Origin of the sequence: Serratia sp. LS-1, from assembly GCF_003719595.1 — a bacterium.
Classification (GTDB): Bacteria; Pseudomonadota; Gammaproteobacteria; order Enterobacterales; family Enterobacteriaceae; genus Serratia; species Serratia ureilytica.
Genome location: NZ_CP033504.1, coordinates 4,198,693 through 4,255,362, shown reverse-complemented (window position 1 = coordinate 4,255,362; position 56,670 = coordinate 4,198,693). Strand labels below are relative to the sequence as shown.

Genomic DNA, 56,670 nt, shown 5'->3' with positions numbered 1-56,670 from the left:
TCGGTCAGGCCGGTTTGGCTGAATGGCGACAGCGCCGCCGCCGTCTTGTGGTAGGCCACGGCGTCCGCGCCTTCCGCCGGGTAGAAGAACGGGGTATCCATCGGGCCGGGGCCGACCGCCGTCACGGAGATGCCGCGCTCGCCGAACTCCTTGGCGGCGGCGCGGGTGAAGTGCTCCACCGGCGCTTTGGTGCCGGCGTAAGCGGCGTAGAACGGCGTGAAGGCGCCGAGCAGCGAGGTGACCAGCGTGCAGATTTTGCCGTTGTCGTTAAGGTGCTTACCCGCTTCTTTCAGGAAGAAGAACGCGGTTTTGGCGTTGACCGCGGTCATCTCGTCGTACTCGGCTTCGCTGATGTCGATCAGCGGCTTTTTCAGCACCTTGCCGACGGTATTGATGGCGATATCCGGCTTGCCGACGGCGGCGACAGCATCGGCGAACAGCTTCTCGACCGCGCCCGCCGTGGTCAGATCGGCCTGCAGCGCGACGCCTTGCGCCCCGGCGGCCTGAATGGCGGCGACGGTTTTCTCCGCCTCGGTTTTGGAGGCGGCGCTGTTGTAGTGGATCACCACCGCTTTGGCGCCTTGCTCAGCCAAATCGCGCGCGATCAGCCCGCCGAGGTTCTTGGCGCCGCCGGCGATCAGGACGGTTTTTCCCTTGATTGAATGGTTTGCCATAACAGTTTCCTTGGATAAGCGTAACGGAAACCTGAGTCTAGCCAGCGTGGGGGGAAAGATCAGCGGCGTGGCGCGGGATAGACTATCCATAAAAACAGCCTAATCGAAAACGGGCGGTTATCGCTTATAACGCCCCGGCAGGTGACTTTTCGGCACAGGGCGGTAAATTTTATCCACTGCTCAGGCCAGTTTGCGTTTCATTAACCTACAATGATGGATATGGGCCTCATCATTTCTCCTCTGAGTAGAACCATGCCGTGCAAATCTCATCGTGCGGTGCGGCAACGTCTTCGGAGGCGGTGGGTTATGGGCGTGGCCCGTGCAGGCAAAAAAAGGGGATGAGAGCGGTAAGCTCCAGCAGAGTATCGGGTAATGAGGTAGGGCGGTTGGACCCGGCGGATGGCCGCGGATAACAACGCCTTGAGGGGGCAATCATGATCAGTACCGTCGCGCTGTTTTGGGCCTTGTGTGTGGTGTGTGTGGTTAACATGGTGCGGTATTACTCTTCTCTGCGCGCGCTGCTGGTGGTATTGCGCGGCTGTGACCCGCTGCTGTACCAATATGTCGACGGCGGCGGTTTCTTTACCGCCCACGGCCAACCCAGCAAGCAGCTGAGGCTGGTGCGTTATATTTTCGCGCAGCGCTATGTCGAGCACCACGATCCGGAGTTTATTCGCCGCTGTGAGCGGGTGCGCGGGCAGTTTATGCTGACTTCGGCCCTGTGCGGCCTGGTGGTCATCTGCCTGATAGCGATGATGATTTGGTATTAATGCCTTTCTGTTTCCCTTGATGCAGGCAAAAAAAAGGCGGCCATGCGGCCTAATGCTTACCAGTTAGCGTTTTTTTGAAGTACTCGTGACGTTTTCGGTCGATAAATGAGAGGTGCATCATGAGGCTCCTGCACCTCGACCGAGCCAGGGGCCGAAAGGCGCGGCCCCTGGCAACCCGCGCCTTTGCCCTATCAGACGGTTGGCTTTGCCAACTCCCCTCGCTCCGCCATACCGCATTGAGGCCGGTTGCGACAGGCGTCCCTGCCTGTCTCACCTGAAACCGCCGTCCATGGCGGTTTCGCCTAATGCGCTATGCCTGCGTTCGGCGTCTTCAAGGGCGTCCAATACCGTGCTCATCTCCGATTCCTCTTCTCTGCGATAACCTCATAAAGTACGGGTTGCCCGGTAGCTGCCAGCTCGGGTGTTGACCTTTGGCGCGCATCACCGGCTGCCGAGCAAGGCGGCGTTGTCAGGGGCAACCGGCCAGGGAAGGCCGGTTGAGGCGAGACTAACAGGGACGTTTGTCGCAGCCGACCCGCCCGACAACGCAGACACGGCGAGGGTATCCGCGCAGCGGACAGGCGGTGTTAAGCAAAGGCGCGGGTGTAGGGGCCGCGCCATCGGCCCCTACAATTGCCGTTCGCTACGGCATCAGAGAAATGCGAGGGTTTTACGGCAATTCTCCTGCACAGAACGCCCAGAGGATGGATAAAAAAATGCCAGTCAGGCTTAACTGACTGGCATTAGGCCATGCGGCCGCCTTCCTCATGATGCTTGTCGCTTAGATCAGCTTCAACGCGACCCAATACAGCGCACCGGAAAGCAGAATCGAGATTGGCAGGGTGAGCACCCAGGCCAACAGGATGTTCTTCACGGTTTTGCTCTGCACGCCGCCGCCGTCCACGATCATCGTCCCGGCAACCGCCGAAGAGAGAACGTGGGTGGTGGAGACCGGCATGCCGGTATAACTCGCCACGCCGATCGACAGCGCCGCGGTCATCTGGGCCGATACGCCCTGGGCGTAGGTCATGCCTTTCTTGCCGATCTTCTCGCCGATGGTGGTGGCTACGCGTTTCCAGCCCACCATGGTGCCGAGCGACAGCGCCAGCGCGACGGCGACGATGATCCACATCGGCGCGTACTCGACGGTCTGCAGCAGATCCTGACGCAGGTTCTTCAGGAAGCGCTGGTCGGCGGATGAGGTTTCCGGCAGCTTGGCGACTTTATCCGCCGTGTCGGTCACGCACATCAGCAGGCGGCGCAAATGGCTGCGCTGCTCAACCGTCAACTGATCGTAGCTTTGCAGGTTGGTCAGCATGCCCTGAGCCAGCTCGATCGCCGGCATGGCGCGCGAACTGTCGCAGTGGAACTCGGCCGGTTTGCCAGGCGTGGCTTCGTCATCCGGGCTTGGCACCAGCGGCGTCAACGACACCGCATGCGACAGCGCGTCGCCGTGCTGCTGGTAATATTGCTGCAGGTGGGTCACGGCGTCACGCGTACGGGTGATGTCATAACCGGTTGCATTCATATTGACCACGAAGCCGGCCGGGGCAACGCCGATCAGCACCAGCATGATAAGGCCGATGCCTTTCTGACCGTCGTTGGCGCCGTGCGAGAAGCTGACGCCAATCGCCGACAGGATCAGCGCGATACGGGTCCAGAACGGCGGCTTGCGTTTGCCGTCGACCTTTTCACGTTCCGCTGGGGTCATGTGGATACGCTGGCGTTTCTTGGTGCCACTCCAATAGCGGCGCAAGGCGAACACCATCACTCCCGCCACCATCATGCCGACCAGCGGCGAGAACAGCAGAGAAAGGAAAATGCCAATCATTTTCGGGACGTTAAGCGCATCCACGACCGAAGTGTGGGTCATCAGGGCGTTGGTTAAACCGACACCGATGATTGCGCCTATCAGCGTATGGGAACTGGACGCCGGCAGACCGAAATACCAGGTGCCGAGGTTCCAGATGATTGCCGCCAACAGCATGGAGAAGACCATGGCTAATCCGTGTGCTGAACTGACGTTCAACAACAGATCGGTAGGCAACAAGTGGACGATGGCGTAAGCAACACTCAAACCGCCGAGCATTACGCCAAGAAAGTTGAACAAACCTGCCATCACGACCGCAAGTTGCGAGCGCATGGCGCGGGTATAAATAACTGTAGCGACCGCATTGGCCGTATCATGAAAACCGTTGATGGCTTCATAAAACAACACGAACAACAATGCGAGAATTAACATCAGGCCGGTATGGAAATCCAGGCCAGCGAACAAATGCAGCATAAGCGTTACGCCAGTTTGTGGACATGAACGCCGCGCATTATCAGTGACAACCGGTGCCGGGGAAAAGGAAAATATGACGTTTTTTTGATTTGGACATGACGAAATGGTGGCGTGTCTATAACAAAAATATGGAATATCAATGCGTTAATCTGCTCTGACCTCTGTAATATTTTCTTACTATGGCGTTGGCGGCGCGGGGGCTTTACAATCTGCCGCCGTGAATTTGGCGGTGACCGGCGGCGAAACGGCGTAATATGGCGCTCTTTTGTCGCGATTGTGGTTTTGATAAGTGAGGCTCAGGTGGAACAGTTTGATGTCGTAGTGATTGGGGCGGGCGCCGCCGGCATGTTTTGCGCCGCGCAGGCGGGGCAACTCGGTTGCCGCGTGTTGCTGCTCGACAACGGCAAAAAACCGGGCCGCAAGATCCTGATGTCCGGCGGCGGGCGCTGCAACTTCACCAACATGTACGCCGAACCGGCGGCCTATCTGTCGAACAACCCGCATTTTTGCAAGTCGGCGCTGGCGCGCTACACCCAGTGGGACTTCATCGATCTGATCAACCGTTACGGCATCGCCTACCATGAAAAAACGCTGGGGCAGCTGTTCTGCGACGATTCGGCGCAGCAGGTGGTGGATCTGCTGGTCAAAGAGTGCGAGCTGGGCCAGGTGACGATGCGCCTGCGCAGCGAAGTGCTGGGCGTGGAGAAAACCGAGAACGGCTACGCGCTGGCGCTGAATGGCGAAAAAGTAAGTGCTCGCTCACTTGTGGTGGCCAGCGGCGGATTATCCATGCCGGGGCTGGGCGCCTCGCCGTTCGGTTACAAGCTGGCGGAGCAGTTCGGCCTCAGGGTGCTGCCGACGCGCGCCGGGCTGGTGCCGTTTACCCTGCATAAGCCGCTGCTGGAGCATGTGCAAACGCTGTCCGGCGTGTCGGTGCCGGCGGTGATCACCGCCGAGAACGGCGTCAGCTTCCGTGAAAGCATCCTGTTCACCCATCGCGGCCTGTCCGGCCCGGCGGTATTGCAGCTGTCCAGCTACTGGCAACCGGGTGAGTATGTGAGCATTAACTTACTTCCTGAGCTGGATCTGGCGGGCTTCCTTGATGAACAGCGCCTGCAGCACCCGAACCAAAGCCTGAAAAACACCCTGGCGCTGCACTTGCCGAAGCGGCTGGTGGAATGCTTGCAGACCCTGGGACAATTGCCGGAGGCGACGCTGAAGCAGCTGAATGCGCCGCAGCAGGCGGCGCTGGTGGATCTGTTGCAGAACTGGCGCGTGCAGCCGAACGGCACCGAGGGTTATCGCACGGCGGAGGTGACGCTCGGCGGCGTCGACACCAACGAACTTTCTTCCAAGACGATGGAAGCCCACAAGGCGCCGGGGCTCTATTTTATCGGCGAAGTGGTGGACGTGACCGGGTGGCTGGGCGGTTACAACTTCCAGTGGGCCTGGAGCTCGGCCTGGGCCTGCGCCCAGGCGCTGGCGGCGCAGGGGCGGTAAAACGCCGCTTGGCCTTGAAACGCGCCGGGTCACATCGACCCGGCATTGAGCTGACTCATTAATTTAATTTTAGTATCGCCGTCGAGAAAACTCGCCTCCAGCGCCTGTCGGTTGCTGCGGTTAAAATCGTCATCCTGCCAGCCGAAGGCGTCATGCAACAGCTGGTACTCCTTGTTCAGCGTGGTATCGACGACGGTGCGCGCATCGGTATTCACGTTTAGCCGCACCCCCCACTTTTTGAGCCGATCTATCGGATGATCGTCGATGCTGTCGAACAAATTGCAGGTGAGATTGCAGCTGGGGCAGATCTCGAGCAGGACGCCGGTGGCTACCAGGCGCTCGACGAGCGCAGGGTCCTCGATGCTTCTGACGCCGTGGCCGATGCGCGACACCTGCAGCCTATCTAGCGTCTCCCGCACGCTGTCGGGGCCTTTCGCCTCACCGGCGTGGGCGATGACGTTGCCGCCGGCGGCACGCACGGCGCGAAAGGCCGCCACATGGTGGGTCAGCGGGTAACGTGCTTCATCGGCGGCCAAATCCAGCGCCACCACGCCGCTTCCCTGATAATCGATAACCAGCTTCGCCGTTTGCAGGCTGGCGGCCGCGTCGAAATGCCGCAGCGTGCATAGGATAAGCCCGGCGGCGATGCCGTAAGCCCGCGAGGCGTTATGCATGGCCGCCAGCACCGTCTCGACCACCGCTTCGCCGGTTAACCCCAGCCGGGTATGCAGCAGCGGCGCGAAGCGCAGCTCGGCATAGATGACATTATCCGCCGCCAACTGCGCGAATAAGTCCTCGACGGCCAGCGCTATCGCCTGGCTTGTCTGCAATAGATCTATTTGCGGCGCTATCTTGCTTAGAAAGTCCCCCAGATCGGCGCATCGTTTCGGCGCGACAAATTGCCGATTAAATGCCGTTCTGGTTATTTGCGGGTCGACCTTTTTTAAATAGTGGTAGCTTAAACAGGTATCCAAATGGACGTGTAATTCCACTTTCTTCAATTTTCTTGGATCGAATTTCATGCGGGTCACTTATTTCATTAACGGCTGAGATAACAACGAGAACAGTTTTTCTTTAAACAGGCCGGGCTTAATGCGGGTAATCACGCGCGCATTGGCCGGTTCGCCGGTAAGCTGAGTGGAATCGATGACGTAATGGCCGTAAGACCTCTCACTTTTATATTCTACCCATGAATACGCCTCCAGACTGGTCTCGACGATATCCGGATAGAGCGCCACCGCCATGGTGGTCGGATCGGGCAAATCAAACCCTTTGCGTTCGGTGCGCCGTGCGTTGAACGCCATCAGCGTGCGATTGCAGCGCACGGCAAAGCGTCCCAGTTCGCCGAGGTTATTCAATCGTTCTATATCGCGTTCGTCGATAAATGCTTCCCCCATGCCGATCTCCCAGCCGACGAGAGTGAGCGGCAGCCCGGCAGTGAGCACCAGATGCGCAGCTTCGGCGTCGGCGTAAAAATTAAATTCGGCCAGCGGGGTGATATTGCCGGGCGTCAGTCCGGAACCGCCCATGACATACACGCGCTTCACTTTTTCGGCCAGCGCGGGCGCTTTCAGCACCGCCATCGCGAGATTGGTCAGCGGCCCCAGGGTGACGATTTCCAGCTCGCCCTTGAGCCGTGCGGCGCAGTCGATGATGGCGTCCACGGCATGAACGGGTTCTACGGCCAAGCGTGGGGTCGGCAAGGCCATGTCGCCCATGCCGTCTTCACCGTGAATATGGTGCGAGTGATAGCGCGTGCGAAACAGTGGTTTCGCCATGCCGGCGTAAACCGGAGGGGCATAGGTTCCCGCTTTTTCCACGCAAATGAGCGCATTTTTGACGCAGTGTTCTAGCGGGCAGTTTCCGGCGACCGCGGTGATCGCTTCCACTTTCACGCCAGGTTCGCGCAACGCCATCAGCAGCGCAACGGCATCGTCGGAAGCGGTATCGGTGTCTATCAGAATGTGTCGCATGGCAATCTCCTCGTAGGGGGTACGGAGAAAATACCCAGGCGGCCCAAGGCAAAAAAGGTCAGATGTCCTTTTTCGTTCTGAAGCGCGTCGGCTATGCTGAACGCAGTCGAAAGCGAGGAGGCAAGACGTTTAAGGATGAGCCTTGGGAGTGAATCGCCTTGAAAACGGTCGGTGACAGCAAGCTAAAAGAAGCGTTCATTGAGGTTCACGATCTGCAAACGGCGCTTTCGCCCACGCTGCTCGCCGCACTGCGCCTGGTGAGCGTCGAAGCCGGCGAATACCTGGTGACGCAAAGCGATCGCTTGACCCACCTGTTTTTTCTCGTGCAGGGAAAATTGCAGGTTGAGAATTTTGATGTGAATGGCGCGCACATTGTCTTTTCCTTCGAAACGGATTTCTCGGTAATTGGCGATCTGGAGCTGTTCTCCCAGGCGCAGCGCACGCTGTTCAGCACCGTGCAGGCGGTGACCGACGCGCTGCTCCTCGCGGCACCGATAGAGGTCATCAACAATCACGCCCTGAGCGACCCGGCGTTTCTCACCTTTATCTGCCGGCAATTGAGCAATAAGCTGCTGAATTCCTCCTTGCTGCATGCGAACGGCGTTTTGACGGCGGAATATAAACTGCGAAAATTTTTATTGTTCAAGATAAAGAGCGAAGGGGAATTGATTGAGCTGGAAAACCGGGAGGCGTTGGCGGCGAGATTGGGCATCTCCGTCAGACAGCTGAGCCGCGCGTTGGCGCAGCTCGCGGCGGAAGGCATCATTCAGTTTAAAAACAAATCACTGCGGGTGACGGATCGCCAACGGCTGTCTGCTATCGAAGGTAACCAAAGCGATTAATCGAGCGCCGGCCCTTTCAATTCCACGCGATTGCCGTCCGGATCGCTGAAATAGATGGACGGCCCGTCGCCTTCCGCGCCGTAGCGCGATTCGGCGGGATCCGCGTCGATCCCCTGCGATCGCAGGTAGGTCAGCAACGCGTCTTCGTTGAACGGATCGATGCGCAGGCAAAAGTGATCGACGTTCTGCTGTCTGGCATCGGGCGGCATGCCGCCTTTTCTTCCGAGCATGCCGTTGACGTCCACCAGATCGATCATGGAGGCGCCGGCGCGCAGGTGCACCAGCCCCAAATCCGGCCGCTGTTTGGCGATATCACAACCGATGACCTGGGTATAAAAACGCAGGCTGTTCTGCATATCGCGCACGCGCAGAACCACATGATCCAACTGTTGCAGGTTGAAAGGGCGCACGGTCATCTCCTCAAATGAACATCTCCTTTACAGCATAAGCGGCGATGGCGGATTTATCCTGTTTCGCGGCGTTGCCGCTTCGCGCGGCCAAACCAAAAAAAACGGCCGATGGGTGCAGCCATCGGCCGTGGGGCTTGAGTGTTCAAGCGTTAACGAGGGAAGTTACCGCTCAGCGCATCCAGGCCGCCCTGGTAGATGCCGCTGAACAGGGCGATGGCCTCGTCGTCGCTGATGTTGACCGGCGTGAAGCTGCCCGACCATTCCACGCGCGCCACGTTGGCGTCGTCGGTGGCGTGCACTGACAGGGTGGACAGGTAATTCACCACCGGGAACGGCGCCTGCATGATGGAGTAGCTGTAGCTGCGTTGACGGTTATCGAACGCTTCCAGCCGCTCGATGACGGTGCCGCCGTCGGCGGTGGTCAAAGTGCGCACGCGGCCGCCTTGCGAAATGACGCTTTTCGGAATGAACGGCAGCCAGTCAGGCAGGGCGTCGAAGCCGCCGATCAGTTGCCATACGGTGTCGGCGGATGCCGGGATGTCCATTGAGACGGATGTAGTAGCCATTTTCTTTCTCTCTCTTAATATCGGTTTCGGGTACAGGGTTACATCGCCAGCGTGTCTACGACGCCGCCGTCGACGCGCAGCGCCGCGCCGGTGGTGGCCGAAGACAGCGGAGACGCGAGGTAAACGGCCAGGTTGGCCACTTCATCGACGTCCGCCGCGCGCTGAATGATGGAGCTTGGGCGTTCGGTTTTAACGAACTCGTCGGCCTGATCGCGTGCGCTGCGCCCGGATTTGGCCGCCGCATCCGCCAGCATGTCTTGCAGGCCTTCGGTAAAGGTTGGCCCCGGCAGGATGGCGTTGACCGTCACGCCGGTGCCGGCGAGGCGTTTCGCCAGGCCGTGAGACACCGCCAGGTTGGCGCTTTTGGTGACGCCGTAGTTGATCATGTCCGCCGGGATGGCGACGCCGGATTCGGACGACACGAAAATAATGCGTCCCCAACCCTGCTCGGTCATGCTCTGCGCATAGTGGCGCGCCAGCCGCACGCCTGAGAGGACGTTGACGTTATAGAAGTGCATCCACTCGCTGTCGGGCACGGTAAAGAAGTCGTTATCGTTGAAAATGCCCAGGTTGTTGATCAGCACGTCGGCTTTCGGTTCCGCGGCGAACAGGGTTGCAGCCCCGTGTTCCGTTCCGAGATCGGCGACCACGCCGCGCACCTGCGCGCCGGGCACGTTGGCGCTGATGTCGGCGATGGCGTTATCAACCCCGGCTTTCTGACGGCCGACGATCACCACGGTGGCGCCCGTTTTGGCGAGCCCGCGCGCGATGCCGAGGCCGATGCCGGAGGTGGAGCCGCTGACGACGGCGACTTTGCCTGAAAGATCCAGTTTCATCATGTATCTCATCGAGTTAATGGGGGTAATGGGGCCATGCGGCCCCATAAAACTTAACGAATCGGCAGCGGCGCGTTGTCGGCCACCAGTTTCTGACGGCGCATTTCGGCCCAGAATTCAGCCGGGATAACGGCGTCCAGCGCAGCCAGATCTTCGGCCATGCGGCCAGGGCGGCTCGAACCGGGGATCACGGCGGCGACCGCCGGGTTAGCCAGCGAGAACTGCAGCGCGGCGGCTTTGACGTCGACCTGGAAGCGAGCGGCGATCGCTTTGATTTGCGCCACTTTCGCCAGCACCGCCGGGGATGCTTTCTGGTATTCGTAGTGCTCGCCACCGGCCAGCACGCCGGAGTTGTAAGGGCCGCCGACGACAATGTCGACGTTGCTCGCCAGGGCTTCCGGCATCAAACGTTGCAGCGCGCGTTCATGATCCAGCAGGCTGTAACGGCCGGCCAGCAGGAAGGCGTCCGGCTGCGTTTCGCTCAGGCCCAGCGCCAGTTCGCAAGGCTCGACGCGGTTGACGCCGAGGCCCCAGGCCTTGATCACCCCTTCTTCACGCAGACGGGTCAGCGCGCGGAAAGCGCCGGTGCGGGCGATGTTGAACTGTTCAATCCAGTTGTCGCCGTAAAAATCCTGGGCCGGATCGTGGATCCAGACGATATCCAGGCGGTCGGTTTTCAGGCGCTTCAGGCTGTCTTCGATGGAACGCAGCGTGGCGTCGGCGGAGTAGTCGTTGACTATTTTGTTCTTCAAGCCGTGTTCGAACAAACCGCCTTTCTCGCCCAGATCGCGGGCGGAAGTGTCTTCTTCTTCGTCCAGCATGATGCGGCCCACTTTGGTGCTCAGCACATACTCGTCGCGTGGGTAGTGCGACAGCACTTCACCCATGCGGATTTCCGACAGGCCGGAACCGTAGAGCGGCGCGGTGTCGAAGTAGCGGATGCCCAGATCCCAGGCGCCGCTGACGGTGGCTTGCACGTCGTCTTGCGGGATGTTGCGGAACATATTGCCGAGCGGTGCGCCGCCCAAACCGATCTTGCCGGGTAAAATATTTCTGATGCTCATGTCAGGTCCTCAATACGTTATCTTTTCAGGGAAATTGGGGGGCGCACAGTGCGTCTGCCCCGTCACGAGGCTAAAGATAGCGTGGCAAGTTGTGACTTGATAGGACATAATTTGTCTAAGTTAAGTCCTTTGAGGTCTCACATGATCGATTTACGTCAGTTGAAATACTTCGTCGCGGTGGCGGAAGAGGAGCACGTCGGCCGCGCTGCCGAACGGCTGCACATTTCCCAGTCGCCGCTGAGCCGGCAGATTTCCCAACTTGAGGAACGTCTCGGATTGATGCTGTTTGAGCGCAATCAGCAGCGCATTCGCCTGACCGCCGACGGCCAGACGTTTCTGGCCGAAACCCGCGCGCTGTTGACGCACGCCAACCGGCTCGAATCGCTCGGACGCCGCCTGGGGCGGGGTGAAGACGGCGGGCTGTGCATCGGCTATATCGAAAATGCGATGCACTCCGGCGTCTTGTCGAACGCCTTGCGGTCGCTGCGGGTGTCCCGGCCGGATGTGCACATCGTGCTTTACAGCCAGCCTTCTTCCATGCAGTTGGAAGGGCTGCGGCAGCGTAGCCTGGACGTGGCGCTGGTCAATACGGCGCCGGATCGCGACGATCAGGATTTGGACTATACGCAGGTGTTGGACGATCGCATGTTGCTGGCCCTGCCGCAGACGCATCCGCTGGCGGACAGTGAAACGCTGCAGCCGGCGGATCTCACCGATCAGGCCTGGATCTCGGTGATCCACAAAGAGGATGCCCATTCGCGCGACGATTTCGTGGCGGCCTGCGTGAAGGCCGGGTTCGATCCGGATATTCGGCTGGAAGCGGGCGAGCCGCTGACGGCGTTGGGGCTGGTCGCCGCCGGGTTGGGGATGACGCTGATCCAGCACAGCCTGCGGCATAACGCGCCGCAAGGCGTGGTGCTGCGCGAGCTGCCCTGGATGCAATACACCACGCAGCTGTGGGCAGTGTGGCACAAGGCCAACCTGCGCCCGCTGGTCACCCACTTTCGCGAAGTGATGTCGGCCGGGCCGGCCTGCCACTGATCGCGCGGCGGCGTCCGGCCCGGATGGCGCCTGCTACGGCGCAGCGCGCAGGGCCGCGACGATCGCCGCCAGGTCGGCGCGCTGCTCGTCTGCCAGCGCGGGCTGCGCCTGCGCGGCATTCTCCGCCAGCAGGGTTTGCAGGCCGATCAGCCAGTCATAGATATAAAACGCGGTATTTTTGGTCGGCGTCGGCGCCAGCCGGGTTAGCCGCTGCTGGCCACTCCAGTCCACCGCCGGCTGCGGCGGCGGGGTAAAGATCGGCTGGCCGGGATTGACGCGGCTCTCGGGGCGCGTGGCTGCGTCGCGCCGCTGGAAGCCGAGCCAGGCGACGAAGTCGCCCAGTAGCGCCAGCGCCTGGCTGATCTGCCGATCTTCACCCTGTTCCGGCAAGCTCCCGGCGCACAGCGCGCGCTCCAGTTCGTCGTCGAGCCGCAGGCGGCAGGCGGCGCCGATCAGCGCATCGACCAGCAGTTCGAGGTGCGGCCTGTCGACGCCGAGCAGATCCAGCAACCGGCGGCTGTCAGGCAGCGCGCGCAGATGGTTGACCCAGTCGGCGAAGATCCGCGCGGCGAAAGGCGATGCGGGCTGCTCGCCGGGCGCCGCAGGGTCTTGCGCACCGAACAGATCGATATCCAGCCCAAACGGCGAAGTCGGCGTCGTCTGGGACGGCGTCGTATGCTGCTGTTGCTGATAAAGCTGGCGCAGCGTATCGCGCTGGGGCAGCAACCGTTCCAGCAGTTCGCCGTGGCGGCCGGCCTGCGCCTGCAACGCGCGCAACAGCTGCTGGGCGCGTTGCTGCGCCGCGTGCGGATCGGCGACGGAGAGCCAGTTGCCGAGCAGGCTTTCCGTCAGTTCGCGCTGCAACTCTTCACGCTGTTCGAGCAAGCGCGCTTGTTTGTGGGCCGGGCGCGCCTGTGCAGCCAGGTAGTTCACCATCCGGCGGCAGTCCTGTTCATCCAGCGCCAGCAGCGTGGCCCAGCTGTCGCCGGGCTCGCCGACCTGACGCTGGACGGCATCGTCGGGCCGCGCTTTGCCTTCCTGACGCAGATCGAACGGCGTGATTGCCCAGATTAAACCGGGCTTGCGGCGCTGGCGCAGCGCCGGGGTTTCCCCCTGGGTGTGGTTGACCCAATCGGCGAGCGCCTGGCCGACGCGCGCGGCGTCCTGCGGCGTGGCGGCGGCATCGGTCACCAGCAGCAGGCTGGCGTGCAGGCCGTCGGCGCAACGGGCCAGTAAATGGGCGCGCTTCGCCTGCTGCAGACGCTGCGCCGGCTCTGCCTGCGGACAGATGCGGCTGCCGGGCAGGTCGATCAGCGCCACGTCGGCGGGCAAGCCTGCCTGCGTCGTCTGCGGCAGCAGGGTGGTCACTTCTGCGGTCAGCCAGGCCAGATCGCTCAGTGCGATCTCCCGTTGATCGCCGTTTTCGGTCATGACGGCGATCGTGGCGTTTTCCGGTGCGGCGCTTGCGGTCAGCAGCGCCAACGCACGGCGCGGGGCATGAACCCGTCTGCTGCCGTCGAGCGCCTGCAACGCGTGCGCCAGCTGGCGGTAACGCGCCGTCAGCGTCGCTTCCTCTCCCCACAGCGGCGCAAACAGGCGCGCGCGGTCATCGATGCTCAACTGCGGCGCCAGCGTCACCGCCTGCGGCCAGAAGTGCCTGTCGAGCGTGGATTGCTCTTTGTCGCCGTGGCGGCGCAGGCTGTCCCACAGCGCCAGTACGGCATTGCCGTCGAGGCCATCGATGGCGACCGCCTGTCGGTGGCGCGTCAGCGCTTGCAGGTGGCCGGCGATGGCGCGGGCGTCCCAGTCCGGGCGAAAGCCGCTCATCGCGGCGGCGTCAATCGTCATGGCCAACCACTGCGCTTCATCGAGCAAGGCGAGGGCGATCGGATAATCGGCGGGCCCCGCCTCGGCCGCCGTGCAGTAGCGCACCGCGAGCGAAAGGTCCGCGTCGAAGCGCTTCGCGCCGGGCGCCAGCGCTGCCAACAGATGGGCTTTGGCGGCGGCGTTGTGGCCATATAAACCGATGGCGACCTGCGCAGGCCGTGTGTTTTCCAACAGTGCGGCGCGGTTATGGCAACGCCGCAAACGCTGTATCAGCCGATCGGCTTCCCGCTCCAGGCGGGCGGAGTGATGGCGTGCGGCGTCCACCCAGTCGATCGCCTGCAAAATGCCGGCGCTGAGCGCGTTATTCGGAGCCGCTGGGGCGAGGGTTTGCGTGTTCATCGTGGGTAAATGCTCCCGCTGTCTATCCAGTAGTGGGTCGCACCGGAGGCGCTGGCAGCCAGGGTATTGAGTTTCAGTTGCAGGTGGTGCGCCGGGACGGGGCTGCCGTCGGCCAGCAGCGCCTGGGCGATCTTGACGCTCTCGGCGCCCTGCTCGGCGCTGGCGGTGATGGCCAGCCGCAGGCCGATCACCGCGTCGCCGGCCAGCTTGCGCGCCAGCTGGGCGTCATTGATGGTCAGCGTATAGAGCGGCGACGCCGGCCAGCGTTCGTTGTCCAGCTGGCGGAAGCCCAGACGCAGCGGGCCGCGCAGCTGGAAGCTGCCGGCGGGATCGAGCGCGAAATCGGCGCGATCCAGATCGATGTCGCGGTAATAGACGTTATCGTCCGCCAGCATGTTGTTGCCGTCCAGCATGCCCAGATAGCGAATGGTGGAGTAGGGCTGGAAATCGCCGACGTTGAAGTAAAAGCTCTCCAGCCGCAGATCGATCGCCAGCAGGCACAGCATGGCGCCCACGGCAGCGGTGGATTTCGGGTTGTCGATGCGGCCGCGTTTGTTGAACGGGTACCAGCTGCGGGTGTGGTAGCCCTCGAGCGGCAGAATGCGGCTGGCGGGCAGCGGCTGCAGATGGCGCAGCAGCGCCTGCACGCCGGGGAAGCGCGCCGGGCGGCCGGTCAGCAGCAACACGTCGCAGGTGTACAGCGCCACCACTTCGGCCAGCAGGCGCAGACAGCGGCCGATGCCGATGCGATCGGACAAGAAAGCGGCGTGCAGGTCGGCCAGACGGATCACCAGCGGGGTGTGCAGGATATCGAAGGCGTCGCTGTCGGCTTCGCGCTGCACTTCGCCGTTGATAAACGCCAGCACCTGCGGCGTCGGCCGCTGCGGCAGCAGATCGCCGAGGCCGGCGGCGATTTCCGCGCGGCTGTCCAGCGGATCGTACTGCTCATAGGCGGCGAGCAGCGCGCGTCCGGCGGGCATGAAGATCTGCAGCGCGGCCTGTTGACGCAGGGTGGAAAGCCCGTCCATGCGCCCTTCGTTGCCGAACAGTTTGTCCATCAGCGCCGCGGCGGCGTTCACGCCGGCGGCCTCGAAAGCCTGTTGCACGGCGGGCAGAACAAATTGCTGGATGATATCCAGCAGGATGTCGTCGCCGGCGACCTTAAAACCTTCGCGGAACAGCAGGCGCGGGTTGATTTTGATGTTGTTGCCCACGCCGTCATCGAGCGAGTAGTGCGTGATCGCCAGATCGGTGGTGCCGCCGCCGATGTCGATGGAGGCGATGCGCAGCGTTTTTCCGGGCTGTTCACCCGGCGCCAGCGGCCGATCGGGCCGCGCCATGGCGGCGAAGAAGGCGTCGGTGCGGCCGGCGAAGTTCACCTGGGTTTCGTTGTACAGATAGACCATCTGGCCGCAGGTGGCTTCGTCCCACTCGATCTGCACCTGCGGCGCCGGGAAGCGAGTGTGCGCGCCGTCGAACGGCGCATCCTGCGGGTGCCAGCCGAGGGCTTTCCACACCAGCCCGATCGCTTCCTGCATGCGGCGGCGGAAGATCTCCCGCTCCGGCTTCGGCATCGCCGACGGCAGCGTCAGGATGATGGCGCGTAAACGGCGCGGGGCGGCGGCGTTCGGCATGCGGCTGCGCTGGGCGATGCTGTTGATCTGCATCAGCGCCTGCGCCAACAGCTCGCTCAGCATCAGGCTCATCACCGCGCTGCGGCTGTAATGGGCGGCGAACACCGGCAGCCGTTCGGCCGTCGGCAAGGCGGACAGCGGCACGCCCTCGTCGTTGATCAAGGTGGTCAACGGCGCGGCGGCGGCCATCGGCTCGTGCCGCTCGTTGAAGCGCCAGCCGGGCGCATAGCGCTCTTCGTCCCACAGATAGCGGCGCGGGCTGGAGATGCCGGTGGTGCCTTCATGCCCTTCGCGTCGCTGCGCCAATTGCGCGGCTTCACGGCCGACGCGGGTGATGGACGGCCATTGGAAGGCGTCGTCGCGTCCGCTCTGGAAGGACAGATGCGGCTTGCCGAACGCGGCCCGAGAAAACTCCACCCGGCTCTCGAACAGTTCGTTGTAGACGTGATGCGGTTCGGACAGCGAGCGCAGCTGCAGCTCATAGGTTTGCTTCAGGCCGTTGCTCTCTTCCGGATGGTCTTCGACCAGCACGCCGCAGGTGTGAGAATTGCCGACGTCCAGCACCAGATCGACGTCGATCGCCGGCTGTTGCAGCGTCGCCGCCGCCATTTTTATCTGCGGCACCGACAGCTGATGGCCGAGCATGTGCAACAGGTTGAGGTAGTGCGCCTGATACTCGAAGGTTTTCAGCCCGGCGTTGATCTCCGCCTCGGCGCGCTGTTCCCGCTCGGCGGCGCGCTGGCTGAACGCCTCGCGCAGCCAGCCGTCCACCCAGGTCAGATCGAGGAACTCGCCCAGTTCGTGGTTACGGTGCGCCAGCGCGAAGCTCAGATCGGCGCCGAGATCGCTCTCGCCCGGCGCCAGCGCTTCCTGGCCGGGCACGGCGGCGCGGGTATCGAAGGCCAGCACCACCCGCAGCAGGTTGCCGTCCTGATCCGGTTCATCCAGTTGCACCACCTGCAGGCGAGCCCAGTTATCCGGGCCCGACAAAAATATCCCCGAGGCGGTATAGCGCAAGAACGGCAACGGCAGCCAGAGCTTATCCAGCAGGCGCAGCGACTGCTGCAGCGGGTAGCTGAACTCCGGCCGCACCACTTCGGCGGCTTGCCCGCCCTCGGCCGGCAGCTGATATTTGCCGCTCTCGGCCTCCCATTGCAGGCGCAACAGCGGGCCGCTGGCGGTCTTGCGCACGAATTTGCCGGGAAACTCGGCGTCCAGCCGCGGGGTCAGGGCAAAGTCCATAAACTGAATGCCGCTGTCCTGAATCAGCGTAATGCCGTGTTTGTAGTCCGTAAGGGGTGCCAGCATCATTTACTCTCGCGCTTGAACGTCATGGGATAGGTGGTGTCCGCATCGTAGCGGCCGGTGCATTCCGCGGTCCCGGTCTCGCCCTGGCGGCAGACGATTTCCGGGATCTGGTAGCGGCTGCCGTCGCTGCAGCGCGCTTTGGTGCGGCTGTTGATCACCAGATTGCCGGACTGCATCAGCCCGGCCTCGACCGCCACCCGGCAGGTGACGCCGTCGCCGTAGGCGATGACAGCGCTGCCTTTGCCCGCGTTCAGGCGGTATTGCAGGCTGGGGCGCTTGCCGGTGATCGGATCTTTCAGCGCCACCGTGGCGCGCCATTTGCCGTTAAGGAAACGGGTGGAGCCGGCCTTCACCGCCTCGGGCGGCAGCACCAGCGCATTTTTGTCCGCCGGCTGCGGGATGATCGGCGCCGGGGGCGGCGGCATCAGCGTGGCGTGCGCCAGCGGCAAGCGCAGCTCAGGCAACGGCGCGGCGGTTTTTTCCGGCGGTGCCGGATGGCGCACCTCAGCCGGCATCGCCGGTTGCGGCGGCGGTGAGCGGTGCAGCCAGGCGGCCAGCGCCGCGCTGCCTAGCAGCAGTACCGGCAACAACCACAGCGCGTGGCGTCGACGCGGGCGAACAACGGCGGGGGATTCGGCGTGCGCCGTCGGGGCGGGCACCGGTTCAGGCTCGGCGGCCGGGGGCGGTTTTACCGGTTCGACAACGGCCGGTTTGCGCGGCGCGGCGGCGATCGGCGCCGGTTTTTCCACTTCCGATTCGAGCGGGCGCAGGCAGGCTAACGGATCGTCCGGGCTCTGCGCCTGCGGTTTGATAAAGCCCCAAAAGGTCAGCACCGGCCGATCGTCCACCAGGTAGACGTGGTTGGGATCGGGAATGTGCATCGCTTTGGCCAGCAGCGCGCCGAACAGGCGGTGGCTGGGGTGATCGGTCGCCCGGGTCTGTTCGGTCAGGCTGCGGAAGGTCGCCAGACAGTGTTCCAGGTGGCGCACCGCCTGCGCGCGCTGGGCATCGCTTGCCGCCAGCCAGGAGGTCACCTTGCCCGGAAAGGGCGCATACCAGTCGATGCGCGTGCCGCTTTCGTTCGGCTGGGGGATCGCCAGACAGTCGGCGGCCTGCTGCTGTCGGCGAAGACGCAGGGTTTCCCGCAGCTGCTGCGCGCAGGCGTAGATCGGTTGCCCGTTTTCGCCTAAAGCCAGCACATCATCCAAACTGCCACTGCGTAAGAAGGGTTTCACCACGGCGCCGCACCTTGTCCTGTTCTGCAAAAACGCATAAAAGTCCATGGTACCCCGCCGGCGATGCCGCCAAACGGCCAAGGACAGCCCGAAAAACGCCCTTCTTTGGCGTTAGCGGCGCACTTTGGCAACCGGCACAGTGAAAATCTCGCTATCTGGACCTGTCTGTGAACCGCTTTATCTGAAAAATAGAACGCAGCCCCGGCAAGCGACGCCGGGGAACGATGTTCTCTTTCACTATGATCTCGCCTCGCGGGTTGCCGATTTCGGTATGCCTCAGGCGTGCGGAGCATTCGCATGATGGACAGTCAGTCTGAAAAAACGCTTGTTGTTACCCCTGCTCATCCCGCCGTCGGGCATTCGGCTCAGGGCTGGATGAACGGTTTCCTCGGCATGATTATCTTCAGCGGCTCGTTGCCCGCCACCCGGGTGGCGGTGCTGGAGCTCGATCCGCTGTTTCTGACGGCGATCAGGGCGGCGATCGCCGCTTTGCTGGCCCTGTGCGCGCTGCGGATCACTCGCCAGGCGCGGCCGACGCGGGCCGATTTGCCGCCGTTGCTGTTTGTAGCGCTCGGCGTGGTCATCGGTTTTCCGCTGCTGACGGCGCTGGCGCTGCAGCACACCACCTCGGCGCATTCGCTGGTGTATATCGGCCTGCTGCCGCTGGCGACCGCCGGTTTTGGCGTCTTGCGCGGCGGTGAGCGCCCCAAGCCCGCTTTTTGGGCTTTTTCGGGCATTGGCGCCGCGCTGGTGGGGGCGTTCGCGCTGAGCCAGGGGAGCGGCGGCGCCTGGCAGGGAGATGCGCTGATGGTCGGCGCGGTGCTGCTGTGCGGTTTGGGTTATGCCGAAGGCGCGGTGCTGTCGCGCCGGATCGGCGGCTGGCAGGTGATCTCCTGGGCGCTGGTGGCGGCGTTGCCGTTGACGCTGGCGGCCGCATGGTGGGCGGCGCCGGCCGCTTGGCCCGTCGTCAGCGGCGCCGCCTGGCTGTCGCTGGCTTACGTCTCGGTGTTCAGCATGTGGATCGGCTTTATCTTCTGGTATCGCGGCCTGGCGCAGGGCGGCATCGCCGCCGTCGGGCAATTGCAGCTGCTGCAGCCGTTCTTCGGCCTGGCGCTGGCGGGCTGGCTGCTGCAGGAAACCGTCCAGCCGATGATGATCGCCGTGATGGCCGGCGTGGTGGTTTGCGTGTTCGGCGCCAAGCGCTTTTCTCGCTAGGCCCCGTTGCGGGCGCAGGCGCGGATCACCTCGCCGAGTCGTTCTACCGCCTGCTGCACCTGGCGGTCATCGTAACCGCCCAACCCCAGCACCAGACCCGGCTCACCGTGGCCGGGCGCATACATCGGCGATACCGCCCGCAGCGCCAATCCGGCTTCGTTGGCCTGCTGGGCGACCTGCATGTCGTCGAGATCTTTCCTCAGCCACAGCACCATGTGCATGCCCTGATCGCAGGGCTGCACCCTCCCCAATTCGGCCGGGATGCGCGCGTTGATCGCCTCGATCAGCACCCGGCGTTTCTCGGCGTAGACGCCGCGCATTTTGCGGATATGCCGGTCGAGATACCCTTCGGCGATAAAGGCGGCCAGTACGTGTTGATCTGCGCTGGGCGGGTGACGATCCATCAGGATCCGGGCGCCGCAAAAGGCGTCGACCAGCGGCGGCGGCACGATGGCGTAACCCAATCGCAGCGAAGGGAACAGCACCTTGCTGAAGGTGCCGAGATAGAGCGTCCGCTCGGGCGCCAACCCTTGCAGCGAAGGGAACGGGTGGCCGGCGTAGCGCATCTCGCTGTCGTAATCGTCTTCCACGATCCAGGCCTGCCGTTCTCTGGCCCAGGCCAGCAGGGCGCTTCTTTTCGCCATGCTCATCGGCATGCCCAGCGGATATTGATGAGACGGCGTGACAAAAGCGGCTCGGGCGTCGGCGGCCAGGCGCACGCCGGCGGCGACGTCGATGCCGTCGTCGGCGACAGGCACTCTGATCATGTGCCGATCGCGAAACAGGCTGTTAAAAAGGGCGGTGATGCCGGCGTAGGCGGGGTCCTCGACCCAGGCGCTGTCGCCGGCGTCCAACAGGATCTGCGCGGCCAGATACAGTCCCTGCTGGGTGCCGGCGGTGATGAGGATTTGCTGCGGCGTGCAGTTTACCGAGCGGGAACGGCGCACATAATCGCAGATGGCTTCGCGCAGCGGCAGGGCGCCCAACGGATCGCCATAGCCGGATGGGGCGCCGGGGCCGCGCGCCCGGATGCGGTTGCCGAGCCGCCGCCAGATATCGTCGGGCGCGGTATCGCCGATCGGGACCGACACGGTGAACGGCACCGACGGCAGCGCCCGCGCCTGGGCGGCAAAACGCGCCAGATGCTGCGCCTGTGAAGAAAGTGGCACGGCTGTGGCCGGAGCGGTTTGCACCGTGGCGTGTGGCGTGCGGCGCGGCGCCTGATAGTGGGCGACCCGGGTGCCGGAGCCGGGCTGCGGTTCAAGAAAGCCTTCCGCCGTCAGCTGAGCAAACGCCTCCAATACCGTGCCGCGCGCCAGATTCAGCGCCGCCGACAGCCGGCGCGTCGAAGGCAGCAGATCGCCCGCTTTCAGATCGCCTTTGTGGATGGCCCGGCGCAGTGCCTGCGCCAGTTGGTGGCTTAGCTGCCCCGCCTGGCGGTCAATCTCGCCGAGGGCGGGGACGTCAACGACTTGGGCTGTTCTGGGCATGCATTCCGGCTCGCTGTGCAGTGCAAAAATGAGTATTCAGAGTAAACCACTCTGTCGGCACTCGCGAGTCCGTTGTCAGTCAACTCAGCCCGCGCTGATTCAGCAGCACCTTATTCAGCTCGCTGTTTTTACGCACGTTGAGCTTGCGCATCGCCGAACGCTTATGGGCGCTGATGGTTTTCTGGCTGCGCTGCAGCAGGCCGGCGATGCTGCAGGCGGACATGCCGCTGCTCATCAAACCCAGCACCTTTTTCTCGCAGTGGCTGAGCGCGGCGATGCGGCAAGCCTGGCATTTCCACTGGCCGGCGGCGTGCAGCGCCACCCACGGATGCAGGATGAACTTTTCCAACGCCATCTGCAGCTTGAGGCGAATGGCGTAGGCCGAATCGCGCCGATGGATGCTGAACAGCGGCGGCAGGTTTTTCACCTGTTGCTGGGTCGCGTCGTCGAGGATCAGCAGGGTCAGCTGCCGCTGGCGCGGAACGCCGTGAGGGCTTTGATAACAACAGGCGCAGCCCCAGCGCTCTTCCGGCGTGCGGAACACGATTTCGATGTTATCCAACGCCTGCAGCGCCAGCGGCGAGAACTGCGGGTACCGGCGGTGGCATTCGTTCAGGGAGTGCAGATAGTCCTGCAGCAGCAGACGCAGCCCCTGCTGGTAGAAGTTATCGCTGTCGAACAGCGTGAAGCGAATATCTGGCATGGGTGACTCCTTAAAAAGCCGTGGCGCCGCGCCGGAGCAAACGGTGACGGCCCATCGCCGGCGTTCGCGCGCCGGTCGTTTTCCTGATTTCCCTGGGACGGTGCGAGGCTTATTGGTACGCCAGCACAAAATTGGCGATGGACGTGAATTCGCCTTCGGTAATGCTTTGGTTTTGAATCGCGCTGGGCCGCCCTTGCACATAGGCGGTGAAGTTCAGGCTGTTGGGGCCGTTTTGCAGCGCGACGGCGCTGGTGGCCTTATTCAAATCGATGTCTGCGCCCTGATGATCGAACAGGGCGATGGCGGCGCCGTTCGCGCCGTTGTTGATCGCCAGCTTGCCCGGCATCTCTCCGTCTTCGGTGCCGCTGAAGGTCACGCTGACGGATTTGAACACCGTGGTCTTGCAGTCGGTCAGCTTGATGCTGAACGGCACCGGCGTGGTATGGCCGTAGCGGTACAGGGTTTTGACGATCACCGTGCCCATCTCCACCAGCTGATCGGCGGACTGCGGTTCGATATTGCACGGCCGGCTCACCACGGTGCCGTGGAACTGCACCGGCGCGCCGATAAGCTCGGTGTTCGCCGCCGCCGGCATGGCGGCAAACCACCAGGACGCGCAGCTGAGCAGCGCTAAAGCGCGTAGACGCATTTTCCGTTCCTCCCTCGGTTACTGGAATGCCGCCACGATGGTGGCCGACGCGTTGAATTCCCCTTCGCCGATCTCCGCGCCGCCGTTGGCGAACGGCGCCGCCACCAGGTTCCAGGAGCCGCCGTTGCCGATGTTCGGCACCGGGTAAAACTCGTTCGGAATGACCAACTGGCCGTTGTGCGTCAGCCGGATGCCGAGATCGTTCTTGTCGGTTTTGAACACCTCGTTGCTGAAGGCGGCCGCCGTGCCCGACACCGCCAGCTTGATGTTCAGCGTGCCGTCCTCGAAGCTGCCGCCCTCGCACTGGAAGCGCACCGGAATGCTTTGCGGATAGTTCGAGCCGTTGAGATCGCTGCCGCCGATTTCGCCGAACTCCACGTTGATCAGCTGGCCTTCGTTCACTACGCATTTATCCGGCACGTAAAGGATCGCGGACTGGATAAACACCTGCGCCATCGGATTGGGGCCGAAACCGCCGTCGGTCGAGCCGAGGCGGCCGAACATCTCGATGATCTGCCGATCGTTAATCTCGACGCCGTTGATGATCTTTTTGCGCACCCGGAAGGTGATGCGGCCTTTTGAACCGCTTTCATAGTTGTTGACCTGCACATAGGGCGGTGAGCAACTGTGATTGGGATACTCGTTGGATTCGTTGTAAAAAGGCACCGTGACATAGGCCTTCTTATTACCTGCAATCCACACTTCGGCTTTTAAATCCAGGAAGTCGTTCAACTGCAAGAAGCCGTTGCCGTAGTCAGAGGGGGGCAGCGCCGAATCCGACTTGTAAAAGTGCGGGCTTCGGGGGATCGGCGTATCGCAGTAGGCCTTGCCGGTATAGGTACCGCCTAATGAATAGGGAAACTGTTTGGTGAACCCCACCTGGTTGGTGATGTTGCTTTGATTCAGATCGATATAGAACTGTTTGGGGCCGCCGTCCGGCGTGACGTAGCCGTTGGCCCAGGCGGCGGGGGCCGCCAGCGCGATCGCCAGCGGCAGGCAGAGTTTGGTCAGTTGTGTTTTCATCGCGTTCTCGAGCCTCACAGGTAAATCACCTGAATGTGCGCCACGGCAGCGAACCCGGCCGCCATCACCGCCCGCTGGGTGGATTCCACGCTGGCGCTGAACCACAGGGTGTTGCTACCGGGTTGCAGAATGTAAGGGCGGCTGCGTTGATTCAGCTCCAGCGCCTGGCCTTGTTGGTCTTGCAGCCGCAGGCCGATGCCCTGCACGCCGCCGTTCAGCTTCAGCAGCGATGGGTTATCGACATCGCTTTCGCCGAGAAACACCAGCGTGGCGGCCTGCTCTCCCTGCAGGTAGAGGCGGCCGGCGTCGCCGTTGCGCGGGCCGGCCGGGTTATCCGCCAGCGCGCGCGCGCCCAGCAGGCAGTTGCGGAACGAGAGGCGAAAACGCACCGGCGCGCTGCGATCGCCGGCGTTGCGGAAGTCGCGTGCGCTGACGTCGCCCAGATCGACGGATTGATCCCGGCTGTCCGGCGTCAGGCTGCAGGGAGAGCTGAGCAGGCCGCCGTGAAAGCTGACGGTGCCGGTGGTGCCTTCGATCACGCCCAGCGGCGTTGCCGCCATCGCGCCGCCGCCGCACAGCAGTGCGCCGAGCAGCAGCGGGCGCAGTCGATCGGTGAATTCAGCCATGCTGGACCTCCTTATTTTTTCTCGGGCACGGCGGTGCAAACGCCGCCATTGCAGACGAAGCGCAGCTCCGGATGGCCGCCGTAGTCGTTGATGTAGGTGATGACGAAGCTGTTCATGCCGGTCTCTTGCAGCTTGAGGCTTTCGCTGGATTTCGGCTTCAGCATCAGCGGCTGAAAACCGCCGATCGCGCCGCCGCCCTGTTTTTGCGTCTGCTGCGTCATGCCGGTCAGGGTGATGTAAAACGGCGTCGGGTTGTCGACGGTGATGGCGCCGCCGCTTTTACGGAACACCAGCTTTTCCTGCCACACCTGGCCCTTGGGCGCGACGATGGCTTTCGGCCGATAGAACAGTTTGATCTGCGTTTGCAGCGCCAGCTGCATCACGTTGGTTTTGGTGCTTTTCGGCGGAATTTCGCGCAGGTTGAAGTAGAACACCGACTCGCGATCCTGCGGCAGGCGATCCGCCTCCGGCGTCTTGGTGATGCGCACCACGCTGCGCTCGCTTGGTTCCACGCGCTGCAGCGGCGGCAGCACCACCAGCGGCGAGGTGATTTTCTGGTGCTGCTCGTTCTCCAGCCAGGACTGCGCCAGGAAGGGCAGCTCTTTGTTTTCGTTGACGATATTCAGGCTGATCGATTTGGCGTCGCTCACATAAACGGCGCGCGTGCGATCCAGCGATATCGCCGCGTCGGCGGTGGGCAGTACGGCGCTCAGGGCCAGGCCGGCGGCGGTCAGTAGCGTTATCGGGTGTTTGTTCATGTCATCATTTCTCAGCGTTACGGATTACAGGGTGGCGCACGGCAGCAGCAGCTGGTCCAGCGGCTTGGCGGCGCCCGGGATCACGATGCGGCAGCGGCGTTGGCCTTCCCAGGCGACGTCCAGTTTTTCCTCCGGCTGCACGCCGGTCAGGTAAACCGAGCCGCCGTCGTTGACCACCGCGACCTCGCGGCCTTTCTCGCTCAGCACCGCGGCGCCGAACGGCGGTTCGCTGCCGTCCGCGAGGCGAATGGTGGCCAACAGCTTGCTGCCTTTCACCACCTCGAAGTGGCGGTAACCGATGGCGCCTTCGGTCAGCGTGCCTTGCACCACGGCGCGAGTGGCCTCGACGTCGTCCGCCAGCTTGTTGACGTCGATGCGGGTGTCGGTGTTGTAGTAGCTGGTGATGTCGGAAATCACCGCCAGCCCGAAACGGTTGCTGTAGGCGCGGCCGTTGTTGATCGGCACGCCGGCGATGCCGTCGGTGTCGAGCATCATGCGGCTGCCGCCGTTGCTCGAGTTCTGATGCGCCGCGATGCCGTGCCGGGTCGCAGTGAGGCCGCCGCGGAACGAGCCACCGATCGACGAGTAGCTGTCCTGCTGGTAAGAGGCGCTGGCGTTCAGCGAGCCAAACGAGGCGTTGTGGGTGTAGTACCCGCGCGCCAGCGATTTGCCGGACTGATTAAAGCCGCCGCTGACCTGCCAGGTATTGTCCGGATCGCTGTAGTCGTTGTACGACGCGGTCTGCGTGACATCGCCGTTGTTGGTTTGCAGCGCATAACCGACGCGCCGACGGTCGCCGATCGGCACGGTGAAGTTGAGCATCACGCTGTCGTCGGTGCGGCCCTGGTAATAGGTGCGGTAAGCCGACAGCGAGGCGGTGATGTTGCTGATATCGCCGACGCTGAACAGCTTGCTGGCCGACAGCCCGTAACGGTCCTGGGTTCGCGCATCCCAATAGGTCTGGTGCGAGTAGGTCAGGTAGGCGGTGATCGCCTTGGCGCTGTCTTCCGCCATAAAGGTTTTGCTGGCGGTGATGGTGTACAGCTCTTTCTGGCGGCCGTTGTAATTCTTGTCGTAATCGCCGTAACGCTCCTGCAGGTACTGCGACATGTTCATGAACTTGCGCTGCGAGAAGCGGTAGCCGGCGAAGGTGATCTGGCTGTTCAGCTCATCGAACCGTTTGGCGTAGTTGAGCTTGAACGACATGCCGCTGGCGGTCGGCTCGCCGGGCAGACGGGCGATCGACTGGGTGACGTCCAACGACATGGCGCCGAACACGTTCAGATCGCGGCCGAGGCCGAGCGCCCAGGCGTTATAGTCGCCGCCGAGCAGCGCCCCGCCATACAGCGACCAGGCGTTGCTCAGCCCCCAGGAGAAGTCGCTGGCGGAAAACAGCGGGCCCTGGGTGCGGTGGTCGTAGGCCGAGGTTTTGCCGAGCGCCACGTTGTAGCGCACGTAGCCCGGGCGGGTCAGGTACGGAATGGTGGCGGTATCCACCTGGAAGGTCGAGACGGTGCCGTCCTGCTCTTCCACCTTGACGTCCAGCTTGCCGCGCACCGAGCTGTTGAGATCCTGAATGGCGAACGGCCCGGCGGGCACGGTGGTTTCGTACAGCGTGCGGCCTTCCTGCGAGACGGTGATCTTGGCGTTGCTCTTGGCGATGCCGCGCACTTCCGGCGCGTAGCCCTGCAGGTTCGGCGGCAGCATGCGCTCGTCGCTGGCCAGATTGAGGCCGGTGAAGCGATAGGCGTCGAACACCCCGGAGTCGAGATAAATCTCACCCAGCGTCAGCTTGGCGGCCTGCATCGGCAGCGCGCGGTAGGCGTAGATCTGGTTCCAGTCGAAGCCGGTGCTGCGATCGCCGGCCTGCTGATTGTAATTGGCCTGGTAGTCCGCGCGCAGGCGCCAGGGGCCCAGGTTGGCGCCCAGCGTGCCGTAGCTGCTCAGGTTCTGGGCGGTGTTGTTGTTGTGATTCTGCTTGCCTAACTGGCCGCTCAGGTTGTAGTCCAGCAGCAGGCCGGGAATGCCGTCGTCCCACTGCTCGGGCGGCGTCCAGTCGGGATCGGAGTATTTCATCCACGCCTGCGGGATGGTGATCGCCAGCACGCCGCCGCCGATGCGATCGGAGACGGTCGCGCCTTTGATGCCGCGAATGTCGGCGCACTGGTTGTCGTGCCACAGGGTGACTTTTTTGGCCGCTTCTTCTTTCAGCGCCATTTTTTCCACCAGATCAGGCGGCAGGCACACCTGGCTGCCGCTCTTGTTATCCGGCGACGGGAAATACTGAATGCTGCGCTGGGGCAGCGTTTTCTGGTTGATCTTGATGTCCAGCAAATAAGCGCCGGGCATGACGTAGTCGGCATCGGAGAAACGCGAAAGATCCACTTTGCTGCGCTCGCCGATATCCAGGACGTCGGTATTGAATTCCGTGGCGGAAAATGCCGGACGCACCCAGAGGAAAGATAGAATGACGAGAAGAGGTAGGTGTTTCCGTGTCAGTAATGACGTCATAGCATAATCACTCATGGCAAGTCCGCGCCCAATAGCAGGTCATCCGTGCGACCTGAATACGTAATGCTGTGCAGCGCCCGCCGGCGCTAGAGATAAGACAGGGTGAATTTGGCCAGAGAGCTGAAGCCGCCCGCCCGTGCCTTATCGGGATGCAGGCGCAACTGCGCGCCAAAACGCAGCGTGTTGTCGCCGGCGACGATCTGGTAATCCGCCGTCGTGCTGCCGAGCGGGATCGGGGTGCCGGCATCGGTCAACAGCTCGATAGCCACGCCCTGCGCCTCGCCGTAAACGCCCAGCAGGGAAGGATCCCGGCTGTCGGCGGTGCCGTCGAAGGTGACGTTGGCTGCGCGATAGATGAAGTCAGGCTTCACCTGGCTGGCCAGTTCGCAGTTCACCAGTTTGATCGTGAAATGACGGCGGCTGCCGATCAGCACCGATTGCCCGTCCTGCGAGGCATCGGTCATGGAGATCAGACCGAAATCGACGGTTTGATCCAGGCTGTCGCTGGCGATGCCGCACGGCGTTTCAACGATGGTGCCGCCCAGGCTGACTTTGCCGTGGCCCTGATTTTTCACTGCCGCCGCCGCGCTGCCTACGCTGAGCGCGATGAGCAACAGGCCGCAAAGGCGGATAGTCATGCTGGCGTCTCCCTGTCTTGCCCTGTTCCCTTGCCGCTCTCGTCGGCATGCAATCAAGCGGGGGATGCCCTGAGACATCCCCTGTGGGGTATTACAGGTAAGCCAGGGTGAAGTTGGCCACGCTGGTGAAGTCGCCCGGCACCACGGCGGCGGAGGCGCTGCTGCCCTGCAGGTAAGCGGCGAATTTCAGCGAGTTGTCGCCGTTGTTCAGGCCCTGACCGTCGGTCGCCGTGCCCAGTTCCACTTCCTTGGAGTGCAGGTTGTCGTAGATCACGATGCCGGCGCCGGTTGCCGTGCCGCTCAGGGCCAGCAGTTTGTTGTTGACCGGATCAGGCGTGCCGGTAAAGGTCACCTTGACGTTTTTCATGGTGGAGATGGAGCAATCTTTCAGTTCGATGTTGAAAGGTTGCATGCTGGATTTACCCTGGTTAGCCAGGATGCGGCTGCTGATCTGGCCCATTGGTACGGTTTGGTCAACGGATTCCGGCGCGACGCTGCATGGCGCATCGATAATTTCGCCGGTAAAGGTGACTTTACCGCTGCCCTGATTAGATGCGGCGTGAGCAACAGATGCAGAAGCGAAAGCAATCACGGTTGCCAGCATTAATTTATTCAGTTTCATTTCTCAGGTTCCTGTAGAGAGTTTTTAAATAAAAAGAACAGCACATCTAAATCCCCCGCAGCGGCGGCAACGTCATGTCGCCGGCCGTACGGTTGGAGCCAGATCCTTTTGCTCTGGGCAATACGCCAACATCCGTTATTTATGAGAAATAACGAGATTGGGAAAATCGACAATGGATTTTCTGGTAAATAAAATACGAGTTTTACGTGTGGCGTGTTGCTGGGAATATTCTTGCAAATAATAGTATTGCTTGGAAATAGATTTTATTAAATTAAGTCAAATTCAGAATATAAAACCAAAAGGAAAAAGAAATATATTTGCTTTAAAACCAATAGATCGTATACAAATATTATCCAGTATAAATCACTATATAAATAACGATATGCGAGATATTAGATCGGGGGAAATAGGCTGATACCTACAATTCGCCATATTGTTTTGCTAATATCGCCCTGAGGCAGCAGATGATGAATTTCCCTTTAGAAACAAAATATAAAACATAATCTATTGTTTTTATTGTTGTTTCGTGGTTTTCTTCCCCTAAGGGATTGGTTTTTTTATTCGTGTTTAGCCCGCGTTTAGGTCTAATTCATTAACAATTAAATAACAATGTCATCGGTAGTGAATTATTCTATCGCACTGCGGTATAGGGATTTTTCACTGCCTAACCCATTTTGATTAATCAAATTAAGGCATGTGCTGTTGCCGTTCGCCACATAATGATGACCTAAGTGACAATTAAAGGATTATAAACGGAATGATAACGATGATTAATGCTTGCGGCGGCCGCCGCACGGTAGTTTCTGCTATATTTTTACTGTCTGTCATGTCGCTGTCAGGCTGCGTGGGCGGTAGCAAGACAAACCTGAATTCCGTGAAAAAACTTTCACAGAACAATCCTAATGATAAATCCGATGAACAACGTATCGCGCTTTGCCAGCAACGGGTTAACTCATTAAAAAATATTAATCCGCAGAGTTACCAAAAACGCATTGCCTATTTTAACGGTCTGCTTTCCAACGCTTCCGGATATGCCGGCGTGCGCGGCAATGTGGATGAAAGCACCCGTAAAGCGATTGATGCTCTTTATCAATATAAAACCGAGAAATTCTGCGCCGACGTTGAACATGAGCTGATGTCCGATCTGTCCAACCGGGTCGAGAATCTGTAGCCATGAAGCGATGCGCGCAAAGATGGGCGATGGGGCTTTGGCTGTTGGCGCTGAGCGGCGCCGTTTGCGCCGCTGACGACGGCATTCCCGCCCTGTTGAAATTTGCCGAACAGCGGCAGGCTCCGCCGGCCGCGCTCAAGGAGGAAACCGCGCGTAAACCGGCGCCCGCACCGGCCGCCAAACCGGCCGCCGTCGCGGGGGCAGACGGCGCTCGTTTAACTTCTCTGAAGCACTCTGTGCAACAGCAGGCGGAGAAAATCCGTCAGCTGGAGCGCCAGTTGGCGGCGGCTCAGGCCGCCGCGGCGCCGAAAAGCGCGCGGACCGATGTCGATATTCGGCCGCTGGCCGATGCCCTGAAGGCGTTGCGGCAGGCCGTTGCGCCGTTGCCTGAGGTCACCGCGCTGGCCGCTTCGCTCACGCGGGCCGAACAGCGCAGCGCAAGCTTGACGGCGCAGTTGGCACAGCAACGACAGCGGGTAGACGCCTTGCTGGCTGAGCGGCGGCAGGCGGCTGAGGCCCCGGTGCTGGCCAGCGAGGCGGACAAGCAGGCGTATGCCGCCGGCGTATCGCTGGGGCGCGATATTTTGCATCTGCAACAGGAGAACCGGCGTGCGGGACTGGAGGCGGATCGGCGGCTTTTGCTGGCGGGCATCGCCGATACCCTGGCCGGGCGGTTGCGGCTGGATGAGGCCGCCATCGACAGCGCGCTGCGCACGGCGCAGCAACGTTTGCAGCAGACGCAACAGACACAGGCTCCCCCTCCGGACGGCAAGGCCTATCTGGCCGATTTCGCCCGCCAGGAGGGAGTCAAGCAAGATGCGCTCGGTTTCTACTACCGGGTGGACTATGCCGGCAGCGGTGCGATCGGCGCCGACGATCGGGTGGATATCGTGGTGCGCGAAAGCCTGACCGACGGCCGGGTGATCAAAGACATGGAGCTGGCGGGAACGGTGATCTCGCAGCCATTGACGCGCTATCCGCCGCTGTTTCGCGCGGCTATCGAGAAGCTGCAGCGCCACGGCTCGATCACGCTGGTGGTGCCGCCGGCGCTGGCGTACGGCAAGCAGGGCAGCCCGCCGGCGATCCCTCCGGACGCCACCATGATTTATACCCTGCGCATCGCTGACGTGCAGTCGTGAGCGGGGAGCTCAGCAGTAACCACTCAGGAGGAATGCTATGGCCAAGGCGCCGAAAACGTTTGAAAGCAGAAAATCGCTGATGCTGAATGTGTTGCAAGGATTGTGCAGGGATCGTGTGGAAGGCTCCGGCGGCCATCATCCCCCGCCGGAGCAGTGGCCGAAGACCCGCGAGCTGGCTGATAAATGCGGTGAAAACATTTATACCACCCGCACCCTGCTGCTGGCGCTGGAAAAGGAGGGCAAGGTCCGCTGCACCCACCGCAGCATCAACAATTCTCTACGCTGGTACAGCTGCGACGAACAGGCAGCGATAAAAAAAGAGTGATTCGACCCTGACGGTCGCTTTTGACTATCTTACAGCTAAACATTAATTAATCTTATTATTTGGCGGGGCGTTTCGCTCCGCCAATCCTCCTCTCAGCTTTCCGCCCTCCGCGCAGGCATTGCTAAGATGTTTTTTGCGACCATATACTTATCGCTCAGACGGGAACAGGTGTAGGGAGCTGGCATCGTAATGAAGGAAAAGAAAGACATACTGAGATTGGATGATATTCATTATCAAATAGACCGCCAGGTGATCCTGGACTCCGTCTCTTTCACGTTGGGTGAGGGCGAGTTCAAACTGATCACCGGGCCTTCCGGCTGCGGAAAAAGCACGCTGCTGAAAATCATCTCTTCCTTAATGAATCCGACCAGCGGAAGCCTCTATTTTGACGGCCAGGCGATCGACGAGATGTCGCCGGAGGCGTATCGCAAGCAGGTCTCTTATTGCTTCCAGACGCCGGCGCTGTTCGGCAATACGGTTTACGACAATCTGGCGCTGCCGTATCAGATCCGCCAGGAACCGCCGGCCGAGCGAAAAATGAAGGCCGATCTGGCGCGTTTCGGCCTGCCGGAGGCGATGCTGACGAAAAGCATCAATGAACTGTCCGGCGGGGAGAAGCAGCGCGTGTCCCTGATCCGCAACCTGCAGTTTATGCCGCGGGTGCTGTTGCTCGATGAGATCACCAGCGCGTTGGACGAGGAAAATAAGCGCAACGTCAACGAAATCGTGCATCAGCTGGTGGCGGAACACCGGCTGGCGGTGCTGTGGGTGACGCACGATACCGAAGAGATAGCGCATGCGGACGAGGTGATCACCCTGCGCGCGCACAGCGCCGAGCCACAGGAGCAACAGCATGAATCAGCATAATATCACCAACGAATCCTTGGGCTTGTCGATGGTGCTGGTGGTGGTCGCCATCCTGATCAGCCACCGGGAAAAGCTGGCGCTGGAAAAGGACATCATCTGGAGCATCTGCCGCGCGGTGGTGCAGCTGATCATCGTCGGCTACGTGCTGAAGTATATTTTCGACCTGGATAACGCCGTTCTCACCGTGTTGATGGTGCTGTTCATCTGCTTTAACGCGGCCTACAACGCCAAGAAACGCAGCAAGTACGTCGAACACGCGTTCGTGACGTCGTTTATCGCCATCACCACCGGCGCGGTGCTGACGCTGGCGGTGCTGGTGTTGACCGGCTCCATTGAATTTACGCCGATGCAGGTGATCCCCATCTCCGGGATGATCGCCGGTAACGCCATGGTGGCGGTGGGGCTGTGCTATACCAACCTCGGCCAGCGTTTCAAAAGCGAGCAGCAGAAGATTCAGGAGATGCTCAGCCTGGGGGCGACGCCCAAGTTCGCGTCGGCGGCGCTGATCCGCGACAGCATCCGCGCTTCGCTGATCCCGACCGTCGACTCGGCGAAAACCGTTGGGCTGGTCAGCCTGCCGGGCATGATGTCCGGGCTGATCTTCGCCGGCATCGATCCGGTGAAAGCGATCAAATATCAGATTATGGTGACCTTCATGCTGCTTTCCACCGCCAGCCTGTCGACCATCATCGCCTGCTATCTGGCCTACCGTAAGTTTTACAACGAGCGCCATCAGCTGGTGGTCGGCAACCTGAAGTAACGCCATGAAAAACGGCCTCCGCGGAGGCCGTTTTTTTTACCCTTGCAGCAGGGCGATGCTCTGGCGGATTTCCCGTTCGATATCCGCCCCGCTCCAGCGGTCCAGCTGTGAAGAGAACGGTTCGAAAGCATAGACGCCGGTGTAGCCCAGGCGTTCCAGGTTCTGCACCTGGCGGCGGCTCTCCAGCCGATCGCCCTCGCTCAGCATGATGCGCTCTTCGTCGCTCAGCGCGCCTTTATCCCGCCCATCCTCCACGCCGGACAGATGCACCAGGCCGATCTGCGCCACCTGGATCTGCGCGTCGAAGTCGGCCTGCGCCACATCGCTCAGATAGTGGTGGAACGTATCGAGCACGATGCGGTACGGCGCGCCCGAGTCGCGGATAAGCGCCTGGGTCAGCAGCGACGATCGCAGCGAACTGATGCCGAAGCCCAGCGGCTCGACGTACCCCTGTACGCCATAGCGCGCAAACAGCGGCGCCAGCAACCGCAATGCCGCGAGGGTGTCGTCGCGTTTTTGCTGCTCGCTGCGTTTGTCATCAGCGCTGCAGTGCGGGCACAGCACCAGCGCCCGGCTGTGGATGGCCTGCGCTTGCGCCAGCAACGCTTCGGCGCGCTGCAGCAGCGCCGCCGGGTCGTCTACCCGATTGAACATGCCAAGGGCGTTGATCGTGACGATCTCGATGCCGTATTGCGCGGCGAGCGCGTTGAGCTGCGCGTCGCTCAGATCGTCAGTTACCTTGCCGCTGGGCATGTCGTTGCGTAGCTCAACTTTGCTGAGCCCGCAGCGTTTCACCAGGCGGAAAAAACTGTCCAGATCGAGATTCGGCGCGATCTTGCGGTTAATGCAGAAGCGGTCCAGCGCAATGTTCATGGGCATGACTCCAGCGGTCAGGGTTGAGAGATCAGGATTTGCCGTTTTCCAGCGGCAGCGGCTTGCCTTCGGGCTGGGATTGGCGGTGGCGTTTGGCCAGCACCACTTGCTCCATTTTTTCCAGCGAGACGCCTTTGGTTTCCGGGATATAGCGGCCGATGAACCAGTAGCTGAACAGGCAGCAGGCGGCGAAGATCCACATCGGGAAGGCGCCGTGGAAATGCGAGAACAGATACGGGTGGTCGTTGATCATCGGGAACGACTGCGACACTGCGAAGTTGGCGACCCACATGCAGCCGACGGCGATGCTCATCCCCTGTGCGCGCATGCGGTTCGGGAAGATCTCCGACACCAGCACCCAGGCGCCGACGCCCCAGGAGAGCGCATAAAACACCATGAAGAACAGCATGCCGAACAGCGCGAAATAGCCGGTGGCCTGGGTGTAGAGCGCGTACGAGGTGAGCAGCAGGCCCGCGATGGCGCCCAGCGTGCCGTAACGCATCAACGGAATGCGGCCCATGCGATCCATCAGCATGGCGCCGATGACCGAACCGACCAGCTGCAGCACGCCGATCCAGATGGTCTGGAACAGCGCTTCCTGCGCGTTTTCGGTGACGGTTTTCAGCACCACCGGCGCGTAGTACATCATCACGTTAACGCCGGTGACCTGTTGCAGCATGGCGATCATACAGCCGACGAACAGGATGAAACGCACCCGCACATCGCCGTAGTTCAGCTTCCGGTGCTGCTGCTGTTGATCCTGCTGCAGCGAGTCTTTGATTTCTTTCAGCAGATTCTGCGCGTGGGCGGCGTTGGAGACTTTGGTCAACATCGCCAGCGCCTGATCGTCGCGGCCCATCATCACGTTCCAGCGCGGCGATTCAGGAATGACGAACACCAGGATGCAGAACAGAATGCAGGGGATCACGCCCGAGGCGAACATCCAGCGCCAGCCCATTTCCACCAGCCAGGCTTCGCTGGCGAGGCTGGCGATTTTGAAGTTGACGTAGAAAATCACGATCTGACCGAAGACGATGGCGAACTGCTGCATGCTGAGCGCCCGCCCGCGCATGTCTTTCGGCGACACTTCCGACATGTACATCGGCGACACGGTGGCGGCGATGCCGACCGCCAGCCCGCCGATGATGCGGTAAATGACGAACCAGGTGAAGGTCGGGGCCAATGCGGCGCCGACGGCGGACACGGTGAACAGCAGCGCCGCCAGCATCAGCGCCTTTTTACGGCCCCAGCGCGCCGCCAGCGGCCCGGCGGCGAAGGCGCCGACCACGCAGCCGATCACCACGTTGGAGACGGCCCAGCCGGTTTCGGCCGGGCTGAGATTGAAATAGGTTTTCAACGCTTCGATCGCGCCGGAGATCACGGCGGTGTCGTAGCCGAACAGAATGCCGCCCAGGGCGGCGATGCCGCAAATTCGCAATATGTAACCGGTATTGTGCTTACGCTGATATGACATGTGTTGCTCCGATTTTTATCCTGGCTTCCGTCCGCACGGTTGGGGTGTCGGGAAGAGGGCGAGCGGAAGGGTGTGAACCGTGCCTGTCATCAAGGCGATGTCGTTGATAAATGCTGGAACAAACAAGAACATTTATTTCATAATTAGTGAATAATGGAATATTGATTTTTAGATCCAGTTCAAAAAAAACCGTCGCGAGCGATCCGGGCGCCTTGGGCGCTCGGAGGGAGGCGGTAACGGCCGCAGGTCAGGCGCAGTGCGGATTTTCTGTAGCAAAGTCAGTGTGCATTAGCGATGGACTCTCCTGCGAAACCGCGCCTTGATTGGCGCGGTAATGAAAGCGCCAACCCGATCGACACCGCAAAATTGCGACCTCACGCACTAAAAACAAATTTTTCAAAACAATTTATTTGAAACTTTTTTTTCAATGAAATAGAGTTTGCTGCATCCGGTCAGGATGTAGCCGGCTTGCCGACGGGGTTTGGCGAGCGGGACGATTAACGCCGCGCCGCCTGCGTGTGGCCAGGCGACAGCGGACTTGAAAAGAGGGCGTGACATGAAAACCGTGGGTAACTTTATTGACGGGCAGGTGTGCCTGAGCAGCAGCAATCAGACCGTCGACGTGCACAACCCGGCCAGCGGGCAGGTTGAGCGGCGCGTCACGCAGAGCACCGCCGCCGAAGTCAAGCAGGCCATCGACGTGGCCCACCGGGCGTTCGCCGACTGGTCGCGCACTACGCCGCTGCGCCGCGCGCGCATCATGTTCAATTTCAAGGCGCTGCTGGAACAGCACCGCGACGAGCTGGCCGAGCTTATCGTCAGCGAGCACGGCAAAGTGTATTCGGATGCGCTGGGCGAACTGACGCGCGGCATGGAAGTGGTCGAATTCGCCTGCGGCATCCCGCATCTGATCAAAGGCGAGTACTCGCCGGACGTCGGCAGCGGCGTCGACAGCTTCTCGCTGATGCAGCCGCTGGGCGTGGTGGCGGGCATTACTCCGTTCAACTTCCCGGCGATGGTGCCGATGTGGATGTTCCCCATCGCGCTGGCCTGCGGCAACACCTTCGTCCTCAAGCCGCCGGCGCTGGTGCCTTCGGCCTCGGTGCGCCTGGCGGAACTGTTGAAGGAAGCCGGTTTGCCGGACGGCGTGTTCAACGTGGTGCACTGCGCCAATGAAGATGCGGCGCAGCTGTGTACCGATCCGCGCATTCAGGCGGTGAGCTTCGTCGGCTCCTCCACCGTGGCGGAACATATCTATACCACCGCCAGCGCGCACGGCAAGCGGGTGCAGGCCTTCGGCGCGGCGAAGAACCAGGCGATCGTCATGCCGGACGCCGATCTGGACGCCACGGTCAACGCGCTGATGGGCGGCGCGTTCGGCTCTGCCGGCGAGCGCTGCATGGCGTTGCCGATCGCCGTGGTGGTCGGTGACGACACTGCCGATAAACTGATCGCCAAACTGAAGCCGCTGATCGCGCAGCTGCGGGTCGGGCCGGGCTTGCAGCAGGGCGGCGAAGAGAATGAAATGGGGCCGCTGGTGTCGTCCGCTCACCAGAAAAAGGTGCTGGGCTACATCGATTTGGGCGTGGAAGAAGGCGCCACCCTGGTGGCCGACGGCCGCAACTATCAGGTGCCGGGCTATCCTGAAGGCTACTACGTCGGCGGCACGCTGTTCGACCATGTGACGCCGAACATGCGCATCTACCGCGAAGAGATTTTCGGGCCGGTGCTGGGCATCGTACGGGTGCCGGACTACCGCACCGCCATCGACACGGTGAACGGCCACGAATTCGGCAACGGCAGCGCCATCTTCACCGGCAGCGGCCACTATGCGCGCCAGTTCGTGCAAGACGTGCAGGCCGGAATGGTCGGCGTCAACGTGCCGGTGCCGGTGCCGATGGCGTTCCACAGCTTCGGCGGCTGGAAGCGCTCGGTGTTCGGCGCGTTGAACGTGCACGGCACCGACGGCGTGCGCTTCTACACGCGCATGAAGACCGCCACCGCGCGCTGGCCGGCCGGGCAGCAGACGGTGTCCGAATTCAGCATGCCGACGCTGGGCTAAGCGCTTTCACACTCAGGCCAGGCCGTTGCTCCTTCGGAGCAACGGCCTTTGCACTGCGAGTTAACAGGAGAATCGAAATGTCTTCACTGCTTGCCAAATGTCAGACGCCGAACGCCGAGGGGCGTATCCAGCACGTGACGCCGGAAAATGCCGGTTGGCGCTATGTCGGCTTTGACGTTTACCGCCTGGCTGCCGGGCAGTCGCTGCAGCTGGAATGCGGCGACAAGGAACTGTGTCTGGTGCTGGTGGCCGGTATCGCCTCCGTCGCCACGCGGCGCGCTGAATACCCGCATATCGGCAAACGCATGAGCCCGTTCGAGCGCACGCCGCCGTATGCGGTGTATGTGCCGCACCACGATCGCATCGACGTGCGGGCGGAAACCGATCTGGAGCTGGCGGTGTGCAGCGCGCCCGGCGGCGGCCACCTGCCTTCACGGCTGATCACGCCGGCGGATATCGGCGTGGAGCGGCGCGGCAAGGGGCGCAACCAGCGGCTGGTGCACAACATTCTGCCGGACAGCGAGCCGGCCGACAGTCTGCTGGTGGTGGAGGTTTACACCGACGAGGGCAACACCAGCTCCTACCCGAGCCACAAGCACGATCAAGAAGACTCGCCGGACGAAACCTATCTGGAAGAGACGTACTATCACCGCATTCAGCCGGAGCAAGGGTTCTGCATGCAGCGCGTCTATACCGACGACCGCACGCTCGACGAGTGCATGCCGGTCTACAATCGCGACGTGGTGAAAGTGCCGCGCGGTTATCACCCGGTGGCGACCCTGGCGGGTTACGACAACTATTACCTCAACGTGATGGCCGGGCCGGTGCGGCAGTGGAAGTTCACCTGGGAAAAAGACCACGCCTGGATTAACGGCGACGGCTACCCCGCCGCGCAATAGGCGCTTGAGGCCCGGCTTGCCGGGCTTTTTTGTCAGCTTTACTCGTCCCGGGCGTTATTCAGCGCCAGCGAGACCGCCAGCGTCTGCGCCAGGCACATCGAAGCCACCTGCGAGCGGAACCCGTCCACCTGCGCTTCGCGCACCACGAAACAGACGTCGCTGAAGGCGGCCAGCGGGCTGACCTGGCTGTCGGTGATGGCGATCTGCTGCGCGCCGCGCTTGGCGCCCAATTCCACCAGTTCCACCGCCTCGCGGGCGTACGGCGAATAGCTGATGGCGATCACCACGTCCTTCGGTTTCACCATGCTCAGCTGTTCGGTGAACATCCCGCCCAGGCCGTCGATCAGAAACGCGCGGCGCTCCAGATGGCGCAGCGCATAGGTGAGGTAGGAAGCGACGCTGAACGAGCGGCGCAGGCCGATCACGTAGATGTTTTCGGCGTTGTTGAGCAGCTCGACGGCGCGATCCAGCTGCTCGGGGGCGATCTGCATCGCCAGCTGCTGCAGCGCCTGCGCGTTGACCATGGTGAACACGTTGAGAATCTCCGCCGGTTTCTCCGGCGCGACGTTGTCGTCGGTGGAGGTTTGGCGGAACAGGCGCGCGCGCTCGGTATAGTTCACCGTCTCTTCCATCAGATGCTGACGGAACACCTGCTTCATTTCGTTGAAGCCGCTGAAGCCGAAGGCGTTGGCGAAACGGATCAGGGTGGAAGGCGGCACGCTGGCCTGTGCGGCGATGGAGGCAACGGTATCGAAAGCGATGCTGTTACTGTTATCCAAAATGTAGCGCGCCACCTGCTTCAAACGCTTGCTCAGCGTTTCATAACGGTGGCGGATCTCGTCCTGTAACAGCGAAAGTTGAGTTGGGTTGTTCATCCATTCGGCTCGCAGTGGGGTGAAGGCGCATTGGCCTGACGCCTGAAATATTGACAGGGTATTTTAACAGACGGAGCGGAAATTTCATTTCCTCAAAAAGCGATTTATTCGATCGCACATTGCGCGACTTCACAGAAAATGGGCAAAAAAATCCCCTTAAAGCGGCGAAATGGCCTTAAGGGGACGTGAACCTGCTGTTGCTGTCAGTGCGCGCCGCCCGCCTGCGGACGGTACTGGCGCCAGAAACCGATCAGCGTCAGGTATTTTTGTTTCACCTGCTCGATCAGGGCCGCGTCGTCGATTTCCCCCTGTAGCCAGCGGCGCGAAGGTTGGCCGAAAATGGTGCGGCCGACGGCGAAACCTTTCACCCAGCGCGCATCTGCGGCGGCGGCAAAGCCCGCCTTCAGCACCGCCTCCGGGGAGTCGAGCCCCAGGATCAGCACGCCGCGGCAGTCGGGATCGCAGGCGTCGATCAGCGCGCCGACCCGCTGCCAGTTTTCCGCGCTCAGCGGCGGCAGTTTCCACCAGTCCGGCTGAATGCCCAACTGGTAGAAGTGTTCAATCATCTCCAGGTAATAGCGCTCGTCCTTGTCGGCATTGCCGTCCGGCAGGATCACCTCCAGCAGCAGCTCATGGCCGGATTTGCAGCAGCCGCGGTAGACGTCGGCGATCAGCGCATCCTGTTCGCGGCGCAGTTCCGCCGCGTCGTGTGGGTGATAAAACACCAGGCACTTCACCACGTGCTCCTGCGGCCAGTCGATCAATTGCGAGCCGATATTGCCGTGCTCCAGGCGCAGCGGGCGCGAGCTGGGCAGCTCCACCGGCCGGCCGATCCACCATCCCTGGCCGGTGATTTCGTTCAGCGCCGCCTGCCCGTAGGTGGTGTCGGCCAGAATGCCGCTGTTGCCGTTGAGCCCGGCCTGCGCGGCGGCCTGTCGCGCCGCAGTGAGCAGCAGGGTCTTCAGACGCGGGATGCGTTCCTCGCCGACGCCGGCTTCGCGCGCCATGTCCGCCAGCTGCTTGCGGTGATCGAAGGCGAACACGCACAGTTCCGGCCACTGTTGCTTGCGGGTGGTGACCCGGTGCAGGTGGTTCAGGCGCGCGTCGCGGTCCGGGCGCGTGACCTGTTGTTCACGCTGCAGGTAGTCGTCCAGCTCCCGTTTGGTCGGCATGGCCGGCGCGCAGCCGTGGCGCGAGACCACCAATGCGCCGCAGGCGTTGGCGTAGCGGCAGGCCTGATCCCAACCCTCATCGTTCAGATAGCCGCGCAGCAGACCGGACATAAAGGCGTCGCCGGCCCCCAGCACGTTCAGCACCTCCACCCGCACGCCGGCGTGCAGCTTCACCTGCGCCCAGTCGTCGGCGATGTCATCTTCGAACACCGAGCAGCCCTGCGCGCCGCGCTTGCACACCAGCGTGGCCGCGGTCGTCCGGCGCACGTTTTTCAGCGCCGTCAGCGTATCGGTGCTGCCGCCGGCGATATGAAATTCCTCTTCGGTGCCGACGATCAGATCGAAATGGTGCAGCACTTCCTGCAGCTCGCGGGTCACCTGTGCCGATTCCACAAAGCGGGTTTCGCCGTCGCCCAGCGACGTCAGCCCCCACAGCACCGGGCGATAATCGATGTCGAGCGCGGTGCGCAAACCGTGGCGGCGCGCGTATTCCAGCGCCTTCAACACGGCGGCGCGGGTGTTCGGGTGCGACAGGTGCGTGCCGGTGATGGCCAGCGCGCGCGCGCTGGCGATGTAGGTTTCGTCGATGTCGTCCGGCGTCAGCGCCATGTCCGCGCAGTTTTCGCGGTAGAAGATCAGCGGGAAGGTTTCCTGATCCTTGATGCCGAGGATCACCAGGCCGGTTAACCGGTGTTTGTCGGTGATCAGACAGCGGGTATCGGCCCCGACGCGCTGCAGCTCTTCACGCAGAAAGCGGCCCATGTGTTCATCGCCGACGCGGGCCAGCATGCCGGATTTCAACCCCTGAATGGCGGTGCCGTAGGCCACGTTGCCGGAAGAGCCGCCGAGGTATTTGGCGAATGTGCCGGCGTCTTCCAGACGCGCGCCGATCTGCTGAGCATAGAAATCGACGGCGATGCGCCCGAGACAAATGACATCAAGCTGTTTTTCTTGTGTAGCCATACCCGTTTCCTTCTGTTTAAGCAAAACTCCGGCGGCGGCCCGAGCGTGGCGCCTTGCAGGAAGCATGGGAACAGTATGGGGAATGAAAATTTCAATTTCAATATGGAATGAAATTTACACCCCAAAAATGTGATGCATTTAAAACATCGACGGAGGAGCGGAAAAAGCGGATTAAGTCGCCATGAGAGGGTGGCGGAGGGCGTGTGGCAAAGAGGCGCCGGGGCAGGATGAAAGACGGTCGCCCTGCGTGCTGATGGCATTCCCCGGCTGGTGCGCGGCGCTAAGCCGGTAAAGGCCAAACCACGAGATGAAACGGGCTTTTCATCTAATATGCGATCTTTATCGCAAAATGAAATGTTTCTTCTGTAATGTGATTTTATGAAAAATATATTTGTTTATAATCGCTTCACGTTTCAGGTTGTCGACTTCGTGAGCAGCGGGCATCGCCTGCTCAAGATAATAGCTGCCGCCGCGTAACACAAACACGGGATTGTCGGCTCGGCGCGAGCCCTTTCCGGGGCGGCCCTCAATCTAAAGGGTGAGTAAATGGGCAAGATCAGGCTAACCATGGCGCAGGCGCTCGTCAGATTTCTCGATAACCAGTATCTGCTGGCCGACGGGGTGGAAACCAAATTCGTCGCGGGCATTTTCGCGATTTTCGGCCACGGCAACGTACTGGGGTTGGGGCAAGCGCTGGAACAGGATAGTGGCGATCTGCGGGTGCACCAGGGCCGCAACGAACAGGGGATGGCCCACGCGGCGATCGGCTTCGCCAAGCAGAAATTGCGCCGGCAGATTTACGCCTGCACCTCCTCGGTCGGCCCCGGCGCCGCCAATATGATCACCGCCGCGGCTACCGCCACCGCCAACCGCATCCCTTTATTGCTGCTGCCAGGCGACGTTTACGCTTCCCGCCAGCCGGATCCGGTGCTGCAGCAAATCGAACAGTCTTACGATCTCAGCATCAGCACCAACGACGCGTTCCGCGCGGTGAGCAAGTACTGGGACCGCATCGTGCGGCCGGAACAGCTGATGAGCGCCTGCATCAACGCGATGCGCGTGCTGACCGATCCGGCGGAAACCGGCGCGGTGACGCTGTGTCTGCCGCAGGACGTGCAGGGGGAAGCCTACGACTACCCCGACTATTTCTTCCAAAAACGCGTGCACCGGCTCGATCGCCGCCCGGCGACCGACGGCATGTTGGCGGACGCCTTGGCGCTGCTGACGGCCAAACGCAAACCGCTGCTGGTGTGCGGCGGCGGCGTGAAATACTCGCAGGCCGGGCGGGCGCTGCGCGAATTTGCCGAGCGCTTCGGCATTCCGTTTGCCGAAACCCAGGCCGGCAAAGGCACGGTGCCGAGCGACCATGCATTCAACCTCGGTGGCATCGGGGAAACCGGCTGCCTGGCGGCCAACACGTTGGCCCGGCAGGCCGATCTGGTGATCGGCGTCGGTACCCGTTACACCGATTTCACCACCTCGTCCAAATGGCTGTTCCAACACCCGGACGTTAACTTCCTCAATATCAACGTCAGCGCCTTTGACGCCGGCAAGCTCGACGGCGTGCAGGTGCTGGCGGACGCCCGCGAGGCCCTGAACGCATTGGGCGCGCTGCTGGCGCAGGCTGACTACCGCGCCGGCTGGGGCGACGCCATCGCCGCGGCGCGCGCAGCCCAGCGTGAAGAGACCGAGCGGGTTTACGCGGTGGAATACGGCGGCGCGGGTTTTGTACCGGAGATCGACGATCACCTCGATCGCGAGCGGGTGTTCGCCGAATTTATCGCGCAGACCGACTCGGCGATGACGCAAAGCCGGGTGCTGGGGGTGCTGAACCGTGAGCTGCCGCCGGACAGCGTGATTGTCGCCGCCGCCGGTAGCCTGCCGGGCGACCTGCAGCGGGTGTGGCACAACCATGGCGAGCACGGTTACCACGTGGAATACGGTTACTCCTGCATGGGGTACGAGGTGAACGCTGCGCTGGGGGTCAAGCTGGCCGAGCCGCAGCGCGAGGTGTACGCGATGGTGGGTGACGGCGCCTTCATGATGCTCCATTCCGAGCTGGTCACCTCGATTCAGGAAGGCTGCAAGATCAACGTGGTGCTGTTCGACAACATGACCAACGGCTGCATCAACAACCTGCAGATGGAGCACGGCATGGACAGCTACACCACCGAATTCCGCTTCCGTAATCCAGAGGGCGGCAAGCTCGACGGCAAACTGGTGCCGGTCGATTTCGCCATGCTGGCGGCGGCTTACGGGTGCAAAACCTATCGCGTCACCACCGAGCAGCAGCTGCTCGACGCGCTGGCCGACGCCCGCAGGCAAACCGTGTCCACGCTGCTCGACATCAAAGTGCTGCCGAAGACCATGGTGCACAAGTACCTCAGCTGGTGGCGCGTGGGCGGCGCTCAGGTGGCCGACAGCGAAAAAATCGTCGCAGTGGCGCGCAAACTGCAGGAAAACATCGATAAGGCGCGCGATTACTGATTCGTTTTCGAACACAACACACTTTCCAGAGGGTAGCGAAAATGACTTTGAACATTGGGGTTATCGGCACCGGCGCCATCGGCCGCGATCATATCCGTCGCTGCAGTCAAGTTTTGCAGGGCGCCCGCGTCGTGGCGGTGAACGACATCAATCGCGACAACGCCGCCAAGGCGGTGAACGATCTGCAGCTGGATGCGCGGGTGTATGACAGCGGCCACGATCTGATCAAGGCCGCCGACGTGCAGGCGGTGCTGGTCACCTCCTGGGGGCCGAGTCACGAAGAATTCGTGCTGGCGGCCATCGCCGCCGGCAAACCGGTGTTCTGCGAGAAACCGCTGGCGGTGACCGCGCAGGGCTGCAAAAACATCGTCGATGCCGAAGCGAAGTACGGCAAGCGGCTGGTGCAGGTCGGCTTTATGCGCCCCTATGACCAGGGCTATCGCGCGCTGAAACAGGTGCTGACCAGCGGCCAGATCGGCGAACCGCTGATGTTGCACTGCGCGCACCGCAACCCGACGGTCGGCGAGGCTTACACCACCGATATGGCGATCACCGACACCCTGATCCACGAAATCGACGTGCTGCGCTGGCTGCTCGACGACGACTATGTGTCGGTGCAGGTGGTGTTCCCGCGCAAGAGCCCGAAGGCGTTCCCGCATCTGAAAGATCCGCAGATTGTGCTGTTCGAAACCGCCAAAGGCACCCGCATCGACGTCGAGATTTTCGTCAACTGCCAGTACGGCTACGACATTCAGTGTGAAGTGGTGGGGGAAACCGGCATCGCTAAACTGCCGGAGCCGTCCTCGGTGCAGCTGCGCAGCGGCGCCCGCCTGTCGACCGAAATTCTGACCGACTGGAAGGATCGCTTTATCGACGCCTATGACGTCGAGCTGCAGGGGTTCATCAACGACGTGGCCGCGGGCCAACTGACCGGGCCTTCCGCCTGGGACGGCTACGCCGCCGCCGTGACCGCCGACGCCTGCGTGGCGGCCCAGCTCAGCGGCGAGATCGTACCGGTGACCCTGCCGGCGCGCCCGGCGTTTTACAACAAGCCATCGGCTTGAACCCCGTACCCACGATTGCAGAGGAGTGACCATGAAGATCGCTTTTGATGTCGACGTTATCCGGGATTTGGGCGTGACCAAAATGGTTCAGCAGGTGGCGGACTGGGGCTATAAGTACATCGAGCAGTCGCCGCACCCGCAGATCAACCCGTTTTACAAGCATCCGAAGGCCAGCCGCGAAATCATGGCGGAGTATAAAAACGCCCTGAAAGCGACCGGCGTGGAGATCTCCTCATTTATCGTGGTGTATCGCTGGTCCGGGCCGGGGGAAGATCGCCGCCAGGCGGCGGTCAAAAACTGGCGACGGATGATCGAAATCGCGGTGGAGATGGGCGTGCAGGTGATCAACACCGAGTTGGCCGGTAACCCCAACGAGCCGGAGATCTGCGAGGAGCTGTGGTATCGCTCGATGGAGGAGCTGCTGCCGATCGTCGAGCGTGAGGGCATCCGTATGGAGATCCAGTCGCATCCGTGGGACTTCTGTGAGCTGAGCAACGAAACCGCCGATCTGGTGAAATCGCTGCGCAGCGACCACGTCAAATACCTCTACAGCGTGCCGCACACCTTCTACTACGACAAGGGGCAGGGCGACGTGGCCGGCATGCTGAAGTACGCCGGGGACGATCTTTCCCACGTGCTGATCGCCGACACCATGAACCACACCAAGCACTGCCGCTATATCGTCAACCCGCCGGGCGTTGACGCCGCGGTGCACCAGCATGTCGGCATCGGCGAAGGCGAGGTGAATTTCGATGCCCTGTTCCAGACGCTGCGCGACATGGAATTCGCCAACCGCAGCTTCAAGGTCGGCGGCGAATCGATCATCTGCACCTCGCTGTTCGGCTATCCGGAAAAGATGCCGAGCCAGGCGGTGGCGACCAGAGAGCGCATCGAAAGAGAGCTGTTGGGCAACTAATCTTATTCGGCTCGCCGGCGGCGTTTGCACCGGCGGCCCTCCAAGGACCGAGGCAGACCATGAATAAAGACAACGTGAAATTGGCCATTGCGCCGATCGGCTGGACCAACGACGATATGCCCGATCTGGGCAAGGAAAACACCTTTCAGCAGTGCGTCAGCGAAATGGCGCTGGCCGGCTTCACCGGCAGCGAAGTGGGCAGCAAATACCCGCGCGATCCGGCGGTGCTGAAACCGATGCTGGATATTCGCGGCATCCAGATCTGCAACGCCTGGTTCAGCACCTTTTTCGCCGACGGCCAAAAAGACAAGACCATCGATGAATTTATCAACCACATGAATTTCCTGCATGCCATGGGCGCCAGGGTGATCGGCTGCTCCGAGCAGAGCAAGAGTATTCAGGGCACCACCAAAGGCGTGTTCGAAGAGAAGCCGTATTTCAGCGATGAAGAGTGGCAGCGGGTGGCCGACGGTTACAACGAGCTGGCGAAGATCGCCGCCGACAAAGGCATGCAGGTGTGTTTGCACCACCACATGGGCACTGGCATTCAGACCACGGCCGAAATCGATCGCTACATGAGCATGGTCAACGACGACGTCTACCTGCTGTTCGATACCGGGCACGCCTACTATTCGGAAGGCAGCCAGCAGGCGATGATGGCGATCCTGGAGAAGTATCTGCCGCGCATCAACCACGTCCATCTGAAGGACGTGCGCGATGAGGTGGTGGCGGAAGTGAAAGCCAACAAGCTGAGCTTCCTCGACGGCGTGAAGAAGGGCACCTTCACCGTGCCGGGTGATGGCGTGATCGACTTCAGACCGGTGTTCAAGCTACTGGACGAGCGCGGTTACAAAGGGTGGATGGTGGTGGAGGCCGAGCAGGATCCGGCGCTGGCCAACCCGTTCGAGTATGCGGTAAAAGCGCGCCGTTATATTCAGGAAACCGCCGGCATTTAAGCGGCTAGGGTTAATTATGATTAAGGGGCGCCAGCGCCCCTTTTTTGATGGCGACGCGTTAGCCGCCGAGCGTTTGCCAGGTTGTGACCTGGCTGCCTGGCCACGGTGTGGCGGCATACACGCCACGGGCGATCGCCCGAGCGAGGGTATCCGCCGCCAGCGCACCGATTTGCAGTACCGCCAGTTCGCGGCTGCCCTGTACCTCGCGCTGCCCGGTGGACAGGGCGAACACCACGTCGCCGTCAAACGGGCTGTGCAGCGGGCGAATAGCGCGCGCCATGCCGTCTTGCGCCATGATGGCCACCCGTTTCAACTCCACGCGCGTCAGCGCCAGATCGGTGGCGATGCAGGCCAGGGTGGTGTTCTTTCTGCCGCCCTGCGGCTCTTGCACCATCCAGTCTTCGCCCTGAGCGCGTAGTTGCGCCAGCGCCGCCGCGCCGCCGTTGCCGAATTCACCGTCAATTTCATAGGGCGTCGCCCAGAAAGCGCGGGTGCCGGGCGCTACCACCGCACCCAGGCTGTTGACCGCCACCAGCGCGCCGACGGTAGCGCCGTTGGCGGCGGCGATAGACGCCGAACCGAGGCCGCCTTTCAGCTTGCCCATGCCGGTCATGGCGCCGTAGCCGGCGCCGACGGTGCCCAGCGGAAAGTCCAATCCAGCCTTGCCGACCGCGTCGATGCCCAACTGGCGATACGGCGGCGTGAGCTGCCAGTTTTTGTCACCGCCGTTGGCCAGATCGTACAGGCAGGCGGTGGGCACGATCGGGGAGACCGGCACGCCGGGCGCTGGGCGCAGCGCGTAGCCTCGGCCCTGTTGCCCCAGCCAGGCCGCGACGCCGTCCGCCGCCGCCAGGCCGTAAACTGAACCGCCGCTGAACGTCAGCGCATCGATGGTTTGCACCAGATTGTCTTCGCCCAAGGCGTCGGTTTCCCGGGTGGCGGGGCCGCCGCCGCGCACGTCCACGGCGGCCATCGCCGGGCTGTCCGGCAGGATCACCGTCGCGCCGGTGCGCACCCGGCTGTCTTGCGCCACGCCGACCTTCAGGCCCGGCACATCGGTAATCAGGTTGCGGGCGCCAGGGCGCCCGGTGGCGGAAGTTGGCATAGCGGCACCTAATGGGGTGAGGGGAGAGAACATGCCGGCGGCGGCCGTCAAGCCGGCCAGCGCTTGTAAAAAGGTTCGGCGGTTGATGTTAAGGGGCCGGCGCAGCGGCCCCTGCGGGGGGATGAGATCACGCATCTGCGCGTGGCTGCCCGGAGCGCAGACGCGCCATATGGTAGGCATCGACCAGCACGCCGTCGCGCATGGCATAGGCGCGGCTGGTGCCCTCTATCTCAAAGCCGAATTTGCGGTACAGCGCGATGGCCGCCGGGTTATCGGTGAACACCGTCAGTTCGATGCGCTCGATGGCCGCCCAGTTGTCGCACAGGTCGAGCATCGCCTGCATCAGGCGGCTGCCGACGCCTTTACCGTGGTAGCGCGGATCGACGCCGATGCCGAAGGTGGCGACGTGGCGGCGGCGAACGCGCTGATTCAGCATCACAACCAACTGGCCGGCAAGCTGCCCGTCGATGATGGCGGCCAGGTTATGCGTGCCCGGTTCGGGATTGGCGAGGCGCTTCTGCCAGGACTCGACGGACGGTAGCGGGAGCTGCAGCGTATCGCGGTAGACGGGCGTCTGAGAATAAAGATGATGCAGGGCCTGCGCATCCGTTGTTTCCACGTGGCGTATCACGATCTCGCTCATCTCGCTGCTCCTGTCGCTTACCGGTTGAATAACCTCTGAATTTATCCGTTTACTGCCTTGAGTCAATATTATTTAAACGGGTCAAAAAAAACGCTTTACAGGTGCGAATGATAATGATTATTATTGCGATGCGTTCCGGGGAGGGCATCAACCCTTGATACTCTCGCTGCGAAGGCACGACATTGCTCACATTGCTTCCAGTGTTTACTTAGCCAGCTCGGGTGCTGGCTTTTTTTTTGCCATTTTTCAGCCGTTCCCGCCTTCAACAAATCCGCTGCCCATCCGCCGTTTCATTTCATCGAAATTTTTGAACAGAGGCATGAGTTTTTTACGCTTTCTTATTCTGCTGGCAGGACTAGACTGTAAAAAAACATTGAGGAGAGTTGAATATGATTTATGTACGTAAAGCGGAAGACCGCGGCCACGCCAATCATGGCTGGCTGGATAGCTGGCACACCTTCTCATTTGCCGATTACTACGATCCGAACTTTATGGGGTTCTCGGCGCTGCGGGTGATCAACGAAGATGTGATCGACGCAGGGCAGGGGTTCGGTACTCACCCGCATAAAGACATGGAAATCCTGACCTACGTGCTGAGCGGCACGGTGGAACACCAGGACAGCATGGGCAACAAAGAGCAGATCCAGGCCGGTGAATTCCAGATCATGAGTGCGGGCACCGGCGTGCGTCACTCCGAGTACAACGCCAATCAGGATCGTCCGTTGCACCTGTACCAGATTTGGATCATCCCGGATCAGGTCGGGCTTGAGCCGCGCTACGAGCAGCGCATGTTCGACGCGCCGCAGGGCCGTCAGCTGGTGCTGTCGCCGGATGCGCGTGACGGCTCGCTGAAGGTGTTCCAGGATATGACGCTGTCGCGTTGGGCGCTGAATAAAGGCGAGCAGGGAGAATGCCCGGTCGCCGCCGGCCGTCGCGTTTGGATCCAGGTGGTGCGCGGTAAGGTCTCGGTTAACGGCCAGACCGCCGGCATCAGCGACGCGTTCGCGGTGTGGGATGAATCGGCGCTGACGATCCAGGCCGACGAAGAGAGCGAAATCCTGCTGTTCGATCTGCCGCCGGTGTGATTAAGCGGTAAATATCAAGGGCTCACGGTGTGAGCCCTTGAAGTGAGTGATTCGCCTGCCGACGTTGCCTGACTTAACGCCGGCAAAACATATAAAAACAAGGAAAATCAATTTATTGATTTTCGGCTGCTCGTCACAAAGGAGGAGAAACCACGCTTTTTCCCCCTTTGTCTGCGTATGAAGGGCTCACGGTGTGAGCCCTTTTTGCGTTGGCCGTCGCATAACCGACAATATCGGCGCGCCGTTTTTTTTGCTAAAATGACTGCCCATTCACGGTTAGTCAGTTCATTGATAATGAAGAAAAAACGGCCGGTACTCCAGGATGTGGCGGACAAGGTGGGCGTGACCAAGATGACGGTGAGCCGTTATCTGCGCAATCCCGACCAGGTTTCCGCCGCCCTGCAGCAAAAAATCGCCGTCGCGCTGGATGAGCTGGGCTACATCCCCAACCGCGCGCCGGACATTCTCTCCAACGCCACCAGCCGGGCGATTGGCGTGCTGTTGCCGTCGCTGACCAACCAGGTGTTCGCCGAAGTGCTGCGCGGCATCGAAAGCGTGACCGACGCGCACAACTACCAGACCATGCTGGCGCACTACGGCTATCTGCCGGAGCGCGAAGAAGAGCGTCTGACCTCGCTGCTGTCTTACAATATCGACGGTTTGATCCTGTCCGAGCGCCACCACACGCCGCGCACCCTGAAGATGATCGAGGTGGCGGGCATTCCGGTGGTAGAGCTGATGGACTGCGTCTCGCCGTGCATCGATCTGGCGGTGGGCTTCAACAACTTCGAGGCGGCGCGCCAGATGACGCAGCAAATCATCGCGCACGGCCACCGTCACGTGGTCTACTTCGGCGCCCGTCAGGATGAACGTACTATCATCAAACAACAGGGGTATGAGCAGGCGATGCGTGAATCCGGCCTGGAGCCGTACAGCATCATGACCGCGCGGTCTTCCTCCTATTCCGCCGGCGGCGAGCTGCTGCGCCAGGCGCAGCGCGATTATCCGCAGATCGACAGTATCTTCTGCACCAACGATGACCTGGCGATCGGCGCGGCCTTCGAGTGCCAGCGACAGGGGCTGTCGATCCCGCAGGACATGGCGATCGCCGGTTTCCACGGCCATGACATCGGTCAGGTGATGGTGCCGAAGCTGGCCAGCGTGCTGACGCCGCGCGAACGCATGGGGCAGATCGGCGCCGAGCGCTTGCTGGCCCGGCTGCGTGGTGAAACGGTGTGCCCGCGCATGGTGGACGTCGGTTTCACCGTGATCCCAGGCGGCAGCATCTGAGCCATTTTAACGTTCTGTTTTAACACCCTTTCTTTTTGCAGCGCGTCCTGAGGCGCGCTGGTTATCCCGCCTGTAAGCCCGCCGCTCGTTGCCGACATAAGTTTGATCTCTGTCCCAGAACGCGAATTTTAGCCGCTTACCCGGTTCCGAGGCTTATGTTGTTACCGGTATCATGATACCGGTAACAACGAGTGGGCGGTCATCTTGCTGCAAGACTGAACCTCTGAATCAACAACACCTACAGCTCTTCTTAAACACCGGGAAAGAGCCTAAAAATAAAACAACCGCACGCTTTACGCCTATCGTAAAGAGAGTCGCGATAAAAGGTTGGAGAAAAACTATGCCATTAGTGATTGTTGCAGGCGGCGTAGCGCTGCTGCTGCTGCTGATGATCCGCTTCAAGCTGAACGGCTTTATCTCTCTGGTTCTGGTTGCTCTGGCGGTCGGGATTGCACAGGGGATGCCGGTCGATAAGGTCATCGGCTCCATCAAGGCCGGCGTGGGCGGCACGCTGGGCAGCCTGGCGCTGATCATGGGCTTCGGCGCCATGCTCGGCAAGCTGCTGGCGGACTGCGGCGGCGCACAGCGCATCGCCACCACGCTGATCGACAAGTTCGGCAGAAAACACATTCAATGGGCGGTGGTGCTGACCGGTTTCACCGTCGGCTTCGCGCTGTTCTACGAAGTGGGCTTCGTGCTGTTGCTGCCGCTGGTGTTCACCATCGCCGCCTCCGCGCGCATTCCGCTGCTGTACGTCGGCGTGCCGATGGCCGCTGCGCTGTCGGTGACTCACGGCTTCCTGCCGCCGCACCCGGGCCCGACCGCTATCGCCACCATCTTCCATGCCGACATGGGTAAAACCCTGTTGTACGGCACGCTGCTGGCGATCCCGACGGTGATCCTGGCCGGCCCGGTCTATGCCCGCTTCCTGAAAGGCATCGACAAGCCGGTGCCGGAAGGCCTGTACAACCCGAAAACCTTTACCGACGCGGAGATGCCGAGCTTTGGCGTCAGCGTCGCCACGTCGCTGGTGCCGGTGATCCTGATGGCGCTGCGCGCGGTCGCTGAAATGGTGCTGCCGAAGGGCCACAGCCTGCTGCGCTTCGCCGAGTTCTTCGGCGACCCGGTGATGGCGACCCTGATCGCCGTGCTGATCGCTATCTTCACCTTCGGCCTGAACCGCGGCCGCACCATGGATGAAGTGATGGGCACCATCACCGATTCGATTAAAATCATCGCCATGATGCTGTTGATCATCGGCGGCGGCGGCGCCTTCAAGCAGGTGCTGGTGGACAGCGGCGTCGAGAAGTACATCGCCGGTCTGATGGAAGGCAGCAACGTTTCGCCGATCCTGATGGCCTGGTCGATCGCCGCCGCGCTGCGTCTGGCGCTGGGGTCCGCCACCGTGGCGGCAATCACCGCCGGCGGCATCGTGGCGCCGCTGATCGCCACCACCGGCGTCAGCCCTGAGCTGATGGTGATTGCGGTCGGTTCCGGCAGCGTTATCTTCTCGCACGTTAACGATCCGGGCTTCTGGCTGTTCAAGGAGTATTTCAACCTGAGCATCATGGAAACCATCAAATCCTGGTCGGTGCTGGAAACCATCATCTCGGTGTGCGGCCTGGTGGGCTGCCTGCTGCTGGCGACGGTTGTATAATCGTTATCCGACGCCCTGCGGGGCGTCGGCGTTCCAGAATATCTTTATCAGTTGGGACGCATTTGGCGCTCGCGCCAGTTCCCATAAGGGCATGACACAATGAGTAATCCGCAGAATCACGTATTTATCCTGATGGGCGTATCCGGCAGCGGCAAATCCGCCGTGGCCAGCGCCGTCGCCCACGAGGCCGAGGCTGCCATGCTGGACGGCGATTACCTGCATCCGCGCGCCAACATCAACAAAATGGCTGCCGGGCACGCGCTGGACGACAACGATCGCGCCCCGTGGCTGGCGGCCTTGAATGACGCCATCTTCGCCATGCAACGCACCAATCCCGTGTCGCTGCTGGTCTGCTCGGCGCTGAAAAAAAGCTATCGCGACCGCCTGCGCGAAGGGAATAGCAACCTGCATTTCCTCTACCTGAAAGGCGACAAAGCGGTGATCGAGGAGCGCCTGAAGCAGCGCAAAGGTCATTTCTTCAAACCGCAGATGCTGGTTTCGCAGTTCGCCACGTTGGAAGAGCCGGGCGAGCAGGAGCCGGATGTGCAAGCGATCGACATCAACCAGCCGCTGGACGGCGTGGTCGCCGATACGCTCGCCTATATTCGCCGCGTTACCGCCCGCTGAGCGCGGGCCGTTGTCGGCGCCGCCAGGCGCCTACAGCTTCATGTAAGCCCGCACGCCGTCCAGGAACATCTGGGTCGACAGCATCACCAGAATCAGCCCCATCAACCGCTCCAGCGCGCTGACGCCTTTGCTGCCCAGCAGGCGCAGGAACAGGTTCGACATCAGCAAAATGGCCGCAGAGAGGCCCCAGGCGATCAACAGCGCCGCCACCAGATGGGGCAGCTGATGTGGATACTGGTGCGACAGCAGCATCAATGCAGCCAGAATCGACGGCCCGGCCACCAGCGGGATCGCCAGCGGCACCAGGAACGGCTCCTCGCCGGCGGACAGCCCGGAGCTGTTTCCTTCCTGCGAGGGGAAAATCATCTTGATGGCGATCAGAAACAGGATGATGCCGCCGGAAATGGAGACGGTTTCGGTGCGCAGGTTGAGGAACGCCAGAATTTTCTCGCCGGCGAACAGGAAGATCAGCATCAGCAGCAGGGCGATCAGCAGCTCGCGAATCAACACCACGCGGCGGCGGCGCGGTTCCAGGTGTTTGAGCACCGACATGAAAATCGGCAGGTTGCCCAGCGGATCCATAATTAAAAACAGCAATACCGTAGCGGAAATCATCTCTGTCATGGTGACCTCGTGATCGGGAAAACGCCTCGGCCTTTTCGGCCGCGTCCTTGCCTATAAGAAGGATTGCTGAGAAATCCCCAGCCATCGAATAAATTCACTTTGCGCCCGCGCCGACATTTTGTAAGGTGAGGAGATATTGCACACAACTCGTTATCACCTAATAAGCCCTTATCCGGGCGGGACACAGATATTATGAAAAACGTTGGTTTCATCGGTTGGCGCGGAATGGTCGGCTCGGTTCTCATGCAACGCATGACGGAAGAGCGCGATTTCGACGCCATTCGCCCGGTCTTTTTCTCCACCTCGCAGCACGGTTCTGCCGCGCCGGCCTTCGGCGGCCAGCAGGGCACGCTGCAGGATGCCTATGACATCGACGCCCTGAGCGCGCTCGATATCATTATTACCTGTCAGGGCGGCGATTATACCAACGAAGTTTACCCTAAGCTGCGCGCCAGCGGTTGGCAGGGTTACTGGATCGACGCGGCCTCGTCGCTGCGCATGCAGGATGACGCCATCATCATTCTGGATCCGGTCAACCACGCGGTGATCCAGCAGGGCCTGGACAAAGGCATCAAAACCTTCGTCGGCGGCAACTGCACCGTCAGCCTAATGCTGATGTCCCTCGGCGGCCTGTTCGCCAACGATCTGGTGGAGTGGGCGTCGGTCGCCACCTACCAGGCGGCCTCCGGCGGCGGCGCTCGCCACATGCGCGAACTGCTGACCCAAATGGGCATGCTGCACGCCGATGTGGCGAAAGAGCTGCAGGATCCAGCCTCCGCCATTCTGGATATCGAACGCAAGGTGACCGAGGCGACCCGCAGCGGCAAACTGCCGACCGACAACTTCGGCGTGCCGCTGGCCGGCAGCCTGATCCCGTGGATCGACAAGCAGCTCGACAACGGCCAGAGCCGCGAAGAGTGGAAAGGCCAGGCGGAGACCAACAAGATCCTCAACACCGGCAGCGTGATCCCGGTCGATGGCCTGTGCGTGCGCGTGGGCGCGCTGCGCTGCCACAGCCAGGCGTTCACCCTGAAGCTGAAAAAAGACGTGTCGCTGCCGGAAATCGAGCAGATGCTGGCGACGCACAACGACTGGGTGCGCGTGATCCCGAACGACCGCGAGCTGACCATGCGCGAACTGACGCCTGCGGCGGTGACCGGCACGCTGAATACGCCGGTCGGCCGTCTGCGCAAGCTGAATATGGGGCCGGAGTACCTGTCGGCGTTCACCGTGGGCGACCAACTGCTGTGGGGCGCGGCCGAGCCGCTGCGCCGCATGCTGCGCATCCTGCTGTAAACCCGCTCGCCAGTTCATCTGTTGTATTTCAAAGCCCGCTTATTGCGGGCTTTTTCATATGAGCGGAGTCATGTCGGTATGGTCTGAATGTGGTTACAAGTTAATCTTCCCTGTGATATTTATAAGCGCATTGGCAACATAGCGCAGGTATAGGGATATGATTTCCAACGAAGGATTGCAGGTCGCGCTTTCACCCGTGCAGCTAGCGGCCGTGATGTCGGATAGCACGGTCACAGAAGGGGAAACCTGGGGTAATCGGCTCATGGGGGGCTGGGTTTAGCGGGGGGAGTCGTCGAACTTCTTGGGGCTGGGGTGATGTGCTATGCGCCTGACCCAACATTGTTAACCAAAGTGGGATGCGTGGTCGTTGGCACTCATAGCATGGATAGCATAAAAACCGCATCAAATCAGATCATTACCGGCCGATCATTGACTACAGACACTTATAAGTCGGCGGTTTTGCTGGCTCAGAGTCTGGGGGCCGACGAAGATATGGCTTACAACGTCGGTTTAACGGTAGATATTGCCGTTCCTTTGGTGTTTGCAACCGCTTTAGGCGCTGTACGCGTGGCTTCCGTTCGGGTGGGGCAATTAAAATTGCTTGAACACGAGTCTATAGCCGGTGCAAAAGGAGGTGGGCACACTATTGCTAAGCATGTTGCTAAAAGTTCAGAAGAGCTGCTGGAGCGCTTGGCAAAGAGTCCTGGTTTACAGTCAGCCTCGACATTTACAGATTTACGTACTGCTGAAGACGCGATTAGTCGGGCGTTGAAAGTGAATAACGCGCTTATTAAGCGCTGGGCGCAACAGCCTACTTCGGCCAACGTGCTTGAACTCACGCATAAGGTGGGTAAAGCGGTTGGTTTTGGCTACAGGCAAGGAAGCACAATTCAATTAACGTCCAACAGCGTGCGGGTTGTCTTGCTAAAGAAAATTTACAACGGTAAGCCGTATTACATTTTAACCGCTTACCCCATTATCAGATAAGGGACCCTATGGGCTTTTCAGTCGCTAATCTCGGTACACTTGTGCGTGTTTTTTTTGGGCAAGATTATGATTTATTTGGAGAGTCTGTAGAAGAGATCCTGGCCTCTTATCGGGAGACGGAAAATACCGCGACAGTGAGAAAAACCGTCGATGAAGCACGAGCGTTGCTGGCGCAATATCCTGAGGAACAACAGCTTGAACTTGCTGTTGCTGAACTTGCTGATGGGGAGTTTGCACCAGCGCCATGGGGATACACGGCGCGATCGTTTCTTGAGAAGGTGATCTCTGCTTTGGAATAGGCGATACCTGCTGCTTCTGTACTTTGTTGTAAACCCGCACTTCCTGGGGGCTGAGCGCTTTCAGCCCCCTAACGCCTTATTTTCCGCTTTTTTGTTCGCTGCGCGCCGCGTCGGGCAGCGTTATCGCAAGTCTCGTTTCATTGGGCTGTACCCCGCATCTCTTCTCGTCGGCCGCCGCATGCAGATGCCGTCAGGCTGGCAGTTTTCTTAATGAAGAATTTTCCTCACCAATGCCGAGCAGTTTTTAACAGACATTGGCTATGCTTAACGCAGGGGTGAACACTTTTTCACCATGACTGAAATATTTCAAAAAATAAGCATAAAGAGCGAAATTCAGGTCGGCAGAGTAAAGATTGGTCAATAACCGACCGCAATCACGCTTTAGAGTCCGAATGCATTGCATGATGACCAAAACGGCCAAGGAATAACCAACAAGCCGTGCTTAGATCATGCTGT

General features: G+C 61.3%; 50 protein-coding genes (1 of these 50 only partly in view). 23 read left to right on the top strand and 27 right to left on the bottom strand.

What is annotated here, in order from left to right:
* On the bottom strand, window positions 1-674 hold the 5' portion of the coding sequence (locus EDY99_RS20330) for an SDR family oxidoreductase (RefSeq protein WP_033651782.1). The gene continues 100 nt to the left of window position 1, outside the view; the window shows 674 of its 774 coding nt (coding positions 1-674); it begins with the start codon at window positions 672-674; its stop codon lies beyond the left edge, outside the window.
* A 434-nt stretch (window positions 675-1,108) separates the two neighbouring features.
* Between EDY99_RS20330 and uspB the strand changes: the two genes are divergently transcribed.
* A complete protein-coding gene (gene uspB, locus EDY99_RS20325; protein WP_004930978.1) occupies window positions 1,109-1,444 on the top strand; it encodes a universal stress protein UspB in 336 nt (111 codons plus the stop codon).
* 781 nt (window positions 1,445-2,225) lie between these two features.
* On the opposite strand, the gene pitA is transcribed toward uspB, so the two are convergent.
* Window positions 2,226-3,728: an inorganic phosphate transporter PitA gene (gene pitA / locus EDY99_RS20320; RefSeq protein ID WP_033645348.1), complete on the bottom strand. Its 1,503-nt coding sequence runs from the start codon at window positions 3,726-3,728 to the stop codon at window positions 2,226-2,228.
* Between the two features lie 300 nt (window positions 3,729-4,028).
* Between pitA and EDY99_RS20315 the strand changes: the two genes are divergently transcribed.
* Window positions 4,029-5,228: an NAD(P)/FAD-dependent oxidoreductase gene (locus EDY99_RS20315; RefSeq protein WP_033645347.1), complete on the top strand. Its 1,200-nt coding sequence runs from the start codon at window positions 4,029-4,031 to the stop codon at window positions 5,226-5,228.
* A 29-nt stretch (window positions 5,229-5,257) separates the two neighbouring features.
* Here the strand turns inward: EDY99_RS20315 and add are convergent, their stop codons facing one another.
* Both add and EDY99_RS20305 read right to left on the bottom strand, forming a co-directional pair.
* Entirely contained in the window at window positions 5,258-6,250 is a 993-nt protein-coding gene (add, locus tag EDY99_RS20310) for an adenosine deaminase (RefSeq protein WP_123062031.1), read from the bottom strand.
* A 9-nt stretch (window positions 6,251-6,259) separates the two neighbouring features.
* Window positions 6,260-7,201 carry a nucleoside hydrolase gene (locus EDY99_RS20305; protein WP_123062030.1) on the bottom strand — a complete coding sequence of 314 codons (942 nt, stop codon included), beginning with the start codon at window positions 7,199-7,201 and terminating at the stop codon, window positions 6,260-6,262.
* A 158-nt stretch (window positions 7,202-7,359) separates the two neighbouring features.
* Here EDY99_RS20305 and EDY99_RS20300 point away from each other — a divergent pair, with 158 nt between their 5' ends.
* The gene (locus tag EDY99_RS20300; protein WP_123062029.1) at window positions 7,360-8,043 is read left to right on the top strand and encodes a Crp/Fnr family transcriptional regulator; all 684 of its coding nucleotides are present in this window, start codon (window positions 7,360-7,362) and stop codon (window positions 8,041-8,043) included.
* On the opposite strand, the gene EDY99_RS20295 is transcribed toward EDY99_RS20300, so the two are convergent.
* The 4 genes from EDY99_RS20295 to EDY99_RS20280 form a co-directional block, all read right to left on the bottom strand.
* Window positions 8,040-8,459 carry a VOC family protein gene (locus tag EDY99_RS20295; protein WP_033651779.1) on the bottom strand — a complete coding sequence of 140 codons (420 nt, stop codon included), beginning with the start codon at window positions 8,457-8,459 and terminating at the stop codon, window positions 8,040-8,042. The two genes, EDY99_RS20300 and EDY99_RS20295, sit on opposite strands and share 4 nt — an antisense overlap.
* A gap of 143 nt (window positions 8,460-8,602) precedes the next feature.
* A complete protein-coding gene (locus EDY99_RS20290) occupies window positions 8,603-9,019 on the bottom strand; it encodes an SRPBCC family protein (protein ID WP_047026516.1) in 417 nt (138 codons plus the stop codon).
* A 38-nt stretch (window positions 9,020-9,057) separates the two neighbouring features.
* Window positions 9,058-9,855, bottom strand: coding sequence for an SDR family NAD(P)-dependent oxidoreductase (locus tag EDY99_RS20285; protein WP_047573388.1), 798 nt, complete (start codon window positions 9,853-9,855; stop codon window positions 9,058-9,060).
* 53 nt (window positions 9,856-9,908) lie between these two features.
* Entirely contained in the window at window positions 9,909-10,919 is a 1,011-nt protein-coding gene (locus tag EDY99_RS20280; RefSeq protein WP_047026514.1) for an aldo/keto reductase, read from the bottom strand.
* A 141-nt stretch (window positions 10,920-11,060) separates the two neighbouring features.
* Here EDY99_RS20280 and EDY99_RS20275 point away from each other — a divergent pair, with 141 nt between their 5' ends.
* Window positions 11,061-11,960, top strand: coding sequence for a LysR substrate-binding domain-containing protein (locus EDY99_RS20275; RefSeq protein WP_123062028.1), 900 nt, complete (start codon window positions 11,061-11,063; stop codon window positions 11,958-11,960).
* Between the two features lie 33 nt (window positions 11,961-11,993).
* On the opposite strand, the gene EDY99_RS20270 is transcribed toward EDY99_RS20275, so the two are convergent.
* Genes EDY99_RS20270 through EDY99_RS20260 form a run of 3 tightly spaced genes read right to left on the bottom strand, consistent with a single transcriptional unit; the run spans window position 11,994 to window position 18,366 of the window.
* Window positions 11,994-14,186 (bottom strand): virulence factor SrfC family protein, encoded by a 2,193-nt coding sequence (locus EDY99_RS20270; RefSeq protein WP_123062027.1) that lies wholly within the window; start codon window positions 14,184-14,186, stop codon window positions 11,994-11,996.
* Window positions 14,183-17,128, bottom strand: a complete 2,946-nt coding sequence (locus tag EDY99_RS20265; RefSeq protein ID WP_164489286.1) for a virulence factor SrfB — start codon at window positions 17,126-17,128, stop codon at window positions 14,183-14,185. Before EDY99_RS20265 ends, EDY99_RS20270 begins: the two co-directional genes overlap by 4 nt.
* Window positions 17,128-18,366 carry an SrfA family protein gene (locus EDY99_RS20260; RefSeq protein WP_103101838.1) on the bottom strand — a complete coding sequence of 413 codons (1,239 nt, stop codon included), beginning with the start codon at window positions 18,364-18,366 and terminating at the stop codon, window positions 17,128-17,130. The genes EDY99_RS20265 and EDY99_RS20260 overlap by 1 nt, the downstream gene beginning before the upstream one ends.
* A 297-nt stretch (window positions 18,367-18,663) precedes the next feature.
* Here EDY99_RS20260 and EDY99_RS20255 point away from each other — a divergent pair, with 297 nt between their 5' ends.
* On the top strand, window positions 18,664-19,578 hold the full coding sequence (locus EDY99_RS20255) for a DMT family transporter (protein ID WP_033645389.1): 915 nt from the start codon (window positions 18,664-18,666) through the stop codon (window positions 19,576-19,578).
* On the opposite strand, the gene EDY99_RS20250 is transcribed toward EDY99_RS20255, so the two are convergent.
* The 9 genes from EDY99_RS20250 to EDY99_RS20210 all read right to left on the bottom strand — a co-directional run bounded on the left by EDY99_RS20250 (window position 19,575) and on the right by EDY99_RS20210 (window position 28,598).
* Entirely contained in the window at window positions 19,575-21,068 is a 1,494-nt protein-coding gene (locus EDY99_RS20250) for a PLP-dependent aminotransferase family protein (RefSeq protein WP_047573393.1), read from the bottom strand. The genes EDY99_RS20255 and EDY99_RS20250 overlap by 4 nt on opposite strands.
* Before the next feature lie 79 nt (window positions 21,069-21,147).
* Window positions 21,148-21,771 (bottom strand): LuxR C-terminal-related transcriptional regulator, encoded by a 624-nt coding sequence (locus EDY99_RS20245; RefSeq protein WP_033645336.1) that lies wholly within the window; start codon window positions 21,769-21,771, stop codon window positions 21,148-21,150.
* A 109-nt stretch (window positions 21,772-21,880) separates the two neighbouring features.
* Window positions 21,881-22,420 (bottom strand): fimbrial protein, encoded by a 540-nt coding sequence (locus tag EDY99_RS20240; protein WP_033645335.1) that lies wholly within the window; start codon window positions 22,418-22,420, stop codon window positions 21,881-21,883.
* 18 nt (window positions 22,421-22,438) lie between these two features.
* Window positions 22,439-23,443 (bottom strand): fimbrial protein, encoded by a 1,005-nt coding sequence (locus tag EDY99_RS20235; protein ID WP_033651772.1) that lies wholly within the window; start codon window positions 23,441-23,443, stop codon window positions 22,439-22,441.
* Between the two features lie 14 nt (window positions 23,444-23,457).
* Window positions 23,458-24,069 (bottom strand): fimbrial protein, encoded by a 612-nt coding sequence (locus EDY99_RS20230; protein ID WP_033645333.1) that lies wholly within the window; start codon window positions 24,067-24,069, stop codon window positions 23,458-23,460.
* A gap of 11 nt (window positions 24,070-24,080) precedes the next feature.
* On the bottom strand, window positions 24,081-24,827 hold the full coding sequence (locus EDY99_RS20225; protein WP_123062025.1) for a molecular chaperone: 747 nt from the start codon (window positions 24,825-24,827) through the stop codon (window positions 24,081-24,083).
* Between the two features lie 24 nt (window positions 24,828-24,851).
* A complete protein-coding gene (locus EDY99_RS20220) occupies window positions 24,852-27,353 on the bottom strand; it encodes a fimbria/pilus outer membrane usher protein (RefSeq protein WP_033645331.1) in 2,502 nt (833 codons plus the stop codon).
* 71 nt (window positions 27,354-27,424) lie between these two features.
* Complete coding sequence (locus EDY99_RS20215) at window positions 27,425-27,976, bottom strand: fimbrial protein (RefSeq protein ID WP_033645330.1); 552 nt, start codon at window positions 27,974-27,976, stop codon at window positions 27,425-27,427.
* 91 nt (window positions 27,977-28,067) lie between these two features.
* Entirely contained in the window at window positions 28,068-28,598 is a 531-nt protein-coding gene (locus EDY99_RS20210; RefSeq protein ID WP_033645329.1) for a fimbrial protein, read from the bottom strand.
* Between the two features lie 757 nt (window positions 28,599-29,355).
* Between EDY99_RS20210 and EDY99_RS20205 the strand changes: the two genes are divergently transcribed.
* From EDY99_RS20205 to fetB, 5 genes are all read left to right on the top strand, one after another.
* Window positions 29,356-29,769 (top strand): hypothetical protein, encoded by a 414-nt coding sequence (locus EDY99_RS20205; protein ID WP_033651770.1) that lies wholly within the window; start codon window positions 29,356-29,358, stop codon window positions 29,767-29,769.
* Window positions 29,770-29,798: 29 nt separating this feature from the next.
* Complete coding sequence (locus EDY99_RS20200) at window positions 29,799-30,908, top strand: FKBP-type peptidyl-prolyl cis-trans isomerase N-terminal domain-containing protein (RefSeq protein ID WP_223524390.1); 1,110 nt, start codon at window positions 29,799-29,801, stop codon at window positions 30,906-30,908.
* Between the two features lie 37 nt (window positions 30,909-30,945).
* Window positions 30,946-31,233, top strand: a complete 288-nt coding sequence (locus EDY99_RS20195; RefSeq protein ID WP_033645326.1) for a FaeA/PapI family transcriptional regulator — start codon at window positions 30,946-30,948, stop codon at window positions 31,231-31,233.
* A gap of 189 nt (window positions 31,234-31,422) precedes the next feature.
* On the top strand, window positions 31,423-32,100 hold the full coding sequence (gene fetA, locus EDY99_RS20190; protein WP_046687942.1) for an iron ABC transporter ATP-binding protein FetA: 678 nt from the start codon (window positions 31,423-31,425) through the stop codon (window positions 32,098-32,100).
* Window positions 32,087-32,860, top strand: coding sequence for an iron export ABC transporter permease subunit FetB (gene fetB, locus EDY99_RS20185; RefSeq protein ID WP_033645324.1), 774 nt, complete (start codon window positions 32,087-32,089; stop codon window positions 32,858-32,860). The genes fetA and fetB overlap by 14 nt, the downstream gene beginning before the upstream one ends.
* A 36-nt stretch (window positions 32,861-32,896) precedes the next feature.
* On the opposite strand, the gene EDY99_RS20180 is transcribed toward fetB, so the two are convergent.
* The gene (locus tag EDY99_RS20180; protein ID WP_123062024.1) at window positions 32,897-33,733 is read right to left on the bottom strand and encodes a TIM barrel protein; all 837 of its coding nucleotides are present in this window, start codon (window positions 33,731-33,733) and stop codon (window positions 32,897-32,899) included.
* 31 nt (window positions 33,734-33,764) lie between these two features.
* Complete coding sequence (locus EDY99_RS20175) at window positions 33,765-35,207, bottom strand: sugar porter family MFS transporter (protein ID WP_069100672.1); 1,443 nt, start codon at window positions 35,205-35,207, stop codon at window positions 33,765-33,767.
* Between the two features lie 556 nt (window positions 35,208-35,763).
* Here EDY99_RS20175 and EDY99_RS20170 point away from each other — a divergent pair.
* Together EDY99_RS20170 and iolB are read left to right on the top strand one after the other, a co-directional pair.
* Window positions 35,764-37,269: a CoA-acylating methylmalonate-semialdehyde dehydrogenase gene (locus EDY99_RS20170; protein WP_046687940.1), complete on the top strand. Its 1,506-nt coding sequence runs from the start codon at window positions 35,764-35,766 to the stop codon at window positions 37,267-37,269.
* 77 nt (window positions 37,270-37,346) lie between these two features.
* On the top strand, window positions 37,347-38,168 hold the full coding sequence (gene iolB / locus EDY99_RS20165; protein ID WP_033645320.1) for a 5-deoxy-glucuronate isomerase: 822 nt from the start codon (window positions 37,347-37,349) through the stop codon (window positions 38,166-38,168).
* 38 nt (window positions 38,169-38,206) lie between these two features.
* Here the strand turns inward: iolB and EDY99_RS20160 are convergent, their stop codons facing one another.
* Window positions 38,207-39,043 carry a MurR/RpiR family transcriptional regulator gene (locus EDY99_RS20160; protein ID WP_004930856.1) on the bottom strand — a complete coding sequence of 279 codons (837 nt, stop codon included), beginning with the start codon at window positions 39,041-39,043 and terminating at the stop codon, window positions 38,207-38,209.
* Between the two features lie 203 nt (window positions 39,044-39,246).
* Window positions 39,247-41,178: a 5-dehydro-2-deoxygluconokinase gene (iolC, locus tag EDY99_RS20155; RefSeq protein ID WP_033645319.1), complete on the bottom strand. Its 1,932-nt coding sequence runs from the start codon at window positions 41,176-41,178 to the stop codon at window positions 39,247-39,249.
* 546 nt (window positions 41,179-41,724) lie between these two features.
* Here iolC and iolD point away from each other — a divergent pair.
* The 4 genes from iolD to iolE are packed head-to-tail and all read left to right on the top strand — an operon-like array spanning window position 41,725 to window position 46,601.
* Window positions 41,725-43,665, top strand: a complete 1,941-nt coding sequence (iolD, locus tag EDY99_RS20150) for a 3D-(3,5/4)-trihydroxycyclohexane-1,2-dione acylhydrolase (decyclizing) (protein ID WP_033645318.1) — start codon at window positions 41,725-41,727, stop codon at window positions 43,663-43,665.
* A gap of 41 nt (window positions 43,666-43,706) precedes the next feature.
* Entirely contained in the window at window positions 43,707-44,729 is a 1,023-nt protein-coding gene (locus tag EDY99_RS20145; RefSeq protein WP_033645317.1) for a Gfo/Idh/MocA family protein, read from the top strand.
* A 31-nt stretch (window positions 44,730-44,760) separates the two neighbouring features.
* Window positions 44,761-45,645 carry a sugar phosphate isomerase/epimerase family protein gene (locus EDY99_RS20140; RefSeq protein ID WP_033645316.1) on the top strand — a complete coding sequence of 295 codons (885 nt, stop codon included), beginning with the start codon at window positions 44,761-44,763 and terminating at the stop codon, window positions 45,643-45,645.
* Window positions 45,646-45,704: 59 nt separating this feature from the next.
* Window positions 45,705-46,601, top strand: coding sequence for a myo-inosose-2 dehydratase (iolE, locus tag EDY99_RS20135; RefSeq protein WP_123062023.1), 897 nt, complete (start codon window positions 45,705-45,707; stop codon window positions 46,599-46,601).
* A gap of 58 nt (window positions 46,602-46,659) precedes the next feature.
* Here the strand turns inward: iolE and EDY99_RS20130 are convergent, their stop codons facing one another.
* Entirely contained in the window at window positions 46,660-47,841 is a 1,182-nt protein-coding gene (locus tag EDY99_RS20130; protein ID WP_123062022.1) for a P1 family peptidase, read from the bottom strand.
* Window positions 47,834-48,349 (bottom strand): GNAT family N-acetyltransferase, encoded by a 516-nt coding sequence (locus EDY99_RS20125; protein ID WP_033651759.1) that lies wholly within the window; start codon window positions 48,347-48,349, stop codon window positions 47,834-47,836. The genes EDY99_RS20130 and EDY99_RS20125 overlap by 8 nt, the downstream gene beginning before the upstream one ends.
* 389 nt (window positions 48,350-48,738) lie before the next feature.
* On the opposite strand from EDY99_RS20125, the gene EDY99_RS20120 reads away from it, so the two are divergent.
* The 4 genes from EDY99_RS20120 to gntK all read left to right on the top strand — a co-directional run bounded on the left by EDY99_RS20120 (window position 48,739) and on the right by gntK (window position 53,008).
* On the top strand, window positions 48,739-49,434 hold the full coding sequence (locus EDY99_RS20120) for a pirin family protein (RefSeq protein ID WP_123062021.1): 696 nt from the start codon (window positions 48,739-48,741) through the stop codon (window positions 49,432-49,434).
* Between the two features lie 294 nt (window positions 49,435-49,728).
* Complete coding sequence (gene gntR, locus EDY99_RS20115) at window positions 49,729-50,724, top strand: gluconate operon transcriptional repressor GntR (RefSeq protein WP_004930833.1); 996 nt, start codon at window positions 49,729-49,731, stop codon at window positions 50,722-50,724.
* A gap of 340 nt (window positions 50,725-51,064) precedes the next feature.
* Window positions 51,065-52,381, top strand: a complete 1,317-nt coding sequence (gene gntT, locus EDY99_RS20110) for a gluconate transporter (protein ID WP_004930830.1) — start codon at window positions 51,065-51,067, stop codon at window positions 52,379-52,381.
* A 99-nt stretch (window positions 52,382-52,480) separates the two neighbouring features.
* Complete coding sequence (gene gntK, locus EDY99_RS20105; RefSeq protein ID WP_033631893.1) at window positions 52,481-53,008, top strand: gluconokinase; 528 nt, start codon at window positions 52,481-52,483, stop codon at window positions 53,006-53,008.
* A 30-nt stretch (window positions 53,009-53,038) separates the two neighbouring features.
* On the opposite strand, the gene EDY99_RS20100 is transcribed toward gntK, so the two are convergent.
* On the bottom strand, window positions 53,039-53,632 hold the full coding sequence (locus EDY99_RS20100) for a YhgN family NAAT transporter (protein WP_025159894.1): 594 nt from the start codon (window positions 53,630-53,632) through the stop codon (window positions 53,039-53,041).
* A 192-nt stretch (window positions 53,633-53,824) separates the two neighbouring features.
* Between EDY99_RS20100 and asd the strand changes: the two genes are divergently transcribed.
* From asd to EDY99_RS20085, 3 genes are all read left to right on the top strand, one after another.
* The gene (gene asd, locus EDY99_RS20095) at window positions 53,825-54,928 is read left to right on the top strand and encodes an aspartate-semialdehyde dehydrogenase (RefSeq protein ID WP_016930397.1); all 1,104 of its coding nucleotides are present in this window, start codon (window positions 53,825-53,827) and stop codon (window positions 54,926-54,928) included.
* A gap of 381 nt (window positions 54,929-55,309) precedes the next feature.
* Window positions 55,310-55,915 carry an RNase A-like domain-containing protein gene (locus EDY99_RS20090; protein ID WP_232096335.1) on the top strand — a complete coding sequence of 202 codons (606 nt, stop codon included), beginning with the start codon at window positions 55,310-55,312 and terminating at the stop codon, window positions 55,913-55,915.
* A gap of 8 nt (window positions 55,916-55,923) precedes the next feature.
* A complete protein-coding gene (locus EDY99_RS20085) occupies window positions 55,924-56,214 on the top strand; it encodes a contact-dependent growth inhibition system immunity protein (protein ID WP_033645311.1) in 291 nt (96 codons plus the stop codon).
* The last annotated feature ends 456 nt before the right edge of the window (window positions 56,215-56,670 follow it).

What these genes read in the sequence shown, in the direction of transcription:
- uspB (WP_004930978.1), top strand. Translation starts at nt 1,109, where the DNA reads ATGATCAGTACCGTCGCGCTGTTTTGGGCCTTGTGTGTGGTGTGTGTG.
- pitA (WP_033645348.1), bottom strand. Translation starts at nt 3,728, where the DNA reads ATGCTGCATTTGTTCGCTGGCCTGGATTTCCATACCGGCCTGATGTTA.
- add (WP_123062031.1), bottom strand. Translation starts at nt 6,250, where the DNA reads ATGAAATTCGATCCAAGAAAATTGAAGAAAGTGGAATTACACGTCCAT.
- EDY99_RS20305 (WP_123062030.1), bottom strand. Translation starts at nt 7,201, where the DNA reads ATGCGACACATTCTGATAGACACCGATACCGCTTCCGACGATGCCGTT.
- EDY99_RS20295 (WP_033651779.1), bottom strand. Translation starts at nt 8,459, where the DNA reads ATGACCGTGCGCCCTTTCAACCTGCAACAGTTGGATCATGTGGTTCTG.
- EDY99_RS20290 (WP_047026516.1), bottom strand. Translation starts at nt 9,019, where the DNA reads ATGGCTACTACATCCGTCTCAATGGACATCCCGGCATCCGCCGACACC.
- EDY99_RS20285 (WP_047573388.1), bottom strand. Translation starts at nt 9,855, where the DNA reads ATGAAACTGGATCTTTCAGGCAAAGTCGCCGTCGTCAGCGGCTCCACC.
- EDY99_RS20280 (WP_047026514.1), bottom strand. Translation starts at nt 10,919, where the DNA reads ATGAGCATCAGAAATATTTTACCCGGCAAGATCGGTTTGGGCGGCGCA.
- EDY99_RS20275 (WP_123062028.1), top strand. Translation starts at nt 11,061, where the DNA reads ATGATCGATTTACGTCAGTTGAAATACTTCGTCGCGGTGGCGGAAGAG.
- EDY99_RS20270 (WP_123062027.1), bottom strand. Translation starts at nt 14,186, where the DNA reads ATGAACACGCAAACCCTCGCCCCAGCGGCTCCGAATAACGCGCTCAGC.
- EDY99_RS20265 (WP_164489286.1), bottom strand. Translation starts at nt 17,128, where the DNA reads ATGCTGGCACCCCTTACGGACTACAAACACGGCATTACGCTGATTCAG.
- EDY99_RS20255 (WP_033645389.1), top strand. Translation starts at nt 18,664, where the DNA reads ATGGACAGTCAGTCTGAAAAAACGCTTGTTGTTACCCCTGCTCATCCC.
- EDY99_RS20250 (WP_047573393.1), bottom strand. Translation starts at nt 21,068, where the DNA reads ATGCCCAGAACAGCCCAAGTCGTTGACGTCCCCGCCCTCGGCGAGATT.
- EDY99_RS20245 (WP_033645336.1), bottom strand. Translation starts at nt 21,771, where the DNA reads ATGCCAGATATTCGCTTCACGCTGTTCGACAGCGATAACTTCTACCAG.
- EDY99_RS20240 (WP_033645335.1), bottom strand. Translation starts at nt 22,420, where the DNA reads ATGCGTCTACGCGCTTTAGCGCTGCTCAGCTGCGCGTCCTGGTGGTTT.
- EDY99_RS20235 (WP_033651772.1), bottom strand. Translation starts at nt 23,443, where the DNA reads ATGAAAACACAACTGACCAAACTCTGCCTGCCGCTGGCGATCGCGCTG.
- EDY99_RS20230 (WP_033645333.1), bottom strand. Translation starts at nt 24,069, where the DNA reads ATGGCTGAATTCACCGATCGACTGCGCCCGCTGCTGCTCGGCGCACTG.
- EDY99_RS20225 (WP_123062025.1), bottom strand. Translation starts at nt 24,827, where the DNA reads ATGAACAAACACCCGATAACGCTACTGACCGCCGCCGGCCTGGCCCTG.
- EDY99_RS20220 (WP_033645331.1), bottom strand. Translation starts at nt 27,353, where the DNA reads ATGAGTGATTATGCTATGACGTCATTACTGACACGGAAACACCTACCT.
- EDY99_RS20215 (WP_033645330.1), bottom strand. Translation starts at nt 27,976, where the DNA reads ATGACTATCCGCCTTTGCGGCCTGTTGCTCATCGCGCTCAGCGTAGGC.
- EDY99_RS20210 (WP_033645329.1), bottom strand. Translation starts at nt 28,598, where the DNA reads ATGAAACTGAATAAATTAATGCTGGCAACCGTGATTGCTTTCGCTTCT.
- EDY99_RS20205 (WP_033651770.1), top strand. Translation starts at nt 29,356, where the DNA reads ATGATAACGATGATTAATGCTTGCGGCGGCCGCCGCACGGTAGTTTCT.
- EDY99_RS20200 (WP_223524390.1), top strand. Translation starts at nt 29,799, where the DNA reads ATGGGGCTTTGGCTGTTGGCGCTGAGCGGCGCCGTTTGCGCCGCTGAC.
- EDY99_RS20195 (WP_033645326.1), top strand. Translation starts at nt 30,946, where the DNA reads ATGGCCAAGGCGCCGAAAACGTTTGAAAGCAGAAAATCGCTGATGCTG.
- fetA (WP_046687942.1), top strand. Translation starts at nt 31,423, where the DNA reads ATGAAGGAAAAGAAAGACATACTGAGATTGGATGATATTCATTATCAA.
- fetB (WP_033645324.1), top strand. Translation starts at nt 32,087, where the DNA reads ATGAATCAGCATAATATCACCAACGAATCCTTGGGCTTGTCGATGGTG.
- EDY99_RS20180 (WP_123062024.1), bottom strand. Translation starts at nt 33,733, where the DNA reads ATGAACATTGCGCTGGACCGCTTCTGCATTAACCGCAAGATCGCGCCG.
- EDY99_RS20175 (WP_069100672.1), bottom strand. Translation starts at nt 35,207, where the DNA reads ATGTCATATCAGCGTAAGCACAATACCGGTTACATATTGCGAATTTGC.
- EDY99_RS20170 (WP_046687940.1), top strand. Translation starts at nt 35,764, where the DNA reads ATGAAAACCGTGGGTAACTTTATTGACGGGCAGGTGTGCCTGAGCAGC.
- iolB (WP_033645320.1), top strand. Translation starts at nt 37,347, where the DNA reads ATGTCTTCACTGCTTGCCAAATGTCAGACGCCGAACGCCGAGGGGCGT.
- EDY99_RS20160 (WP_004930856.1), bottom strand. Translation starts at nt 39,043, where the DNA reads ATGAACAACCCAACTCAACTTTCGCTGTTACAGGACGAGATCCGCCAC.
- iolC (WP_033645319.1), bottom strand. Translation starts at nt 41,178, where the DNA reads ATGGCTACACAAGAAAAACAGCTTGATGTCATTTGTCTCGGGCGCATC.
- iolD (WP_033645318.1), top strand. Translation starts at nt 41,725, where the DNA reads ATGGGCAAGATCAGGCTAACCATGGCGCAGGCGCTCGTCAGATTTCTC.
- EDY99_RS20145 (WP_033645317.1), top strand. Translation starts at nt 43,707, where the DNA reads ATGACTTTGAACATTGGGGTTATCGGCACCGGCGCCATCGGCCGCGAT.
- EDY99_RS20140 (WP_033645316.1), top strand. Translation starts at nt 44,761, where the DNA reads ATGAAGATCGCTTTTGATGTCGACGTTATCCGGGATTTGGGCGTGACC.
- iolE (WP_123062023.1), top strand. Translation starts at nt 45,705, where the DNA reads ATGAATAAAGACAACGTGAAATTGGCCATTGCGCCGATCGGCTGGACC.
- EDY99_RS20130 (WP_123062022.1), bottom strand. Translation starts at nt 47,841, where the DNA reads ATGCGTGATCTCATCCCCCCGCAGGGGCCGCTGCGCCGGCCCCTTAAC.
- EDY99_RS20125 (WP_033651759.1), bottom strand. Translation starts at nt 48,349, where the DNA reads ATGAGCGAGATCGTGATACGCCACGTGGAAACAACGGATGCGCAGGCC.
- EDY99_RS20120 (WP_123062021.1), top strand. Translation starts at nt 48,739, where the DNA reads ATGATTTATGTACGTAAAGCGGAAGACCGCGGCCACGCCAATCATGGC.
- gntR (WP_004930833.1), top strand. Translation starts at nt 49,729, where the DNA reads ATGAAGAAAAAACGGCCGGTACTCCAGGATGTGGCGGACAAGGTGGGC.
- gntT (WP_004930830.1), top strand. Translation starts at nt 51,065, where the DNA reads ATGCCATTAGTGATTGTTGCAGGCGGCGTAGCGCTGCTGCTGCTGCTG.
- gntK (WP_033631893.1), top strand. Translation starts at nt 52,481, where the DNA reads ATGAGTAATCCGCAGAATCACGTATTTATCCTGATGGGCGTATCCGGC.
- EDY99_RS20100 (WP_025159894.1), bottom strand. Translation starts at nt 53,632, where the DNA reads ATGACAGAGATGATTTCCGCTACGGTATTGCTGTTTTTAATTATGGAT.
- asd (WP_016930397.1), top strand. Translation starts at nt 53,825, where the DNA reads ATGAAAAACGTTGGTTTCATCGGTTGGCGCGGAATGGTCGGCTCGGTT.
- EDY99_RS20090 (WP_232096335.1), top strand. Translation starts at nt 55,310, where the DNA reads ATGGATAGCATAAAAACCGCATCAAATCAGATCATTACCGGCCGATCA.
- EDY99_RS20085 (WP_033645311.1), top strand. Translation starts at nt 55,924, where the DNA reads ATGGGCTTTTCAGTCGCTAATCTCGGTACACTTGTGCGTGTTTTTTTT.